This window comes from Streptomyces sp. NPDC043870, from assembly GCF_056435785.1.
In genome coordinates, this window is record NZ_JBWKDT010000041.1 from 4,654 (window position 1) to 56,168 (window position 51,515).

A 51,515-nucleotide genomic window follows, 5' to 3' on the forward strand; every position below is an offset into this window, starting at 1 on the left:
CGTTCCCCCCCCCCCCCCCCCCCCCCCCCCCCCCCCCCCCCCCCCCCCCCCCCCCCCCCCCGCTGCGCTGCCGGACCAGCCCCGTCCCCGGGGCTCCTTCGGAGTCCGTTGGAGAAACCCCGGGCGAAGCTCTAGGACGGATCGAGGACGGACATCCCGGCCCTCTCGGCGGTACCGGGCGCGCATCTAGCCCGTCCGGCGTTCGAGGACGGACACACGGGCTCACCAGACCGCCCCGGGCCGCTTCATGGCCCGCCCGAAGGGCATACCGGCGGTCCGGGGACGGAGCTCCCGGCCGTGCACCCCGTACCGTTGCTTGTCGTGACCGCACCTCTGACCGGCAGCACCAGGCTCGCGCGGACCCGTGACTGGCTGCGCGCGCATCCGCTCGCGCTGGACGCCGCCCTCGCGTCCGCCGTACTCGTCTGCATGGTCATCGCGTCGTTCGCCGATCCGCACGGGCCGCACGGGCCGACCTTCGGCACCCGTACCCCCGAGCCGCGCAGTGTGCTGCTGATGCTGGGCGCGGCGGGCGCCCTGGTGTTCCGGCGGAGCCGGCCGATGGCCGTGCTGGCCGTCACCGGGGCGGTGTCCGTCGTGGAGCTCGTGACGGGTGATCCGCCCGCACCCGTCGTGATGTCCGCCGTGATCGCCCTCTACACGGTCGCGTCCCGCACCGACCGCCCCACCACCTGGCGGCTCGGCCTGCTGATGATGACCGTGCTGACCGGGTCCGCGATGCTCTTCGGCTCGGCTCCCTGGTACAGCCAGGAGAACCTCGGAGTTTTCGCCTGGACCGGGATGGCGGCCGCCGCGGGTGATGCGGTGCGCAGCCGGCGCGCGTTCATCGACGCCATACGGGAGCGCGCCGAACGGGCCGAGCGGACCCGGGACGAGGAGGCCCGCCGCCGGGTCGCCGAGGAGCGGCTGCGGATCGCCCGCGACCTCCACGACGTGGTCGCCCATCACATCGCCCTCGTCAATGTGCAGGCCGGAGTCGCCGCCCACGTCATGGACAAGCGCCCCGACCAGGCCAAGGAGGCGCTCGCCCACGTACGCGAGGCGAGCCGCTCGGCGCTGAACGAGCTGCGCGCCACCGTCGGTCTGCTGCGGCAGTCCGGTGACCCGGAGGCTCCCACCGAGCCGGCCCCCGGCCTCGCCGTGGTCGACGAGCTGCTGAACACCTTCCGCAACGCCGGGCTTCCGGTCGAGCTGGCCCGCACCGATCACGGCACCGAGCTTCCCGCCGCCGTCGACCTCGCGGCGTACCGGATCATCCAGGAGGCGCTGACCAATGTGCAGAAGCACGCGGGCGACGAGGCCAAGGCCGAGGTGAGCGTCGTACGCGTGGGCCGCCGGGTGGAGGTCACGGTCCTCGACGACGGCGTGCCGGACACTCCCGGAACTGCGGACAGCAGCATCGGCAACGGCGGCCACGGGCTCATCGGCATGCGCGAACGTGTCACGGCGCTCGGCGGCACCCTCGCCGCGGGCCCCCGCTACGGAGGCGGCTTCCGTGTACAGGCGATACTTCCGGTCAACGCCCACGCGGAGGGGGAGGCATGACGATCAGGGTGCTGCTCGCCGATGACCAGGCACTGCTGCGCAGCGCGTTCAAGGTGCTGGTGAACTCCGAGCCCGACATGGAGGTCGTGGGGGAGGCGGCCGACGGCGCGGAGGCCGTCGAGCTGGCCCGCTCGACACAGGCGGACGTCGTCCTCATGGACATCCGAATGCCCGGTACGGACGGACTCGCCGCCACCCGGATGATCAGCGCCGACCCCGGGCTCGCCGCCGTGCGGGTCGTGATGCTCACGACCTTCGAGGTGGACGAGTACGTCGTGCAGTCGCTGCGCGCCGGGGCGTCCGGGTTCCTCGGCAAGGGGGCGGAGCCGGACGAACTGCTCAACGCCGTCCGTATCGCTGCGGCCGGTGAGGCGCTGCTCTCGCCCGTCGCGACCAAGGGTCTCATCGCCAAGTTCCTCGCCCAGGGCGGCAGTTCGGAGAGCGGCCAGGAGTCGGAGGCGTACTCGGAACGGCTCGCCGCCCTCACCGTCCGCGAGCGCGAGGTGCTCGTCCTCGTCGCCGGCGGTCACTCCAATGACGAGATCGCGGAGCGGCTGGAGGTCAGCCCGCTCACCGTCAAGACCCATGTGAACCGGGCGATGGCGAAACTCGGAGCCCGGGACCGTGCTCAATTGGTGGTTATTGCGTACGAATCGGGCCTGGTACGTCCAAGGGTGGAGTGAGTCTCCACCCCGGCGTACTCCAGGCGCGGTATGCGGGGGATAAGGATCGGGACCTGGGGCCTACGGATCCGCCCTCTCGAATGGCCGATCGTATAGATGGGGCATCTGACCCTGCCCTCCTCCTGCGTAAGCCACAGAAGAGAGACCCCATGTCCTGGCTGTCCAGATTCAGCCTCGCGCAAAGGGCCCTGATAGGGCTGATGTCGATCGTCGCGATCGTCTTCGGAGCGATCGCCATCCCGCAGCTCAAGCAGCAGCTGCTGCCCTCCATCGAACTGCCGATGGTGTCGGTGCTGGCCCCCTACCAGGGCGCGTCCCCCGATGTGGTCGAGAAGCAGGTCGTCGAACCGCTCGAGAACACCATCAAGGCCGTCGACGGCATCAAGGGCATCACCTCCACGGCGAGCGAGGGCAACGCCGTGATCATGGCCACGTTCGACTACGGGGACGAGGGCACCAAGCAGCTCGTCGCCGACGTCCAGCAGGCCGTGAACCGCGCCCGCGTCCAGCTCCCCGACGACGTCGACCCGCAGGTGGTCGCCGGCTCCACCGACGACATCCCGACCGTCGTCCTCGCCGTCAGCTCCGACAAGGACCAGCAGGCGCTCGCCGACCAGCTGGAGCGGACCGTCGTCCCGGCTCTCGAGGACATCGAGGGCGTGGGCCAGGTCACCGTCGACGGCGTCCAGGACCTCCAGGTCTCCGTCACCCCGGACGACAAGAAGCTCGCCGCGGCCGGGCTGAACACCATGGCCCTGTCCGAGGCCCTCAAGGCGGGCGGCGCCACGATCCCCGCGGGCTCCTTCTCCGAGGCGGGCAACAGCCGCACCGTCCAGGTCGGCGGCGGCTTCACCTCGCTGAAGCAGATCGAGGACCTGCGGATCGCGCCCCAGCAGCAGGCGGGCCGGCAGACGGGCGAGGGCGGCAAGCCCGTCCGCCTCGGCGACATCGCCACCGTGAAGCAGGAGGAGTCGCAGCGCGTCTCCATCACCCGCACGAACGGCAAGCCCAGCCTCGCCGTCATGGCCACGATGGACAAGGACGGCAGCGCCGTCGCCATCTCCGACGCGGTCAAGGAGAAGCTGCCCGAGCTCCGCAAGGACCTCGGCTCCGGCGCCGAGCTGTCCGTCGTCTCCGACCAGGGCCCGGCCGTCTCCAAGTCGATCTCCGGCCTGACGACGGAGGGCGCGCTCGGTCTGCTCTTCGCCGTCATCGTCATCCTGGTCTTCCTGGCCTCGATCCGCTCGACGCTCGTCACCGCGGTCTCCATCCCGCTGTCCGTCGTGCTCGCGCTGATCGTGCTGTGGACCCGCGACCTGTCGCTCAACATGCTGACGCTGGGCGCGCTCACCATCGCCGTCGGCCGCGTCGTCGACGACTCGATCGTGGTCCTGGAGAACATCAAGCGTCACCTCGGCTACGGCGAGGAGCGCCAGGCAGCGATCCTCAACGCCGTACGCGAAGTGGCGGGCGCCGTCACCTCCTCGACGCTGACCACGGTCGCCGTCTTCCTGCCGATCGGTCTCGTCGGCGGCATGGTCGGCGAGCTGTTCGGCTCGTTCTCGCTGACGATCACCGCGGCGCTGCTGGCCTCGCTCCTCGTCTCCCTCACGGTCGTCCCCGTCCTGTCGTACTGGTTCCTGCGCGCCCCCAAGGCCGTACGGGGCATCGACCCGGACGAGGCGCGCCGCAAGGCGGAGGAGAAGGAATCACGCAGCCGGCTGCAGCGGATGTACGTCCCGGTGCTGCGCTTCGCGACCCGCCGCCGTATCACCAGCATCGTGCTCGCGTTCGTCGTGCTCTTCGGCACCTTCGGCATGGCCCCGCTCCTGAAGACGAACTTCTTCGACCAGGGCGAGCAGGAGGTCATGTCCATCAAGCAGGAGCTGAAGCCGGGCACCAGCCTGGAAGCGGCCGACGCCTCTGCGAAGAAGATCGAGAAGGTCCTCGACGGGATCGACGAGATCAAGGACTACCAGGTCACCGTCGGCTCCTCCGGCTTCATGGCGGCCTTCGGCGGCGGCACCGGCGCCAACCAGGCCTCGTACCAGCTGACCCTCAAGGACTCGGCGTCGTACGAGAAGGCGCGCGACCGTATCGACGAGGAGCTGGGCAAGCTCGACGGCATCGGCGACACGACGATCGCGGCGGGCGACGGCTTCGGCAACCAGGACCTCAGCGTCGTGGTGAAGGCGGCTGACGCGGACACCCTGCGCACGGCGTCCGAGCAGGTACGGGACGAGGTCGCGAAGCTCGACGACGTCACCGACGTACAGAGCGACCTGTCCCAGTCCGTGCCGCGGATCTCCGTCAAGGGCAACGCGAAGGCGGCGGAGGCGGGCTTCAACGACACCACGCTCGGCCTCGCCGTCGCCCAGGCGGTGCGTGGTACGCCGGCGGCCAAGGCGATCCTCGGCGACTCCGAGCGCGATGTCGTCATCACCTCGGCCAAGCCGGCGAAGACGATGGCCGAGCTGAAGAAGCTGCCTCTGGGACCGGTGAAGCTCGGCGACATCGCCGAGGTGAAGCTGGTGCCCGGTCCGGTCACGATGACCCGGATCGACGGCGCGCGTGCGGCGACGATCTCGGCGAAGCCGACCAGCGACAACACCGGCGCGGTGAGCTCCGCGCTGCAGTCGAAGATCAACGCGCTGGACCTGCCCGAGGGCGCGACCGCGTCGATCGGCGGCGTCGGGCAGGATCAGGAGGAGGCCTTCGGCTCGCTGGGCCTGGCGATGCTCGCGGCGATCGCGATCGTCTTCATGCTGCTCGTCGCCACGTTCAAGTCGCTGGTCCAGCCGCTCATCCTGCTCGTCTCCGTTCCGTTCGCCGCGACGGGCGCGATCGGTCTGCTGGTGGCCACCGGCACGCCGATGGGTGTCCCCGCGATGATCGGCATGCTGATGCTGATCGGCATCGTGGTCACCAATGCGATCGTGCTGATCGACCTCATCAACCAGTACCGGGCCCAGGGTCTGGGCGTGGTCGAGGCGGTCATCGAGGGCGGGCGCCACCGTCTGCGCCCGATCCTGATGACGGCTCTGGCGACGATCTTCGCGCTGCTGCCGATGGCGGCGGGCGTCACCGGCGAGGGCGGCTTCATCGGCAAGCCGCTGGCGATCGTGGTGATCGGCGGTCTGTTCAGCTCGACCCTGCTCACGCTTCTGCTGGTCCCGACGCTCTACGCGATGATCGAACTCCGCAAGGAGCGTCGCGCGAAGAAGAAGGCGGCGAAGCGGGCGAAGAAGACGGGTGCCACCCCGCCGGCCCCCGCGCCGTCGGACGACCCCGACCCCCAGCCGGTCAACGCGTAACGCCACCGGCGCGCCGCCCGGTACCGGGATCACCGGTACTGGGCGGTTGCCGTTGAGGTAGCCGGCATGGCTGTGCCCCGTACTCCCGGCAGGGGGTACGGGGCACAGGGGGTCCCGGGGGCAGAGCCCGTTACGGAAGCGCCAGCATCCGCTCGAGCGCCAGCTTCGCGAAGCTCTCCGTCTCGCGGTCGACCTGGATCTGGTTGACGAGGTTGCCCTCCGCCAGAGACTCCAGCGCCCACACCAGGTGCGGCAGGTCGATGCGGTTCATCGTGGAGCAGAAGCAGACCGTCTTGTCGAGGAAGACGATCTCCTTGCCCTCGTCCGCGAAACGATTCGCCAGACGTCGCACCAGGTTCAGCTCGGTGCCGATCGCCCACTTCGAGCCGGCCGGGGCCGCCTCCAGCGCCTTGATGATGTACTCCGTCGAGCCCACGTAGTCCGCCGCGGCGACGACCTCGTGCTTGCACTCGGGGTGGACCAGCACGTTCACGCCCGGGATGCGCTCGCGGACGTCGTTCACGGAGTCCAGCGAGAAGCGGCCGTGCACGGAGCAGTGGCCCCGCCACAGGATCATCTTCGCACCGCGCAACTCCTCCGCCGTCAGCCCGCCGTTCGGCTTGTGCGGGTTGTAGACGACGCAGTCGTCCAGCGACATCCCCATGTCGCGGACCGCGGTGTTCCGTCCGAGGTGCTGGTCCGGCAGGAAGAGGACCTTCTCGCCCTGCTCGAAGGCCCAGTCCAGTGCTCGCTTCGCGTTCGACGACGTACAGATCGTGCCGCCGTGCTTGCCGGTGAAGGCCTTGATGTCGGCGGAGGAGTTCATGTACGAGACCGGGACGGTCACGTCCGCGACACCGGCGTCGGTGAGGACGTCCCAGCACTCCGCGACCTGCTCCGCCGTCGCCATGTCGGCCATCGAGCAGCCGGCCGCGAGGTCGGGGAGGACGACCTTCTGGTCGTCGGAGGTGAGGATGTCCGCCGACTCGGCCATGAAGTGCACACCGCAGAAGACGATGTACTCGGCCTCCGGGCGGGCCGCCGCGTCCTTGGCGAGCTTGAAGGAGTCGCCGGTGACGTCCGCGAACTGGATGACCTCGTCGCGCTGGTAGTGGTGGCCGAGCACGAAGACCTTGTTCCCGAGCTTCTCCTTCGCCGCGCGGGCGCGCTCCACCAGGTCCGGGTCGGACGGGGAGGGGAGATCTCCGGGACACTCGACGCCGCGCTCGCTCTTCGGGTCGGCCTCGCGGCCGAGCAGCAGCAGGGCGAGCGGCGTCGGCTGGACATCCAGGGGTTGGGCGGTGGTCACGTCACGCACCCTTTCTGTTCTCTAGCGATTTAGCGCGGCGGTAGCCGCCCCAGTGGAGCCGCGGCTCGTACCGGGAAGCCTTTTCGTCTATTTGACGCTATCTATCATAACTGGTTCACGTCAGTTTGACGATGGCCATTGTGTCGATGTGACGCAATTCCCGGACGCCCGGCCGTCCACAGGTCGGTGCCCTCACGGGAGCGCATGTGCGAGCATGAAAGGGAAAGACTAGGGCTCGCCCGGAATGAATCCCGGGCCCCGCCGGTTGCAACCGTCGGCAAGCAGTCTCCGTACAACCCGGGAGAGAAGCAGATGTCCGTATCGGACGAGACCACCACCGTGAGCGACGGCATCCTCCTGTCCGACGCCGCCGCGGCCAAGGTCAAGGCCCTGCTGGACCAGGAAGGCCGGGACGACCTGGCGCTGCGCGTCGCCGTTCAGCCCGGCGGCTGCTCCGGCCTGCGCTACCAGCTCTTCTTCGACGAGCGCTCGCTCGACGGCGATGTCGTCAAGGAGTTCGACGGCGTCAAGGTCGTCACCGACCGTATGAGCGCTCCGTACCTGGGCGGCGCCTCGATCGACTTCGTGGACACGATCGAGAAGCAGGGCTTCACGATCGACAATCCGAACGCGACGGGTTCGTGCGCCTGCGGCGACTCCTTCAGCTAAGCCGCTGACATCGCCGGAGGGCGGCGGCCCAAGACCGGGCCGCCGCCCTCCGGCGTGTCTGCGGTCGCTCACTTGCGGGGCACGGCGTCCCCGCTCTCGACATCGATGACGGTGCGGTCACCCAGCGGCTTGTCCAGGGTCACCTTCTCCGTCAGCTCCTTGGCGATCATGATGCAGACGCGCTCCGGGTCGGGCCTCGACTCGATGATCTTCACCTTGACCTGCGTGCTGCTCTCCTCCGCCGCTGCCGAGTAGTCGCTGCACACCCCGCCCCAGAAACGCAGGGTCAGCGTCCGCCCGTCCTTCGACACGGCGTACGACTCGACGCCTCGTACGGTCGTCTCCGGGAGCTTCGTCGGGTCCGGCGACGGCGGCTGCGTACCGGTCGGCTCAGGCGCGGGAGTCGCAGGAGGCACGGGCTTCAGATACTCCGGCGCCACCGCGGGATGCGTGATCGTGAACGGACGGGCACCGCCCTTCGGCTCCACGTCGAACAGCCAGGACGGCACCAGCGCGGACCGGCCGTCCACCGAGTGCACCGCGAGCCCGAAGACCGCCTTCGTGATGGTCATCTGCTGCGGTCCGCCGGAAGCGCCCTTGGGCTCGCACGGCGCGGCCGGCTTCTCCTGGCCCTCCACCGGCGCCGGCGTCGCACAGCCGCCGATGTCGACCTGGCCCTGGCCCCGACCGGCCTCGTTCAGCCGCTTCAGCGTTTCCTCCGCGTCGATGACCGGATACTCCGCGCCTTTCACCGGCTTCTTCAGCTGCCCGCTGCCGCCGACGACCTGACCGCCGTCGCCCACCTGGATGCCGGTCGACCAGCCGTACGTCGGCAGCCCGCCGACCACCGGATCGGCGTTCACCACGCGGATCGCGCCCATCGTCTGGCTCGCGTCCAGCGAGGCGTCGCTCTGGCCCACGGCCGCCAGCACCGGAGCGGCGGCCTTCTTCGCGGCCTCCTCGCTCACCGTCTGCGTGCCGCCGATCGCCGGCAGCGCGTCCGGGACCGGCCCGCCCGACGGGCAGGCCTTCCCCTTGAGACAGTTGTCACCCTTGGGCAGGCCGAACTGGGTGAACGTCCACGTCCCCGGGGCCTGCCGGTTCACCTGGAGCAGCGGCCCGCCGCCGTCCTTCTCCGCGCCGATCTTCCACACGGTCCCGACCAGCCGCGGTGTGCCCGGCACCCCGAGCGCCCCGGCCAGCCGGGTCACCTCCGCCGCGCCGACCGTCCCGTCCGCCCGGTACACCGGAGCCGCCCCGGGGCCGTCCGGCAGCTCGCCCGTGGCCCGGTACACCACACCGTTCGGATCGGGCTCGCCCGGCGCGATGCCTGTGGGCGGCCCGCTCTCCGTATAGCCGTCGAGCGCCAGCACCGGAGGATTGCGGTCGGCGCCCGGCACGTCGCCGCCGCCGTCGGACGCCGTCATGGCGAAGTACGCACCGCCGCCCCCGGCGACCAGCACCGCCGCGGCCACCGAGGCGACCACCAGCGGCGACCGCCGCCTGCGCGGGCTGTCGGGGCCGTCGGCACTCTTCCGGGGCCGCTCTGTACTGCTCACCGCATCGCTCCTTCGGGACCCGTAACGGGGGACACCCCTGGGACGGAGCGGGCGAGCGTGCGGTTCCCGTCTGCGGCGTCAGTCGCCGTACACGGACATCGCTCCGACCAGGCGGGCGGAGGCGGGGGAAACCACCACGCCATGGATCAGCGACGGTGGCACGGGGGCGGAAGCGGCGACAGGCGGTACGGCCCAGTGGGGCGCCATCCGTGCGCTGTCCCCGCGCAGCTCGGCCAGGCTGACTTCGGTTTCCCGCAGCTCGCGCGGGGCGATGTGCTTCGGCATACGGGCACCGTACGCATCGTTGCGTGACGGAAAAAAGACCTACTATCGGGTAGTTTCCGACTACGAGGCGGCTGCCGGGAACCGGTAGCGTGAACTGTCAACGTCGCCGCCTCCCTCCAGGAGCACCTCGCCGTGCGAATCGCAGTCACCGGCTCCATCGCCACCGACCACCTCATGACCTTCCCCGGCCGCTTCGCCGACCAGCTGGTCGCGGACCAGCTGCACACGGTCTCCCTCTCCTTCCTGGTCGACAACCTCGACGTGCGCAGAGGAGGGGTCGGCGCCAACATCTGCTTCGGTATGGGCCAGCTCGGCACCCGCCCCATCCTGGTCGGGGCGGCCGGCTCCGACTTCGACGAGTACCGCGCCTGGCTGGACCGGCACGGGGTCGACACGTCGTCGGTACGGATCTCCGAGGTACTGCACACCGCGCGCTTCGTCTGCACGACCGACGCGGACCACAACCAGATCGGCTCCTTCTACACGGGCGCCATGAGCGAGGCCCGGCAGATCGAGCTGAAGGCGGTCGCGGACCGGGTCGGCGGTCTCGACCTGGTGCTGATCGGCGCCGACGACCCCGAGGCGATGCTGCGGCACACCGAGGAGTGCAGGTCCCGGGGCATCCCGTTCGCCGCGGACTTCTCACAGCAGATCGCGCGGATGAACGGCGACGAGATCCGGATACTGCTGGACGGGGCGACCTACCTCTTCTCCAACGAGTACGAGAAGGGCCTCATCGAGTCCAAGACCGGCTGGACCGACGAGGAGATCCTCGGCCGCGTCGGCCACCGGGTCACCACGCTCGGCTCCCGCGGGGTGCGTATCGAGAGGAAGGGTGAGTCCGTCATCGAGGTCGGCTGCCCGGAGGAGGACTCCAAGGTCGACCCGACGGGCGTCGGCGACGCGTTCCGCGCGGGCTTCCTCTCGGGTCTGTCGTGGGGCGTCGGCCTGGAGCGCGCGGCACAGGTCGGCTGCATGCTCGCGACGCTGGTCATCGAAACCCTGGGCACCCAGGAGTACACGCTGCGCCGTGCCCACTTCATGGACCGCTTCACCAAGGCCTACGGCCACGACGCGGCGGCGGAGGTCCGGGCGCACCTGTCGTAGGGACCGGCCCGGGTGTCCGTACTCATGCGCCGGGGATCTTGTGGAGTCCCCGGCGCATGGGGCGCGGGGTCAGGGGCGGAGCCCCGGCGGAATCCCGGCGGAATCCCGGTCCGCGCCCCGTTCAGGACCGCCGCCGCACCACGTACGCGGTGCCCCGCACCGCCGGGTGCTCACCCTCGTAGTCCTGGCCCCGCATCTCGCACCACGCGGGGATGTCGAGGCGCGCGGCCTCGTCGTCGGAGAGGACGGTGACCGTGCCGCCCACCGGGACGTCGCCGATGACCTTGGCGAGCTCGATGACGGGGATGGGGCAGCGCTTGCCCAGGGCGTCCACGACGAGGGACGCCTGCCCGGTGGAGGCCGCGGGCGGGACCGGAGCGTCGAGGCGGCGGCGGACGTCGGCGACGACCCCCGGCAGGACCTCCAGGAAGCGGTCCACCTCCTCCTCCGTCGTGCCCGTCGGCAGGGACACCCGCACATTGCCCTCGCTCAGGACCCCCATCGCCCGCAGGACATGGCTCGGAGTCAGCGTCGAGCTCGTGCACGACGAACCCGACGATACGGAAAACCCGGCCCGGTCCAGATCGTGCAGCACGGTCTCTCCGTCGACATAGAGACAGGAGAACGTGACGAGATGGGGGAGCCGGCGCACCGGATCGCCGACCACCTCGACGTCCGGTACCAGCTCCGGGACCCGGGCGCGGATCCGGTCCACCAGCGCCGTCAGCCGCCGCGCCTCCGCCGCCGCCGTGTCCCGCACCGCCCGCAGGGACGCCGCGGCTGCCACGATCGCCGGGATGTTCTCGAAGCCGGGCGCGCGGCCCGACTCCCTTTCGTCCGCGGGGTCTTGGGGGGCGAACCGGACGCCCTTGCGGACCGCGAGGAGACCGACGCCCGCCGGCCCGCCCCATTTGTGGGCGCTTGCGGTCAGCAGGGACCAGTCCGCGGCGACCGGTCCCCACCCCAGCGACTGCGCCGCGTCGACGAGCAGCGGCACCCCGGCCGCAGCACACATCTCGGCCACCTCGGCGACCGGCTGTTCGGTGCCGACCTCGTGGTTCGCGGACTGCAGACAGGCCAGCGCGGTCTCCTCGCGCAGCGCCTCCGCGAACTCGCCCGGCGACACCGCGCCCCAGCGGTCCACCGGCACCTCGGTGACCGGCAGGCCCTCCGCCGCGTGCAGCACCGCGGAGTGCTCGACCGCTGACACGACCAGGTGGCGCCCGACACGGCGGCGCCCCGCCAGTGCGCCCGAGATGCCCGTATGAATGGCGCGTGTCCCCGATGGGGTGAAAACGAGCTCGTCGGGACGACACCCGACGGCATCCGCCGCCGCCTCCCGCGCCGCGTCCAGCAGCATCCGTGCCCGCCGCCCCTCGCGGTACAGGCGGGCGGGGTCCGCCCACCCCTCGTCGAGGGCGGCCTGGAGGGCCTGCCGGGCGACCGGGTGCAGTGGAGCCGAGGATGCGGCGTCGAAGTAGGGCACGTTTCCACGTTAGGCCCTGTCCGGTTGATCTTGCCGGGCCCACGACTGGATCTTGCCGGGCTCGCGATCCGATCCGCCGGACACGGTCCTGACCCCGCGCTCCGGAGAGGGTGTCAGAAGGCCGCCGCAGGTGCCCAGTCGAGGCCCGTGACCAGCTGCGGGACCGCTTGCGGAACCGTGCGGTCCACCCCTTCGGGTCGTCGGACGGCGCGTTGGGCACCCTCCATGCGCGACCCCAAATTGCGTCCAGTAGGGTTTGGTCCGCATAAACATCCAAACCCCTGCCCGCGTCAGGGCCGGCGACCGACCAGCGAGACGGCCGCAGCCGGCCGCGCGGGCGAGACTCTCGGGAAGGCGCTACGTGAGTCCCAACGGCTCCGACCGCTCGTCGCGGCGCCCGATGCGGCGGAAGCTGCCGCAGGTGCTGACTGCGGGCCTGATCCTGGCGACAGCCACTGGTTGCTCGTACAACTGGGAAGACTTCCCCCGCCTCGGAATGCCCAAGCCGGTCACGGAGGAAGCTCCGCGGATCCTCTCCCTCTGGCAGGGCTCCTGGGCGGCCGCGCTCGCCGTGGGCGTGCTGGTGTGGGGTCTGATCCTGTGGAGCGTCATCTTCCACCGGCGCAGCCGCACCAAGATCGAGGTTCCTCCGCAGACCCGGTACAACATGCCCATCGAGGCGCTGTACACCGTGGTCCCGCTCATCATCGTTTCGGTGCTCTTCTACTTCACCGCGCGTGATGAGTCGAAGCTCCTCGCCCTCTCCAAGGAGCCGGCCCACACCATCAACGTGGTCGGCTACCAGTGGAGCTGGGGCTTCAACTACCTGGAGGACGTGGACGGGAACCCGGCCACCGGTGATGCCGCGGCCCAGAAGCAACTGAACGCGATTCCGGACAAGTACACCAACGACTTCCCCAAGGGAGCCGAGGGCGTCTACGACGCCGGCATCCCCGGAACCCGGAACCCGCAGACCGGCAACCCCGGCCCCACGCTGTGGCTGCCCAAGGGGGAGAAGGTCCGTTTCATCCTGACCTCCCGTGACGTCATCCACTCCTTCTGGGTGGTCCCCTTCCTGTTCAAGCAGGACGTCATCCCGGGTCACACCAACGTCTTCGAGGTGACGCCGAACCAGGAGGGCACGTTCCTGGGCAAGTGTGCCGAGCTCTGCGGTGTCGACCACTCCCGGATGCTCTTCAACGTCAAGGTCGTCTCCCCGGAGCGCTACCAGCAGCACCTGAAGGAGCTGGCCGAGAAGGGGCAGACCGGCTTCATCCCGTCGGGAATTGAGCAGTCGGGCCCGGCCCGGAATGCGGAGACGAACAAACTGTGAGCATCCTCAACGAACCCCAGGGTGCTGCGACGGCTGACGACTCGTACGAGAACGAGCTCCCCGTCCGGCGCCGGCAGCCCGGCAATGTGGTGGTGAAGTGGCTGACCACCACCGACCACAAGACCATCGGTACGCTCTACCTGGCGACCTCGTTCGTCTTCTTCTGCATCGGCGGCCTCCTGGCGCTCTTCATGCGCGCCGAGCTGGCCCGTCCGGGTACGCAGATCATGTCGAACGAGCAGTTCAACCAGGCGTTCACGATGCACGGCACGATCATGCTGCTGATGTTCGCGACGCCGCTGTTCGCCGGATTCGCCAACTGGATCATGCCGCTGCAGATCGGCGCGCCCGATGTGGCGTTCCCGCGGCTGAACATGTTCGCGTACTGGCTGTACCTCTTCGGCTCGATCATCGCGGTGGCCGGCTTCATCACCCCGAACGGTGCGGCCGACTTCGGCTGGTTCGCCTACTCCCCGCTGTCGGACGCGGTCCGCTCGCCGGGCGTCGGCGCCGACATGTGGATCATGGGTCTGGCCTTCTCCGGCTTCGGTACGATCCTCGGCTCGGTCAACTTCATCACCACGATCATCTGCATGCGCGCGCCCGGCATGACGATGTTCCGGATGCCGATCTTCTGCTGGAACGTGCTGCTGACCGGTGTGCTGGTCCTGCTCGCCTTCCCGGTGCTGGCCGCGGCCCTGTTCGCCCTGGAGGCGGACCGTAAGTTCGGCGCGCATGTCTTCGACGCCTCCAACGGCGGCGCATTGCTGTGGCAACACCTCTTCTGGTTCTTCGGCCATCCAGAGGTGTACATCATCGCGCTGCCGTTCTTCGGAATCGTCTCGGAGATCATTCCGGTCTTCAGCCGCAAGCCGATGTTCGGTTACATCGGTCTGGTGGCCGCGACCATCGCGATCGCCGGTCTGTCCGTGACCGTGTGGGCCCACCACATGTACGTCACCGGCGGAGTGCTACTGCCGTTCTTCTCCTTCATGACCTTCCTGATCGCGGTACCGACCGGTGTGAAGTTCTTCAACTGGATCGGCACCATGTGGAAGGGCTCGTTGTCCTTCGAGACTCCGATGCTCTGGACGATCGGCTTCCTGATCACCTTCACCTTCGGTGGTCTGACCGGTGTCATCCTGGCCTCGCCCCCGATGGACTTCCACGTCTCCGACTCGTACTTCGTCGTCGCGCACTTCCACTACGTCGTCTTCGGCACCGTGGTCTTCGCGATGTTCGCCGGATTCCACTTCTGGTGGCCGAAGTTCACGGGCAAGATGCTGGACGAGCGCCTCGGCAAGATGACGTTCTGGACGCTGTTCATCGGCTTCCACGGCACGTTCCTGGTCCAGCACTGGCTCGGTGCCGAGGGCATGCCGCGCCGGTACGCGGACTATCTGGCCGCCGACGGCTTCACGGCACTGAACTCGATCTCGACCATTTCGTCCTTCGTGCTCGGACTGTCGATCCTGCCGTTCCTCTACAACGTCTGGAAGACGGCGAAGTACGGCAAGAAGGTCGAGGTCGACGACCCGTGGGGCTACGGCCGTTCGCTCGAATGGGCGACGTCCTGCCCGCCGCCGCGGCACAACTTCCTCACCCTGCCGCGGATCCGCTCCGAATCCCCGGCGTTCGATCTGCACCACCCGGAGATCGCGGCTCTCGACCAGCTCGAGCAGGCCGGTCACGGTGCCATCGCCGCTGACAAGGAGGCCGGCAAGTGAAGATCCAAGGCAGGATGTTCATCTGGCTGAGCGTCTTCATCCTCGCCATCGCCATCCTCTACGGCGTGTGGTCGAAGGAGCCGGCCGGTACGACGGCGCTCTTCCTGGCCTTCGGCCTGAGCATCATGATCGGCTACTACCTGGCCTTCACGGCCCGGCGAGTGGACGCCATGGCCCAGGACGACAAGGAGGCCGATGTCGCGGACGAGGCCGGCGAGGTGGGCTTCTTCTCCCCGCACAGCTGGCAGCCGCTCTCGCTCGCCGTCGGCGGTGCGCTCGCCTTCCTGGCCATCGCCATGGGCTGGTGGATCCTGTACTTCTCGGCTCCGCTGATCATGGTCGGCCTGTTCGGCTGGGTCTTCGAGTACTACCGCGGCGAGAACCAGAACCAGTAGCGAATCCGCTGCTCCGCACTGCGCAGGGGCCCGGACACTCACCCGGACGGGTGGTGTCCGGGCCCCTCGTTTGCAGTCGTCCCGCGCGCCGTTACCGGGCATTGTTCATAGCGTGTGCTCATGAACGACACGCCGCGCAAGCGCACCATAGCGAGCTGCACCGTGCTGGCCCTGGCCCTCGGGGCAGGGATGACCGCGTGCGGCGGCCAGGACAGCCACCCGTTGTCGGCGAGGCCGTACGACGCGACGCGTCAGGTCGCCTTCAACACCGTCGCGGGAAGCACCAAGGTGAACCCCGACAAACCCCTGGAAGTGACCGCCAAGGGCAAGGACGGCCGTATCACGGACGTCACCGCGGTCGACGCGGCCGGCCGCTACCTGGCGGGCGAACTCACCGCGGACGGCGCCAGATGGCGCTCCACGGCCCCTCTCTCGGCCGGTACGCGCTACACCGTCAAGGTCGCCACGGAGAACGGCGGCGGCGCTCCCGGATCCCGCACCATCACCTTCGACACGGCCCCCGCCAAGCGGATCCTGAAGATCGAACTCGGCCCGAAGCAGGGCACGTACGGGGTAGGACAGCCCATCACCGCCGAGCTCAGCGCGCCCGTGGCCGACAGGGCCGCCAGGGCCGCCGTCGAGCGCAAGCTGAAGGTCGAGTCCTCGCCCGCGGTGGACGGGGCCTGGCACTGGGTGGACGACAAGAAGCTGCACTACCGGCCGATGGAGTACTGGCCGTCGGGCGCCACCGTCCGGGTGCACAGCAGTCTGGAGGGCGTCAAGATCGGCGAGATGTACGGCGGCGCCGTGAAACCGCTCAATCTGACCATCGGTGACCGGATCGAGGCCATCACCGACGCGAGTACGCACCAGATGACGGTCAAGCGGAACGGAGAAGTGATCAATACCATTCCGGTGACCACCGGCAAACCGGGCTTCTCCACCCGGAACGGGGTCAAGGTGGTGCTCGGCAAGGAGTACTTCGTCCGGATGCGCGGCACCAGCATCGGCATCCCCGTCGACAGCGCCGAGTCCTACGACCTGCCCGTGTACTACGCGACGCGCGTCACCTGGAGTGGCGAGTACGTCCACGCCGCGCCCTGGTCCGTCGGCTCCCAGGGATACGCGAACGTCAGCCACGGCTGTACCGGGATGTCCACCGGCAACGCCGCGTGGTTCTACAAAACCGTCCGCGAGGGCGACATCGTCAAGGTCGTCAACAGCCTTGGCGGCATGATGGATCCGTTCGGGAACGGTTTCGGTGACTGGAACCTCGACTGGGACGAGTGGCGCACGGGCAGCGCCCTGCTGGGAGGCGTCCGGGAGGGCAGCGGCCCGGCCGACGAGGCACGCCTGCGGCCCCAGATCTGACCCCGGTACGGGGCGGGCAGGTTCAGGCCGCCGCCCGCCCCCTGCGCAGCAGTCCGGCCAGTGCGTCCGCGAACTCCACCGGCTCGACCGGGAGCGTCACCGCGGCGTCCGCACGGCTCCACGTGGCCAGCCAGGCGTCCTGCGGGCGCCCCATGAGCACCAGCACCGGCGGGCACCGGAAGATCTCGTCCTTGATCTGCCGGCAGACGCCCATACCGCCCGCGGGCACCGCCTCGCCGTCCAGGACACAGACGTCGACACCGCCCTTGCCCAGCTCCTTGAGAACCGCGGGCAGCGTCGCGCACTCGATGAACTCGACCGGGGGAACATCGGCGGCCGGGCGGCGGCCCGTGGCGAGCCGCACCTGTTCGCGGGTGCTGGAGTTGTCGCTGTACACCAGCACCGTGGCGGTCGACTGCATTGTTCCTCCGGTTCGTCAGGGAGAACTGCGGGCTGCACCGATGCGCGGGATGCTACCCCTCCCGGCGCCTCGTCAGCACCGCTAATGACAGCCTTTCGATGGGCCGTTCGGTCCTGGACGCGAACCCGAGAGAGAGATGGACACACCGAACGGCACCCCCCGGAGTGAGGGCTGGATAAGCGACCGACATAATGTCGGTCGTGGCGACAGCAACGACAGTAGAAACCGGGCACGCGCACCCGTCGGTCAATCGGCCGAACCTCACCAGCGTCGGAACCATCATCTGGCTGAGTTCCGAGCTGATGTTCTTCGCGGCCCTCTTCGCGATGTACTTCACCCTGCGATCGGTGATGGGTGCCGAGTACTGGTCCCAGCAGGCTCAACACCTGAACTTCCCGTTCTCGGCGACCAACACCACGATCCTGGTGCTCTCCTCCCTCACCTGCCAGCTCGGCGTCTTCGCCGCCGAGCGCGGTGACGTGAAGAAGCTCCGCACCTGGTTCGTGATCACGTTCGTGATGGGTGCGATCTTCATCGGCGGCCAGGTCTTCGAGTACACCGAGCTGGTCAAGGACGCGGGCCTCTCGCTCTCGTCCGACCCGTACGGCTCGGTGTTCTACCTGACCACCGGCTTCCACGGTCTGCATGTGACGGGCGGTCTCATCGCCTTCCTGCTGGTTCTCGGCAGGACGTACGCGGCCCGGAGATTCACCCACGAGCAGGCAACCGCCGCCATCGTCGTGTCCTACTACTGGCACTTCGTCGATGTCGTCTGGATCGGCCTCTTCGCCACGATCTACATGATCAAGTAGCACCGGGCTCGTACCCGCACACATTCCAGAAGCATCGACGCAGAAGATCCTGACACCGGGGTAATCCGTGAAAAAGCTCTCCGCACGACGACGCCATCCGCTGGCGGCGCTCGTCGTCCTACTCCTCGCGCTGGCGGCCACTGGGGGGCTGTACGCCGCGTTCGCACCCGCGGACAAGGCGCAGGCCGATGAAACCGCCCAGTCCCTCGCCATCGAGGAGGGCAAGAAGCTCTACACCGTCGGCTGCGCCAGCTGCCACGGAACCGGCGGTCAGGGCACGTCCGACGGACCTTCCCTGGTCGGCGTCGGTTCCGCCGCCGTGGACTTCCAGGTCGGCACCGGCCGTATGCCCGCACAGCAGCCGGGCGCCCAGGTGCCGAAGAAGCCCGTCATCTACTCGCAGGCCGAGATCGACCAGCTCGCGGCGTACGTCGCCTCCCTCGGTGCCGGTCCGGTCACGCCGACCGAGAAGCAGTACAGCCCGGAAGGTGCTGACATCGCCAAGGGCGGCGACCTGTTCCGCACCAACTGCGCCCAGTGCCACAACTTCACGGGTGAGGGCGGTGCCCTGACGCACGGCAAGTACGCCCCGAACCTCGAAGGCGTGAGCCCGAAGCACATCTACGAGGCCATGCAGACCGGCCCGCAGAACATGCCCTCCTTCCCGGACGGAACGATGCCGGAGCAGGAGAAGAGGGACATCATCGCCTACATCCAGACCGTGAACAGCGGCGAGTCGGAGAGCCCCGGCGGCCTCAGCCTGGGCGGCCTCGGCCCCGTCAGTGAGGGCCTGTTCGCATGGGTCTTCGGTCTGGGTGCGCTGATCGCAGTTGCCGTCTGGGTCGCGGCCCACACCGCTAAGGCCAAGAAGTCATGAGTAGCCAAGACATTCCAGAAGAGACCCTGCCGTCCGAGCAGGACCACGCGCGTGGCGAGGTAGCGGCGAAGGAAGATCCTTTCGCCGACCCGGGCCTTCCCGCCCACAAGCCGCGCATCCAGGACATCGACGAGCGGGCCGCCAAGCGGTCCGAGCGTACAGTCGCCCTCTTGTTCACGCTGTCGATGCTGGCCACGATCGCCTTCATCGCCTCGTACGTGATCTTCCCGGCCGACGAGATCGTCTACATCTGGCCGTTCGGTCATGTGAGCGCGCTGAACTTCGCGCTGGGTATGACCCTCGGTGTCGCGCTGTTCTGCATCGGAGCGGGCGCGGTCCACTGGGCCCGCACCCTGATGTCCGACACGGAGATCGCCGACGACCGTCACCCGATCGAGGCCGAGCCCGAGCTCCGGGCCAAGGTGCACGCCGACTTCGCGGCCGGTGCCGAGGAGTCCGGCTTCGCCCGGCGCAAGCTCCTGCGCAACACCATGTTCGGAGCGCTGGCCATGGTGCCGCTCTCCGGTGTGGTGCTGCTGCGCGACCTGGGCCCGCTGCCCGAGGACAAGCTCCGCCACACGCTGTGGGCCAAGGGCAAGCAGCTCATCAACATGAACACGAATCAGCCGCTGCGTCCCGAGGACGTCGCTGTCGGTTCGCTGACCTTCGCCATGCCCGAGGGCCTGTCGGAGGAGGACCACAGCTTCCAGACCGAGATCGCCAAGGCCGCCCTGATGATCGTCCGGATCCAGCCGGAGGACATCAAGGACAAGCGCGAGCTCGAGTGGTCCCACGACGGCATCGTTGCGTACTCGAAGATCTGCACCCACGTGGGCTGCCCGATCTCCCTGTACGAGCAGCAGACGCACCACGTCCTCTGCCCGTGCCACCAGTCCACCTTCGACCTCTCCGACGGCGCCCGCGTCATCTTCGGCCCGGCCGGTCACGCCCTCCCGCAGCTGCGGATCGGCGTGAATGACGAAGGCTTCCTCGAGGCGCTCGGCGACTTCGAAGAGCCCGTCGGTCCTGCCTACTGGGAGCGCGGATGAGCACTTCAGCTGAATCAAAGAGGAAGGCACCCGCGGGCGAGCGGGTCGCCGACTGGGCCGACGGCCGTCTCGGGATCTACTCCCTGGCCAAGACCAACATGCGCAAGATCTTCCCGGACCACTGGTCCTTCATGCTGGGTGAGGTCGCGCTCTACAGCTTCATCGTCATCATCCTCACGGGTGTGTACCTGACGCTGTTCTTCCACCCGTCGATGAACGAGGTGGAGTACCACGGCAGCTACGTCCCGATGCAGGGCCGGCTGATGTCGGAGGCCTTCGCCTCGACCCTGGACATCAGCTTCGACGTCCGCGGTGGTCTGCTCATCCGGCAGATCCACCACTGGGGCGCGCTGATCTTCCTCGCGGCCATGATGGTCCACATGATGCGCGTCTTCTTCACGGGCGCGTTCCGCAAGCCGCGTGAGATCAACTGGCTGTTCGGCTTCCTGCTGCTCGTCCTCGGCATGTTCACCGGCTTCACCGGTTACTCGCTCCCGGACGACCTGCTCTCGGGCACCGGTGTCCGCTTCATGGAGGGCGCGATCCTGTCCGTCCCGGTCGTCGGCACCTACCTGTCGATGTTCCTGTTCGGCGGCGAGTTCCCCGGCGGCGACTTCGTGGCCCGGTTCTACTCGGTCCACATCCTGCTGCTGCCCGGCATCATGATGGGCCTGCTGGTGGCGCACCTGATCCTGGTCTTCTACCACAAGCACACGCAGTTCGCTGGCCCCGGCCGGACCAACAAGAACGTCGTCGGCATGCCGCTGCTGCCGATCTACATGGCCAAGGCCGGAGGCTTCTTCTTCCTGGTCTTCGGCATCATCACGGTCGTCTCGGCGATCGCTCAGATCAACCCGATCTGGGCCATCGGCCCGTACCGCCCGGACCAGGTGTCCACGGGTGCACAGCCCGACTGGTACATGGGCTTCTCCGAGGGTCTGATCCGTGTCATGCCCGGCTGGGAGATCAACCTCTGGGGCCACACGCTGGTCCTGGGCGTCTTCATCCCGCTGATCATCTTCCCGTTGGTCCTGGTGGCGATCGCGGTGTACCCGTTCGTCGAGTCCTGGGTCACGGGTGACAAGCGCGAGCACCACATCCTGGACCGCCCGCGCAACGCGCCGACCCGTACCGCCTTCGGCGTGGCCTGGCTGACCTGGTACTTCGTGCTGCTCGTCGGTGGTGGAAACGACATCTGGGCGACCCACTTCAACCTGTCGATCAACTCGATCACCTGGTTCGTCCGGATCGCGTTCTTCGTCGGGCCGGTCATCGCCTTCATCGTCACCAAGCGGATCTGCCTGGGTCTGCAGCGGCGCGACAAGGACAAGGTGCTGCACGGACGCGAGTCCGGCATCATCAAGCGACTGCCGCACGGTGAGTTCGTCGAGGTCCACGAGCCGCTGACGCAGGAGGCCCTGCACACGCTCACGGCGCACGAGCAGTACGAGCCGCTCGAGATCGGCCCGACGGTCGACGAGAACGGTGTCGAGCGCAAGGTGCCGCTCACGCAGAAGCTCCGGGCGAGGCTCAGCAAGGGCTACTACGGCGAGGGGAACCAGATTCCCAAGCCGACCGTCGAGGAGTTCAAGGAGATCACGAGCGGCCACGGCCACCACTGATCCCACCCACTGATCGCAGCGATCGCCACGGCAGGAGCCCCGTCCACTCGATGGACGGGGCTCTTTGCCGTCCCCTGCGCTCGATAGGGTGGTGGCATTCCTATACGTACGGACCCAGGAGCGACCATGAGCGCTGTGACCCCCGCAGGAGGCACTACCGCGGCGGGCCTTTCCTGGCCCGGGGTACTGGACTCCCTGCTGTACGGCCGCGACCAGAGCGCGGAAGCCACCGCGTGGGCCATGGACCGGATTCTGCGGGGCGAGGCCACCGACGCGCAGATCGCCGGGTTCGCCGTCGCGCTGCGGGCCAAGGGCGAGACGGTCGAGGAGATCTCCGGTCTCGTACGGACGATGTACGCCCACGCCCGGGTGATCGACGTCCCCGGGGCGACCGTCGACATCGTGGGCACCGGCGGCGACGGCGCGAAGACCGTCAACATCTCGACGATGTCCGCGATCGTGGTGGCCGGCACCGGCGCGAAGGTGGTCAAGCACGGCAACCGTGCCGCGTCCAGTGCGAGCGGCGCCTCGGACGTCCTGGAGAAGCTCGGCGTCAATCTGGAGCTGACGCCGGAGCGGGTGGCCGAGGTCGCGGAGGAAGCGGGGATCACCTTCTGCTTCGCCGTGAAGTTCCACCCCGCGCTGCGGCATGTGGCCGCGGCGCGCAAGGAGCTCGGAATCCGTACGACGTTCAACTTCCTGGGTCCGCTCACCAACCCCGCCCGGGTGAAGGCCCAGGCCACGGGCGTCGCCGATGCCCGGATGGCGCCGATCATGGCCGGAGTGCTCGCCGAACGGGGATCCAGCGCGCTGGTCTTCCGCGGTGACGACGGCTTGGACGAGCTCACCACGACCGCGACGTCCCGGGTGTGGGTCGTCCGGGACGGCGCGGTGCGCGAGGAGGCCTTCGACCCCCGGGACGTGGGCATCGAGCTGGTCCCGGTCGAAGCGCTGCGCGGCGCGGACGCCTCGTACAACGCGGATGTCGCCCGCCGGCTCCTCGCCGGTGAGTCCGGCCCGGTGCGGGACGCGGTCCTGCTCAACTCGGCGGCGGCGCTGGCCGCGCTGGACCCGGGCGGGGGCACTCTGGTGGAGCAACTCCGGGCCGGGATCGCGAAGGCCGCGGAGTCCATCGACTCCGGGGCGGCGAAGCAGGCGCTGGACCGCTGGGTGGCGGCGAGCAACGCGTAACGCCCCCCGGTGGGCGTGCTGGTGCGGGGTCTGTGCGGGCACGGGCCCCGCACCTTTGCGTGCAGGCGTTGTGCGGACATCGTGCGGAGCTGTGGGGCCGTGAAGAGCTGCCGGGAAGCCGCGGTGGAGTCGCGGGCGAGCGACGTCCCGGTATCCGGACACGAGTTGCGCGGGGGCGACCGGCTGGCATAGCTTCGCGACAGGTCATGAGTGACAGCGACTACGGCCCCGGCCCGCTGTCCGGCAACCCTCCGTCCGTGGCGGGGTGCCCCGGGTGAAGACCAGGCCGTGGGCAGCGAGGTCCGCGGCAAGCGCGGACCCCTTGCAACCCCTGGGGTCCTGGTCCTCAAGGGAGCAGTCTCGTGAGCAAGCGAATGCGATAGGGCGCGAAGCCCCTCACTTCAATTCCCTCCGTACGGTGACGGCCGTGCGTCGAGGCAACCCCCGTATGCGGAGCGCCGGTTGGGCGGCTGCCGCACGGGTTCTTGAAGCCGATTCGCCTTTTCCTGCCGGGAGATACCGCCATGTCCGCATGCCCGAACACCGCCGAAGCCACCGTCACTGCCACCGCCACTGTCACCGCCGCCACCACCGCTGCCGTCGCCACCGACGCCGACCCCTGCTGTGCCGCCCCGCTGCCTGTACTCGGCCGGGACGTCACCGTGCCGCTCGTGACCGGTGGCGAGGTCACGTATGCCGCCCTCGACTACGCGGCGAGCGCGCCGGCGCTGCAGCGGGTGTGGGACGACGTGGCCGCGTACGCCCCGTACTACGGCAGCGTGCACCGCGGCGCCGGGTACCTCTCGCAGCTCTCCACGGACCTGTTCGAGAACAGCCGCGTGGCGGTGCACGAGTTCCTCGACTGCCGGGACGGTGACCAGGTCGTCTTCACCCGCTCGACCACCGACTCGCTCAACCTGCTGGCCGCCGTACTCCCCGCCGACTGCCAGGTGTTCGTCTTCGAGACCGAGCACCACGCCTCGCTGCTGCCGTGGAGGGACGCCCGCGTGACGTACCTCGACGCGCCGCGCACGCCGGGCGAGGCGGTGCGGACCCTGGAGCTGGCCCTCGCCGACCGCGACCCCTACGGCCCCGCGCTGGTCTGCGTGACCGGCGCGTCCAATGTCACCGGGGAGCTCTGGCCGGTACGCGAACTCACGGCCGCCGCCCACGCCCACGGCGCGCGCGTCGTGCTGGACGCCGCGCAGCTCGCGCCGCACCACCCCGTCTCGGTGAAGGACCTGGACGTCGACTGGGTCGCCTTCTCCGGGCACAAGCTGTACGCCCCGTTCGGGTCGGGTGTGCTCGCCGGGCGCGCGGACTGGCTGCAGAAGGCGGAGCCGTACCTGGCCGGTGGCGGTGCCTCGAAGAAGGTCGCGCGCCGCAACGACGGTGGGGTGGAAGTGGACTGGCACACCACCGCCGCCCGCCACGAGGCCGGTTCGCCGAACGTCATCGGCGTCTACTCGATCGCGTCCGCGTGCAAGGCGCTGACGGAAGCCGGTTTCGACGCGCTCGTCGCGCGCGAGCGCCATCTGATCGGGAAGGTCCGCGAGGGCCTGGCGGAGGTGCCGGAGGTCACGATCCTCTCGCTGTTCGGCGACGACGCACCGCGCGTCGGTGTCATCTCCTTCGTCGTGGAGGGCTGGAACAGCTCGCACTTCGCCGCCGCGCTGTCCGCCGAGTACGGCATCGGCGTACGGGACGGACTCTTCTGCGCCCATCCGCTGGTCCGCACCCTGCTCGGCAGCGACCCGCAGGACCCGGGCGAGTGCGGTGCGCCGGAGGCCGAGCCGGGCCGGCCCTCGCTGAACGCGATCCGGGTCAGCTTCGGCGCCGGCACGCCGGACGAGCATGTCGAGCGCTTCGTACGGGCCGTGAAGGAACTCGTGCGCGACGGTGCGAAGTGGAACTACCGCACCGAGGACGGCAGGTGCGTGCCCGCGGTCTGAGACGCGGGGCGAGTCCCGTCCCCAGCAGGACCGTGCTCATGACGCGCTCGGCCGCGTCGGCGAGGAATTCGCCGGCGCGGCCGAGCGCTTCGCGCGCACCGTGCCGGCTGCCGACGGGATGTCCCTCCGGGCGTCCGTGCTTGAACTCCCCCGGAGCTTCGCCCGGGGGTGTCCCCGGGCGGGCCTGGTGTGCGGGCCGGTCGCCGGACAGGGCCTAGGCCGTGTTTGAGAACTGGCGCCGTCCGCCCGCAGGGCGGGGCTCGAGGCGTCTGGTGCGTGCAATCGCAAGGCGGAGGATCATCCTCGTACTGGACGTACTTGGATGACTCCGACAACGCAGCGTGGGGGCACCTCCCGTGCCCGAAGGGCTACGGGGGAGTGCGTGTCAGGCGTCACGGGCCAGGCGGGAGTTCTCAAACACGGCCTAGGCGTCGAGGCCGATCGCGAACGCCGCCTCCAGGTCGTGCTGCGAGTACGTACGGAACGCGACGTGCGTGTCCGTCGCCTCGACGCCCGGGATCTTGCTGATGTGGCCCGGGATGACGTCCGCCAGGTCCTCGTGCTTGCTGACCCGGACCATCGCGATCAGGTCGTACGTACCGGTGACCGAGAAGACCTCGCTGACGTTCTCCACCGCGTTGATCGCCTCGGCGATCTCGGGGATGCGGTCCACGCTGGTCTTGATGAGCACGATCGCAGTGATCACGGCTGTCTTTCTCCCTCGGTGGCCGCTGCTTGGGCTTTCACTCTAGCCGTCTGCCGGAAACGGCCCCATGCGTAGAGAAAGCCGATCCCGAACCCCACCAGATGTGCCAGATACGCCACCCCCGGCCCCGACGACGAGCTCTGCGCCTCCGCCAGCCACTGCAGGACGAACCAGAAGATCAGGACGGCCCAGGCGGGGAAGCGCAGCGGCAGGAAGAACAGAAAGGGGAAGAGGCTCGTCACCCGCGTCCTGGGAAAGAGGCGCAGGAACGCTCCGAGCACCCCGGAGATCGCCCCGGACGCCCCTACCAGTGTCTGGCCCGAGTCCGCGTTGGCCGCGGCGTACGCGAGGAGTGCGAGATAGCCGCAGCCGAGGTAGAAGAGCGTGAACTGGATGCGGCCCATGCGCTCCTCCGCCATCGCGCCGAAGACATAGAGGAAGAGCATGTTGCCCAGCAGATGCAGCCAGCTGCCGTGCACGAAGAGCGCGGTCAGTGGGGTGAGGAGCGCACGCGGGGAGCTGCGCATCAGCTCGTCCGGGATGACGCCCCAGCGTTCGAAGTGGGTGGCCTGGGCGCCGAGCAGCGTGTCCCCGGTGCCGTATGACGGGTTGAGTCCGGAAACCGGACCGATGACGAACAGCAGACAGCACAGACCGATCACTCCGTAGGTCACCACGGGGCCGGTCACCGCGACCCGTACCGCTGTCCGCCGATCGATCATGACCAGAGCATGGCGTACCGGGACCGATAGGGGCAGACTGCCTCGCCGTGTCACCGCGTACCCGTGAGGTCGTAGGGTTACGGGCAGTACGCACGACCAGAAGAGGACGGCACGATGACGACGGTACCCATACCGACGGCCCTGACCCGGTGGCGCTGCACCCTGTGCGGCAATCTCACCCGCTTCGACGTGACGCGTTCGTCCAAGGTCGTCGAGTACGTCCATCTGGACCTCGCGGGCGAGCCCAAGGTGGAGGAGCGGGAGGTGGTCAGTGAGACCATCGAGTCGGTCCGCTGCCGCTGGTGCAACGCCGTGGACCAGATCGAACTGGTGGACAGGCCGGGCACCGACTCCTGACAGGAGGCGCCCGGGCCCGTAGGGAGACAGTGGGGTGACGGATTGTGGAGCAGCCTGACAGCGGCGCCGGACCGGCCGGTGCCGGCGACGCCGCCGAGGCGCTCGACCGCCCGCTGCCGGAAGGTGTGCGGCGACGGGTCGTCGCGCTGGTCTCGGACGCCTTCGGCGGGCTGACCGTCACCGAACTCCCCGCCCAATTGCGGCAGTACGCCCGGTTCACCCCCACCCGCCGCGCCAAGTTCGCGGGCAACGCCATGGCCGCCGCACTGGAGGGCGACCCGCTGTTCCGCCAGCGCATCGGCGAGCGGCTGCGCGAGTCTCAGCCGGAGCTGACCGGTGCGCTGGAGTCCGGATCGCTGCCCGCGGCCGCCGACCCCGTCGACGTGGCCGCGGCCGCCTACGTACTGCGCCCGGCCGGCTGGGTCAAGCTGGTGGCCGCCGCGGGCGAGGAGGCCCAGCGCGCGGACGCCGAGCGCGCCGACGAGGAGGGCCGGCGCGAGCTGGAGCGGCTGCGCGAAGAGCTCGACCGGCTCCGGGCGCAGGCCAGGTCCGAGAGCGAGCGGCTGCGCGCCGAACTGGAGGCCGCGCGCAAGGAAGCCGAATCGCTTCACCGCAAGCTGCGCAGCGCCCAGAGCGACGTGAAGCGCGGCGAGGCGGCCCTGCGCCGCAGCACCGCCGAGCTCGAAGCGGCGAAGACCGAGGCGCACGCCCAGGTGTCCGCGGCCGAGAGCGAGACGCGTCGGCTCAAGGCCCGGCTCGGCGAGGCGGAGTCGGCCGTCGAGGCGAGCCGCAGAGCCGCCCGCGAGGGCCGCTCGATCGAGGACATGCGCGTACGGCTGCTGCTGGACACCGTGCTGGACGCGGCCTCGGGGCTGCGCCGCGAACTGGCCCTGCCGCCCGTGTCCCTGCACCCCGCGGACACCGTCGACGCGGTGGAGCCCGGCCGTATGACCCCCAAGGACATCGCGGCCCGTGCGCTCTCCGAGACCGATCCCGCACTGCTCGACCAGCTGCTCGCGCTGCCTCAGGTGCATCTCTTGGTGGACGGCTACAACGTCACCAAGACCGGCTATCCGACGATGCCGCTGGAGAAGCAGCGGCTGCGGCTGCTCGGCGGTCTCGCGATGCTCGCGGCCCAGACGGGCGCCGAGATCACCTGTGTCTTCGACGGCGCGGAGCTGGCCGCTCCGGTGCTGCTGGCGCCGCCGCGCGGTGTGCGGGTGCTGTTCTCCAAGCCGGGCGTGACCGCGGACGAGCTCATCCGTCAGCTCGTGCGGGCCGAGCCGCCCGGCCGGCCCGTGGTCGTCGTCTCCGCCGACCGCGAGGTCGCCGACGGAGTGGCGCAGGCGGGGGCCAGGCCCGTCGCGTCCGTATTGCTACTGAAGCGGCTTTCGCGTGTCTAGTGACGCTCGTAACTGACAGGCTTAATGCCTGATTTCGCGGAACGTACGGTCAAGTCGCCGCTACTACGCGTGTGGTGTCTGTAAAGAATGCGCTTCGTGGGCCAGATTTTTCTCATGAGGATTTGAACTGATCACAAGAAGGTCACTAGGGTCAGGCCTCGAACCTTCGCGCGGTTGATCGTCCATCCGGGACGACAGCGAAGGAACCGCCGATTTCGTGCAGTTCAGCCCAATTTCGCGGGGGAGCTGACTCTGTGCGGAGCCGGGGATTCAACCCCCCACTGCCCGGTAGGCGGCTCGAGGAAGAAGGAGCTCGCCTTCGTGGCGTCCCACCGTCGTCCCAAGCAGCCGAGCCGCACCCGTGTGACCGTGCTCACCGCAACCGCCGCCGCGGCAGTCGCTCTGACCTCCCAGGCCGCGCAGGCCGCCCCGGCCAAGCCGAGCAAGGACGAGGTCAAGGCGAAGGTCGACGCGCTCTACCACGAGGCGGAGAAGGCCACCGAGGAGTACAACGGGGCCAAGGAGCAGCAGACCAAGCTCCAGAAGGAAATCGACGCGATCCAGGACAAGGTCGCCCGCGGTCAGGACGAGCTCAACACCCTGCGCGACAGCCTGGGTTCGGTGGCCAGCGCCCAGTACCGCTCCGGTGGCGTCGACCCGGCCATCCAGCTCTTCCTCTCCTCCGACCCGGACACCTACCTCGACAAGGCGTCCGCGATCGACCAGATCGGCGCCAAGCAGACCGCCGCGCTGGAGAACATCCAGTCGAAGCAGCGCACCCTCGCCCAGGAGCGCGCCGAGGCCGCCCGCAAGCTCGGCGACCTCGAGGACGTCCGCAAGACGCTCGGCGAGAAGAAGAAGAGCTACCAGGGCAAGCTCGCCGAGGCCCGGGAGCTGCTCAACACGCTGACCGCCGCGGAGCGGGCGAAGATGCAGGAGGAGGAGCAGCGCGCCAGCCGGGCCGCGGGCGACCGCGTCGACCTCGGCAACGAGGTGCCGGCCTCGCAGCGCGGAGCCGCCGCCCTCAACGCCGCCGCCTCCCAGCTCGGCAAGCCCTACATGTCCGGCGCCGAGGGCCCCAACTCGTACGACTGCTCCGGGCTTACGCAGTGGTCCTACCGCCAGGCGGGCATCAGCATCTCGCGGACCACCTACACCCAGCAGAACGACGGCGTGAAGATAGGCCGCAGCCAGCTCAAGCCGGGCGACCTCGTCTTCTTCAACAGCCTTTCGCACGTCGGTCTGTACGCGGGCAACAACCAGATCCTGCACGCCCCGAAGCCGGGTGCCGTCGTCCGCTACGAGTCGATGGACTACATGGGCACCTTCCAGTTCGGCGTCCGGATCTGATCGCCGCCCCGCAGTTGACGCCCAATCGGGCGAATCGCGGGACCCTCCGCTGACAGCACGCCCCGCCGGTGACCTGTGATCTCCGGCGGGGCGTCACTGTGTGTACCCTTTGCGGCCTTTGGTCGCTCCGTGTCCGCACCGTTACTGTCTGCCGCGCAGCAGCTGACCAAGCTGCGTCCAGCGGAAGGGAGTACGGCTCCTGTGGCGTCCCATCGCCGATCCACAGCGTCCGGTTTCAACCGAGGTGCCCGGGTCACCCTCCTCTCGGCCGCGGTGGCGACCGCCGCTGCCGCGCTCGGCACCGCACCCGCCGGCGCCGACCCGGTCCAGACCCCCGAGGCCACCCGGGCCAACGTCGACCGGCTGTTCGAGCAGGCCGAGAAGGCCACGGAACAGCACAACAAGGCCGACGAGCACGCCGACGAACTGCGCGACCAGGTGACGGCGGCCCAGGACAGGGCGGCACGCGGCCAGGAGCGGATCAACCGGATGCGGAGCACGCTCGGTTCGGTGGCCGGCGCCCAGTACCGCTCCGGCGGCATGGACCCCGCCCTCGCCCTCCTGCTCTCCGAGGACCCGGACACGTACCTCGACAAGGCCGCGCTCCTCGACCGGCTCAGCTCCCGCCAGACCATCGCCCTGCACGATCTCCAGCGGGCCCAGCGCGCGCTCGGCCAGGAGCGGTCCGAAGCCACCCTGAAGCTGGCCGAGCTGGAGCGCACGCGGTCCGCCGTCGCCCGCCACAAGCGCACCGTCGAGGCGAAGCTCGCCGAGGCGCGGCGGCTGCTGAACTCCCTTCCCCTGTCGGAGCGCACGGCGTACGAACGCGCCTCCCGCTCCGGCCGCGGCGACGGACTGCCGGACCTGTCGGGCGGCCTCGGGCCGTCCTCCTCGCGGGCGGCCGCAGCCCTGGCGGCGGCCCGGAGCGCGGTCGGCCGACCGTATGTGTGGGGCGCCAACGGGCCGCACAGCTTCGACTGCTCCGGGCTCACCCAGTGGTCCTACGCCCAGGCGGGCGTGGGGCTGCCGCGCACCTCCCAGGCGCAGCGTTACGCCGGACAGCAGGTGCCGCTGTCGGAGGCCAGGCCCGGCGACCTCGTCACGTACCGCTCCGACGCCAGCCACATCGGGATGTACGTCGGCAACGGCCAGGTCGTGCACGCCCCCTATCCCGGGGCGAACGTGCGCTACGACCCCGTGCGGATGATGCCGATCGCATCGGTGACCCGCCCCTGACCGGCTGATCGCACACCGGTCTCCCTCTCGGCAGCGGCGCGCCCTGCGGCTTGTGGCTTTTCGGCTCGTCTCCGGGGCGCCTCAGCCGCTGTCGACGGTCGGTCGTGCTCAGTCCCTCGTACCTCGGGACCTCCGCGCGGTCTCCCTCTCGGCAGCGGCGCGCCCCTGCGGCTCGCATACGATCGGCAGGGTGGCTGGTCAGGGATTCCTCGGACGCAGGGCGGGACGGCGGGTGGCAGCGCTCGTCGCCGCCGGGCTGCTCGCCCTCGCGGGCGGCTGCGCCGGGCCCACGCCACCGGACACCACGACCCGTGACATCCAGCGCACGCTCGACGCCCGGGCCGCGGCTGTGCTCGGGCACGACGAGGCCGGGTATCTCGCGGCCCTCGACCCCGCCGCCCGGCAGCTGCGCGAAACCGGGCGCAAGGAACTCGCGAACCTCACGGACGTACCGCTGCGTTCCTGGGAGTACCGGCTCACCGGCGTGCGGCGCTCCGGCGGCCGTGCCATCGCCGACGCCCAGCTGCGCTACCGCTTCGACGGGTACGACAGCGCGCCCGTGACCACCGACCGCACCCTGGAGCTGGCCGAGCGTGACGGCCGCTGGTACGTCACCGCCGACCGCCCGGACCGAGGCGGCGGCCAGCAGTTGTGGCAGCAGGGCGACGTCGAGGTCGTACACGGCGCACACAGCCTGGTCCTCGGCGTCGGTCAGGACCGGGCGCGGCTCCGGCGGATCGCGGCGGAGGCGGACCGGGCCGTGCCCGCGGTCTCGGCCGCCTGGCCCGAGGCGTGGGCGGGGCGCGTGGTCGTCCTGGTGCCGTCCTCGCTGGACGCGATGGCGCGACTGCTGGGCGCGCCCGCGGCGGGGTACCGGGGGATCGCGGCGGTCACCACGGCCGAGACCGGCGGGAGCGGGGTGGCGCCGGCGGACCGGGTGGTCGTCAACCCCGAGGCGTACGGTCTGCTCGGCGAGTTCGGCCGGCGGATCGTCCTCACCCACGAGACCGCCCACGTCGCGACCCGGGCGCACACCTCCGCCAGAACCCCGATGTGGCTCTCCGAGGGATTCGCCGACTGGGCCGCCTACCGCGGCACCGACCGCACCGCCGGCCAGACCGCACCCGAACTGCAGCGGGCGGTCCGCCGCGGCGATCTCCCCGACCGTCTGCCCGCCGACGCCGACTTCCGCTTCGGCGGCGACGCGGCGGCGCTCGGCCGCGCGTACGAGGGTGCCTGGCTGGCGTGCGAACTGATCGCCGAGCGCTGGGGCGAGGACCGGCTGACGGCGCTCTACCGGGCGGTCGGCGACGACGGGCCGGCGAAAGGCCTCCACGAGGTACTGGGTACGGACACGGAGGCGTTCACGGCGGACTGGCGGGAGTACGTGCGGGCGCGCTTGGGGTGAGGCGGGGCGAGTGCGGTCTCGTACGGTGCCGGGGCGAGTGCGGTCTCGTACGGCGCGGGGGCGGCCTGTGCCTCCGGCCTCAGTCGCCCGCTACGCCCTGCGCCCCGGGGCGTGGGGGACCCCCGGACGGGCTCGAACCGTGGCCCGGAGGGTCCAGCTCGGCGATCGCCTCCACCAGCCAGCGCTTCTCCTCCGTTCCCGTCGCACGGGCGATCCGCAGCATCCCCCGGCGGAAGATGTCGTCCGCCTCCTCCGCCCGTACCGGCTCGCCGTCCCGGTAGAAGAAGCTGGCCGGCGTCTCCAGGAACGCCAGGCGGCGGCGGAGTACGGCCGCCTGCTCGCGGCGGTCGGGCAGCTGCCCCAGAAACGCGAGCAGCGTGAAGAAGCGCTGCCCGTCGGTGATGTCGGCGTCCTTGGGACGGCGCAGCCGCTCCAGCAGCGCCGCACGGCCGGTGTCGGTGAGGGACAGGATGCGGCGCGGTGCGGCGCTCGTGCCCGCCTCGGTGCGCTCCGCCAGCTTTCCGGCTTTCACGAGGCGGGTGAGCGCGGGGTAGAGCGCTCCGTCGCTGACCGGGCGGACATGGCCGCTCAGCCCCCTGATCCGTTCCTTCAACTCATAGCCGTGCAGGGGCTGCTCACTGAGGAACCCCAGGATCGTCAGCTCCAGCAACGTCCGCTCCCCATCGGTTGTCGTGTCCGGCGACTCATGGTACCTCTTTTCGTGGTACCTCGAATCGAGGTACCCGTGAAGGGGGGCCCATGGGGCATCGGAAACGGATCGTCGCGCTCGCCGGTCCCGTCTACTTCGAACTGCTCGCCGGTGTCGCGGCCGGGATCATCAACATGGTCTGGGTGGCCCGTCTCGGCGGCGCGGCCGTCGCCGCCGTCGCCGTGGCCACCAACGTCGAGAACCTGCTCCTCGGCGTGATCCTCATGGCCGGCTCCGGGACCACCGTGCTGGTGGCCCGGGCCCGCGGCGCCGAGGACCCGGCAGCCGTACGGGCCGCCGTACGCGGCGGCTGGGCGCTGTGCGCGCTCATCGTGCCGCCCGTCGCGGCCGGCGGGTACGTCCTGCGCGAGCCGCTCGCCCGGCTGGTGCTCGGCGGCGACGGCCCGCCCGCCGCCCTCGCTGCCGGGTATTTCGCGATCTCGCTCCCCGGCACGGCCGTCTTCTTCGCGACGAACCTCCTCGACGGCATCCTCAAGGGTGCGGGCGACACCCGCACCCCCATGCGCCTCGCCTTCCTCGCCAACGGCCTGATCCTCCTCCTCGACCCGCTGCTCATCGACCGGTACGGGGTCGGCGGCGCCGCTCTCGCCACCGTCGTCGGCCGCTCGGCGGCCCTTGCCGCCGGGCTCGTCGCCCTGCGCCGCAACCCGGTGCTGCGCGCCGCCCGGGCCGCCCCGCTCGCCGGGCCCGCCGGGTCCGTCTCTGCCGGCGTGCGCCGAACCGCCGGCACCGGACTGCCCATGTCCGCCGACTTCGTCGTCCGCATGGCCGGCGCCCTCGCGCTCGTCGCCGTCGTCGCCCGGCTCGGCGTCACCGCCGTGGCGGCGTACGGCATCGCCACCAAGGCCATGTACGTGGCCACGATGGCGTTCTACGCCGTGCGCCAGGCCGCCTCCATCCACACCGCGCACCTGCTCGGTGCCCGGCGCGACGAGCGGCGAGCCGTCGGACGCCAGGCGCTGCTGGTCTCCGGGACGCTCGGCGCGGGCGCCGCGCTGTTGCTGCTGGGGCTCGCGCCCTGGGTGATGCGGGCCTTCGGTGCGGGCCCGGCGGTGGCCGGGGCCGGGGCGACGTACCTGCGCTGCCTGGGCCCGTATCTCACCCTGCTCGCCTGCTTCATCGCACTCGGCGGGGTCTTCGAGGGCAGCGGCGGCAGCGCCCCGGTCGCACGGATCACCATCGTCGGATCACTGGTCCAACTGCCGCTCGCGTACGGGCTGTCGGGGCTCGGCCTGCCGGGCGTGTGCCTCGCCATGGCCCTGGCCATGGCAGTGCAGTGCGCGGCGATCGCCCGGCTGTTCCGGCGGACCGCGCCCGCCCGTCAGGACCCGACAGCCTTCTTGTCGCGCACGGGCTGAGCGGGGAGCGCGTGCTGTCCCCGGCGCCGCTGCCCGGTGACCGTACTCGTCCACAGCCGTCGGCAGGCCAGCAGCGCCGCCGTCACGAGCAGCCCGTTGCGCACCGCCAGCAGCGCGACGCCGAGCGGATCGCTCGCCACGACTTCCGCGAACCAGATGGGGAACTCCAGGAACGTGACCCCGGTGGCCGCGAGCACCAGACAGGCGGGCGGCGCCATCCGGCTCGACCGGAACACGAGACAGACCGCGGCCAGACCCACCAGCCAGACCATGTACTGGGGGCTGATCACCCGGCTCGTGGTGGTGAACAGCAACACCGCGGTGAACGCCGCGTCGGCCGGGGTGCTCGCCGCGAACTCCCCGGCCCGCAGCCGCCACACCACCATCCAGCCGAGCGCCAGGAGCGTCAGCCCGAGCGCCACCGCGCTCACCAGCGGGACGTACGGGCCGAGGAACTCGACGGAGCCGTAGTTGAGCAGCACCTGCCCGTCCCAGCCGAAGTGCCTGGCCACATGGAAGACCAGTGCGCCCAGCGACTCGATCTCGGTGCCCCGGTCGCGCTGGAAGCCGACGAAGGCCAGCGCCCCCGGCATCGTCACCGTGAACGCCAGCAGCAGTCCGGTCCCCGTGACCGCCGCGGCGGTCCAGGAACGGCTCCGGCGCATCCCGGCCAGCAGGAGCACCGGCCACACCTTGAGCAGCGCGCCGAACCCGGCCAGTGCGCCCGCGAGCCCGGGCCGCCGTGCGGCCGCGAGGAGGGCGGCGACCGCAACCGCCGTCACCATCAGGTCGTAGCGCGCGTACACGGTCGGGCCGAGCAACGGCACTCCCGCGACCCAGACCCAGATCCCTTTCAGGGACTTGCCGCGCCGTCGCCCCGCGCACAGCAGCAGCCCGGACACCACCACGTCGCAGACCACCGCCAGGACGAAGAAGGCGGAGACATAGCCGAGGAAGGGCAGCAGAGCGGGGGAGAGGATCGCGAGGGCGGCGGCAGGCGGGTATTGCCAGGTGACATCGTCCATCGGGTAGGTGCCGGTCCTCAGCACCTCGTACCAGCCCTGGTAGATCACCGTGACATCGCTGGTCACATCGGGGCCGGTGACGTACAGGACCTTCAGGACCCAGAGCAGCAGGACGGTCCTGGTCAGGACCCACGCCGCGACGGGCAGCCCGGCTTCGCCCTTCATGACCACCTCATGCCGTTTCGTACCGTGCCAAGCGGCCATGATGCCCGGAACGACCGTATGCCTGCGAAGAGGCGTGGCCGCCGTTGGTACTGTCGGCGGCGATGGACAAGACCCTGATCGTGACCAACGACTTCCCGCCCCGGCCCGGCGGCATCCAGGCGTTCCTCCACAACATGGCGCTGCGCCTGGACCCCGAGCAGCTCGTCGTCTACGCCTCCACCTGGAAGCGCAGCCGCGAAGGCATCGAGGCCACCGCCGACTTCGACGCCGAGCAGCCCTTCACGGTCGTCCGGGACCGTACGACGATGCTGCTGCCCACCCCGCGCGTCACCCGGCGCGCGGTGGGGCTGTTGCGGGAGCACGGCTGTACGTCGGTGTGGTTCGGGGCCGCCGCACCGCTCGGGCTGATGGCGCCCGCGCTGCGCAAGGCGGGCGCGCGGCGGCTCGTCGCCACGACGCACGGCCACGAGGCGGGCTGGGCACAGCTGCCCGGGTCCCGGCAGTTGCTGCGCCGGATCGGCGAGGGCACGGACACGATCACCTATCTCGGCGAGTACACGCGCTCGCGGATCGCCGCGGCGCTGACGCCCGAGGCGGCGGGGCGGATGGTGCAACTGCCGCCGGGCGTCGACGAGAAGACCTTCCACCCGGGCTCGGGCGGAGACGCGGTCCGCGAGCGGCTCGGGCTCGCGGACCGCCCGGTGGTCGTCTGCGTCTCCCGGCTCGTGCCGCGCAAGGGCCAGGACACGCTGATCCTCGCCATGCCCGCGATCCTGGCGAAGGTGCCGGACGCGGTGCTGCTGATCGTCGGCGGCGGGCCGTACGAGAAGGAACTGCGGGGGCTCGCGCACTCGACCGGCGTGGCCGCGTCCGTGCGCTTCACGGGCTCCGTGCCCTGGGAGGAACTGCCCGCGCACTACGGCGCGGGTGACGTCTTCGCCATGCCGTGCCGTACGCGGCGGGGCGGCCTGGACGTCGAGGGCCTCGGCATCGTCTACCTGGAGGCCTCGGCGACCGGCCTCCCGGTCGTCGCGGGCGACTCCGGCGGCGCGCCGGACGCCGTCCTCGACGGCGAGACGGGCTGGGTGGTGCGGGGCGGTGTTCCCGAGGAGTCGGCGGACCGCATCGTGACTCTGCTGCAGGATCCGGAGCTGCGGCGGCGTATGGGGGAGCGGGGCCGCGACTGGGTCGAGGAGCGGTGGCGCTGGGACCTCCTGGCGGACCGGCTGCGGACCTTGCTGTAGGGCCTGTCCGGTGGATCTTGCTGGGCTCGCGACGCCCTGCGACTCCGTCTCCTGCGTTGTCGTCAGTCGGCATGGCTCCGCCATGACTTCTTCCTCCGCCTTGGATCCGAAGCCGCATCAGTGACATCAGCCGCTTCGCGGCGGGCGCTCGCTGATCCAGCCTGATCCACCGGACAGGCCCTAGGGCACCTGCGGCGAGCGACGGGCTCGACCGAAGCCCGTCCGGTGTTCGAGGACGGACACCCCGGCCACGCCTGGCGGAAACGGCACTCTTGCACGCCCCCAAAAAATCACGCGCGGAGCGCATAGGCGGAACGCCGAAGTCCGCACATGCTGCGCACATGACACCAAATCTGACGCGCCGTCACCTCCTGGGTCTCGGCGCCCTCCAGACCGCCGCAGCACTCGGGCTGGCGCGAATCTCCGTCGCCGCCCAGCCCGCCGCAGGCGCACAGGACCACACCCCCGCTCTCGTCATTGGCTCCGGCTACGGCGCCGCCGTCACCGCCCTCCGGCTCGGCGAGGCCGGCATCCCCACCCTCGTCCTCGAAATGGGCCGCCTCTGGGACACCCCCGGCCCCGACGGAAAGCTCTTCTGCGCCACCGGTGCCCCCGACCACCGCTCCATGTGGTTCCGCACCCGCACCGAGGCCCCGCTCGCCCAGTTCCTCTGGCTCGATGTCGTCAACAAGAACATCAGCCCCTACCCCGGCGTGCTCGACCGCGTCCGCTACGACCACATGTCCGTGTACGTCGGACGCGGCGTCGGCGGCGGGTCACTGGTCAACGGCGGCATGGCCGTCACCCCGCAGCGTGCGTACTTCTCCGAGACGCTGCCGACCGTCGACGCCACCGCCATGTACGACACGTACTTCCCGCGCGCCCGCCAGATGCTGGGCGTCAACACCGTCAACCCTGCCTGGTTCGAGTCGACCGAGTGGTACCGCTTCACCCGGATCTCCCGCAAGCACGCCGCCAACGCCGGCCTGAAGACCACCTTCGTACCCAACGTCTACGACTTCGGGTACATGGAGCGCGAAGCAGCGGGCCAGGTCACCAGGTCCGCCCTCGCCGGCGAAGTCATCTACGGCAACAACCACGGCAAGCGCAGCCTCGACAAGACCTACCTCGCCGCCGCGCTCGGCACCGGCAACGTCACCATCGAGCCCCTCCACCGGGCCCGTGCCGTCCGCAGGCAACCGGACGGCACCTACGTCGTCACCGCCGATCGCATCGACGTGACGGGCAAGGTCGTCGCCACCCGCGACATCGGCTGCACGCGTCTGTTCCTCGGCGCCGGCAGCCTCGGCACCACCGAACTCCTCCTGCGCGCCCGGGAGTCCGGCGCACTGCCCGACCTCAGCCCCCACATCGGCACCGGCTGGGGCACCAACGGCAACGTCATGACCGCCCGCGCCAACCACATGTGGGACACCGTCGGGGCCAACCAGGCGACCATGCCCGTCATGGGCATCGACGACTGGTCCAACGCCACCAATCCGGTCTTCGCCGAAATCGCCCCGCTCCCGATGGGTTTCGAGCACTGGATCAGCCTCTATCTGGCGATCACCAGGAATCCGGAGCGCGGCACGTTCAGATACGACGCGGCCACCGACTCCGCGAAGCTCAACTGGACCCAGGCGCAGAGCCAGGTCTCCGTCGACGCGGCGAAGAGACTCTTCGACCGCATCAATCTGAGGAACGCCACGATCTACCGGTACGACCTGTTCGGCGGCAACAAGACCTTCGCCGACGACTTCACGTACCACCCGCTCGGCGGCTGCGTGCTCGGCCGGGCCACCGACGACTACGGCCGGGTGCGAGGGGCCCCCGGCGTGTACGTCACCGATGGAGCCCTCATCCCGGGCTCCATCGGCGTCAATCCGTTCGTCACGATCACCGCGCTCGCCGAACGCAACATCGAGCGCGTCCTCGCCGAGGACTACGCAAGGGCGGCCTAGGCCCGGTAGATCCCCTCGATCTCGTCGGCGAAGTCCTTCGCCACCACGTTGCGCTTCAGCTTCAGCGACGGCGTGATGTGGCCGGCTTCCTCCGTGAACTGGGAGGTGAGAATGCGGAATTTCCGCACCGATTCCGCCTTGGAAACCGCGGCGTTGCCGTTGTCCACCGCCCGCTGGATCTCCGCCAGCAGATCCGCGTCCTCGCGCAGCGAAGCGGCCGTCGAACCGGCCGGCTTTCCGTTGTCGGCGACCCAGCGGGCCAGGAACTCCTCGTCGATCGTGACCAGCGCGCCCACGAACGGCCGCCCGTCACCCACGACCATGCACTCCGCGACCAGCGCGTGAGCCCGGATACGGTCCTCGATGACCGCCGGAGCGACGTTCTTGCCGCCCGCCGTCACCAGGATCTCCTTCTTCCGGCCCGTGATCGCGAGGTAGCCGTCCTCGTCGAGCGTGCCGATGTCACCGGTGTGGAACCAGCCGTCGGCCAGCGCCTCCGCGGTCGCCGCCTCGTTGTTCCAGTACCCCGTGAAGACGTGCTCGCCGTGGACCAGCACCTCGCCGTCGTCGGCGATCCGCAGCACCGAGCCCGGCAGCGGCTGCCCGACCGTACCGATCTTCTGCCGGTCCCACGGGTTGAAGGCCGTGGCCGCGCACGTCTCCGTCAGGCCGTACCCCTCCAGCACCGTGAAGCCGATGCCGCGGTAGAAGTGGCCGAGCCGTTCGCCCAGCGGCGCACCGCCGGAGATGGCGGCCTCGCCGCGGCCGCCCAGCACCGCCCGGAGCTTGCTGTAGACGAGCCTGTCGAAGACCTTGTGCTTGAACTTCAGCCCCAGCGACGGGCCCTGCGGGGCGTCGAGCGCGCGGCTGTACGCGATCGCCGTGTCCGCGGCCTTGTCGAAGATCTTGCCCTTGCCGTCCGCCTGGGCCTTCGCCCGCGCGGAGTTGTAGACCTTCTCGAACACGCGCGGCACGCCGAGGATCATCGTCGGCCGGAAGGAGGCGAGTTCATCGGTGAGGTTCTTGATGTCCGGTACGCAGCCGAGCTTGATCGGCGCCATCGCCGGGGCGAGCGCGACCATACGGCCGAAGACATGGGCGGCCGGGAGGAAGAGCAGGACGGAGCTCTGGCCCGTGCGGAAGAGCGGCCTGAGGCGCTCGACCAGATTGCCGCACTCCGAGAAGAAGGCACGATGGGTGAGCACACAGCCCTTGGGGCGGCCGGTCGTGCCCGAGGTGTAGACGATCGTCGCCGGATCGTCGGCCTTGGCGACCGCGCTGCGCTCGTCGACCGTCTCGTCGGAGATCTCGGCGCCGGCGGCGGTCAGCTCCTCGACCGCGCCCCGCTCGATCTGCCACACATGCCGGAGGTCCGGCAGCGAATCCCGTACGGCCCCGAGCGCGGCGGCGTGCGCATCGCTCTCGACGATCGCCGCGACCGCACCGGAGTCACCGATGATCCACTGCACCTGCTCGGGCGAGCTGGTCTCGTAGACCGGCACGGTCACACCGCCGGCGCTCCAGATCGCGAAGTCGAGCTGCACCCACTCGTAGCGGGTGCGGGACATCAGGGCGACCCGGTCACCGGGCTGGATCCCGGCGGCGATCAGACCCTTCGCGGCGGCCCGCACCTCGGCCAGGAACTGGGTCGCGGTGACATCCGTCCAGGCACCGGCGACCTTTCTGCCCATGACGGCGGCATCCGGATGCTGCGTGGCATTGCGGCGGATGAGATCCGTCAGATTGCCGTCCGTGGGGACCTCGTACAGGGCCGGAAGGCTGAACTCGCGCAAGACTGCTGCTCCTCATCGGGCGCCGGCGCCACGGCTCTGTGTGAACGCACCGGGGACTGCCCGGACGTTACCCATCAGTACTTGGTTCCGGATAGGGGGTCCCGGTCAGATGTTCCCTGCGTCACACCTGTGTGCCGCACCTCCGCGAACACTATTCCACCCGCCGGACGACCAGGAAGTAACCGCAGGTCCGACCGCCTCTACCCAGTACCCCGCCGACGACCCTAGGGTGATCGACATGCGAGTTCATGTGGTCAGTGACGTGCACGGGAACACATCGGATCTGGCCAAGGCGGGCGACGGGGCCGACGCCCTGATCTGCCTCGGCGACCTGGTGCTCTTCCTGGACTACGCCGACCACTCCCGCGGCATCTTCCCCGACCTCTTCGGCGTGGAGAACGCGGACCTGATCGTCGAGCTGCGCACCGCCCGCCGCTTCGACGAGGCCCGTGAGCTCGGCCGCAGGCTCTGGGCGGGGCTGGACCGGGACGCCGCCATCCTCGCCGCCGTACGCAAGCAGTACGCCGAGATGTTCGCCGCGTTCCCGACCCCGACGTACGCCACCTACGGCAATGTCGACATACCGACTCTCTGGCCGGAGTACGCGCGGCCGGGCACCACGGTCCTCGACGGCGAGCGCATCGAGCTGGACGGTCGCGTCTTCGGCTTCGTGGGCGGCGGACTGCGCACCCCGATGCGGACGCCGTACGAGATCTCCGACGAGGAGTACGCCGCGAAGGTCGAGGCCCTGGGCGAGGTCGACGTCCTCTGCTCGCACATCCCGCCCGACGTTCCCGAGCTGACGTACGACACCGTCCCCCGGCGCTTCGAACGCGGCAGCCGGGCGCTGCTCGACGCGATCCGCAGGACAAGGCCCCGGTACGCCCTCTTCGGGCACGTCCACCAGCCGCTGGCCCGGCGCATGCGCATCGGCGCGACGGAGTGCGTGAACGTCGGGCACTTCGCGTCCACGGGCAGGCCGTGGGCCCTGGAATGGTGAGCGGTCCGGTCACGGTAGATTGCACACCGCAACCCCCGTCCGGATAGCACTGGAGGAGCCCGGCGATGGCGGAACACACCAGCTCGAGCATCACCATCGACGCGGCACCGGCCGATGTGATGGGGGTGATCTCCGACTTCGCGCGCTACCCGGAGTGGACGGGCGAGGTGAAGGAGACCGAGGTCCTGGAGAAGGACGACCAGGGCCGCGCCGTGCAGGTCCGGCTGGTGCTCGACGCCGGTGCGATCAAGGACGACCACACCCTCGCGTACACCTGGACCGGTGAGAACCAGGTCTCCTGGACCCTGGTCAAGTCGCAGATGCTGCGTGCCCTGGACGGCTCGTACACGCTGGCCCCGGCCGGCGGCGGCGAGCGCACCGAGGTCACCTACCAGCTGACCGTCGACGTCAAGATCCCCATGCTCGGGATGATCAAGCGCAAGGCGGAGAAGGTCATCATCGACCGCGCCCTCGCCGGCCTGAAGAAGCGCGTCGAGTCCGGCCCGAAGGCCTGACGACCGCCCTCATGCGCACCGTTCTCGTCACCGGGCCCGGCGGCTCGGGCCGCACCACCGTCGCCGCGGCGACCGCGCTCGCGGCGGCACGGCGCGGCGGACGGACCCTGCTGCTCTCGGCCGAGGCCGACGCCGCGCTCGGGGTCCCCGTGGGGACCGCTCCGGGCCAGGTCACCGACGGGCTGTGGGCCGCGCGGATCGACTCCGGTGCGCATTTCCGCAGCGAGCTGCTCACCTTCCAGGAGCGCAGCTCCGCCGCGCTCGACCTACTGGGCGCGCACAAGCTGGAGGACGCGGAGCTCACCGAACTCCCCGGCAGCGAGCAGTTCGCCCACCTTCGCGCGCTGCGGGACGCGGCGGCCGGCGACTGGGACGTACTGGTCGTCGACATGCCCCCGGTCCGCGACACCATCGCCCTGCTGGCCCTGCCCGAACAGCTCCGCCGCTATCTGCGCCGGCTGCTGCCTGCCGAGCGGCAGGCGGCGCGGGCGCTCCGCCCCGTACTCGCGCAGCTCGCCGGCGTCCCGATGCCCGCACAGTGGCTGTACGAGACCGCCGCGCGCTGGGACACGGAGCTGGCGGCGGTACAGGAACTGATCGAGGGGCAGAGCACCAGTGTCCGGCTGGTCGCGGAGCCGGGACCCGCCGCCGAGGACACCCTGCGCACCGCCCGGACCGGCCTCGCCCTCTACGGGACGGTCGTCGACACTCTCGTGGCGAACCGGATCCTGCCGGCGGAAACGCCCGACCCCTGGCTCGCGTCGCTCCGTGCACAGCAGAGCAAATGCCTGGCGGGCTGGTACGAGGAGTGGGCGCCGGCCGCCTCGCTCCGCGAGGTCCCCCACCTGGGCCGGGATCCGCGCGGCCTCGACGACCTGGCCGCGCTGGACACGGTGCAGGCCACAGGCCCGGACATGGAGCCGGGTGCCACCGTACTTTCCGGGTCGGAGGGACTTTCCGAGTCGGCCGGCCACGGCGGCGGGCTCTGCCCGGGCGACGGCTTCGCGGCCGGAAACACGGGGCGCGGCGCCGGGCAGGGCCGTGTCTGCGTCCGGGGCACGGAAGAGCTCGGTGAGGACGGATCTCGCGAGGACGGATCTCGGGAGTACGGACCTGGGGAGGACGGTGAGCTCCACTGGGTGCTGCCGCTGCCGGGAGCCGTCAAGGAGGAGCTCGATCTGCTCCGCCGCGGTGATGAACTCTTCATCACGGTCGGCCCGTTCCGCCGGATCTTCCTCCTCCCCTCCGTCCTGCGCCGCTGCACGGTCTCCGGTGCGGGCCTCAGGGAAGGCCGGCTGAGGGTCAGGTTCACGCCGGACCCCGACCTGTGGCCGCGCAGACGCTGAAGGGTCCGCGGTCGTTCGGGTACCGTCAACAGTACGAAGCCCTTTCCTAGGAGTACGCCATGAGCGATGCCACCGAGCGTCCCACCACCGACGCCGATGCCGACGCCTGGGCCACGGCGTGCGACGAAGACCTGAAGGCGGAGCAGGCCCGCCGCCGCGAGCAGTACGGTCACCCCACCGGCACCGCGGGTGAAGAGCTGCGCAAGCTCATCGACGCGGTCGCCGACAAGGTGTCCTCGATGCAGAACCCGCTGTTCGGCATGGCCACGCAGGGGGCCGTACAGCAGCTGATCAGCCAGGCCAAGTCGGCCGTCGAGCCGGTCATCGAGCGCAATCCGCAGGTCTTCGACCATCTCGCGGCCGCGGGGAACGAACTGCTGGCCGCGTACCGCTCGGCCGTCGAGGGCCACGAGCGGCGCTGGACGCGTGACGAGACGACCGACCAGAACCACCGGCGGGACGAAGGGCCGGGTCCGAGCGAGAAGATCGACCTGGACTGAGGCCCCGACTCCCTCCGGTACGGTTGGCCTTAGCGGGGCTCGACCGAAAACTGAGGGACACATGGGACTCACCATCGGCGTCGACATCGGCGGCACCAAGATCGCGGCCGGCGTGGTCGACGAAGCGGGCACCATTCTCGAGACGCACACGGTGCCCACTCCGCCGACCGCCGAAGGCATCGTGGACGCGATCTGCTCGGCCGTCACCGCAGCCGGTAAGGGGCACGACATCGAGGCGGTCGGCATCGGCGCCGCCGGCTATGTCGACGAGAAGCGCTCCACCGTCCTCTTCGCGCCGAACATCGACTGGCGCCACGAGCCGCTCAAGGACAAGATCGAGCAGCGCGTCGGCCTCCCCGTGGTCGTGGAGAACGACGCGAACGCGGCGGCGTGGGGGGAGTACCGCTTCGGCGCGGGCCAGGGACACGAAGACGTCATCTGCATCACGCTCGGCACCGGCCTCGGCGGCGGGATCATCATCGGCAACAAGCTGCGGCGTGGACGCTTCGGTGTGGCCGCCGAGTTCGGGCACATCCGGGTGGTTCCCGACGGGCTGCTGTGCGGCTGCGGCAGCCAGGGCTGCTGGGAGCAGTACGCGTCGGGGCGCGCCCTCGTCCGCTACGCACGCCAGCGCGCCCTCGCGACCCCGGAGAACGCGGAGATCCTGCTCGGCCTCGGCGACGGCACGCCCGACGGGATCGAGGGCAAGCACGTCAGCGCCGCCGCCCGACAGGGCGACAAGGTGGCCGTCGACTCCTTCCGCGAGCTGGCCCGCTGGGCCGGTGCCGGCCTGGCCGACCTCGCGTCGCTCTTCGACCCGTCGGCGTTCATCGTCGGTGGCGGTGTCTCGGACGAGGGCGAGCTGGTTCTCGACCCGATCCGGAAGTCCTTCCGCCGCTGGCTGATCGGCGCGCAGTGGCGACCGCACGCCCAGGTCCTCGCGGCCCAGCTCGGCAACAAGGCCGGCTTGGTCGGCGCGGCGGACCTGGCCCGCCAGGGCTGACGCCCTCCCACCCCTTTCGCGTGCCCGCCGCGCCCTTACCCGGGGCCCGGCGGGCACGCGCGTTCCAGGCCCCCGCGCCCACGGAACGCCTGCGGGGCGCGCTGCCGCTCCTCCTGGGCTCTCCGCCGCCGACCCCGCTCCTGATCCCCTACGCCCTGCGGGTGTGGGGGGACCCTCAGCGGGGCTCAGAATGAGCCCGTCCGGCGGTCCCCCCAGGCGAAGCTCCCGGGGAGCTGGAGGGCACGGCCTAAGGCCGTACGGGGGGTCTGGGGCCTGTCCCCGGAAAGGGCCTGCCGCAGGCGCCCCACGGCCACGCCCCAACCGGGGCGCGGCGCGCCCGGCCGGTGGGCGGGGCCGCGGGCCCGGGGCCCGTTATCTTGTGGCGCATGGCGACGTCCGTGACGAACCCGCTGCCCAACTCCCTTACCGACCCTGACGGTTCCCCCATCGTGCGCGTCCTCAGCTACAACATCCGCTCGATGCGTGACGACGAGGACGCGCTCGCGCGAGTGATCCGCGCATGCCGGCCCGACCTCGTCTTCGTACAGGAGGCGCCGCGCTTCTTCAGATGGCGCAAGCATGCGGCGCGCCTCGCCGCCAAGAGCGAGCTGGTGGTGCTGAGCGGCGGGGCCACCGCCTCCGGGCCGCTGCTCCTGTGCTCGCTGCGGGCGACCGTGGAGCGTACCGAGGACGTGCTGCTGCCGCTGACGCCCGGACTGCACCGGCGGGGCTTCGCGACGGCGGTCGTCCGCATCGGCGGCGCCCGGATCGGCCTGCTCAGCTGCCATCTGAGCCTCCAGAGCGACGAGCGCTACGCCCAGGCGGGGATGCTGCTCGACCGGCTCGCGGCGATGGACGTGCCGTACGCCGTCGCCGCGGGCGACATCAACGACCGGCCGGACGGCCGCAGCTTCCGACGGCTCGCGGCCGGGCTCCAGGACTGCTGGGCGGTCAGTCCCTGGGGCGCCGAGTACACCTCGACCCCCGGCGACCCGCACCAGCGGATCGACGCGATCTTCGCGACCAAGGGGGTCGAGGTCATCGGCTGCGGCGTGCCGCTCGGGCTCCCGGGCATCAGTGAGGCCGACCTGAAGGCGGCCACGGACCATCTTCCGGTCCTGGCCGCGCTCAGGTTCCCCACGGCCGCCGCCCGGGCCGCGGGCGCCGGCGCGCCCTGACGCCGGGCGCCCCGTGGCGGAGTGCGAAGGCGGCGGTGAGGGCGACCGGGACGGTCAGACGACCGCGCCGCGGCCCGGATCGTCGTCGTCCTCGTCGTCCCCGTGGGACATCCGGGCCACCAGCGTGAAGAAGCCGCCCAGGAAGCCACCGACGCCGAGCGTGGTGAGCCACCACGTCATGTCCCACTGGAGGAGCACGGCGAGCAGCAGCAGCACCGGGCCGCCGATCACGGCGAGCCAGGCGAACTTCGCGGTCGTGTCGGCCTCCGGCAGCGGCGGCGGCTCCGGCGGTACGAAATGTCCCTCGTCGGTCTCGTCCAGGTCGTCGTCGCCCGCCTCGGCGACCTCGTAGTCGCGCGGGCCCCCGCCCCGGCCGACGCCGGGCGCGAACACGATCGAGCTGCCCAGCGGCTTGTCCGGCGCAGGGCCCTCGTCCTCGTCGTCCTCGTCCCCGTCCTCGGGCGCGCCGTTCCTGACCGACTTCTCCAGGCCCGCGAGGTCCTCCACCGACTTGAACGGCTTCGCCCCCGGCGGGTCCGCAGGCTCGTCCCCGTACCCCGCGACGATCGCCGCCCAGGCCGCTTCCTCGTCGATGGGCTGCGGCTCCTGGTCCCGGTCCCGGTCCGCGTCGTGCTGCTCAGCCACCGGTGGTGCTTCCCTTCTTCCCGACACTCGGAGCGAGCCGGCCGATGAATGCGTGGCTCTCCTCGAAAATCCGCTCCGCGTCGTGGTCCAACGTTGCCACGTGGTAGCTCTGTTCCAGCAGGATCTCCTGGACGTCCCTCGACGAGACCCGGCTGAGGATCCGGGCCGAGTCGGCGGGCGGGACCACGTGGTCCTGCGGGCTGTGCAGCAGCAGGAGCGGCTGGGTCACCTGCGGCAGCTCGCCGTCGACGAGCCGGAAGAAGTTCCGCAGGGAGTTCGCGGCGTGCAGCGGCACCCGGTCGTAGCCGACCTCCACGGCGCCTTCCTTGGCGATGTCGTTGGTGACCCCCTTCGTCGTACGGACGAAGTGACGGGCCACCGGGAGGGCGTGCGCCGCGAGACCGTGCACCTTGATCCCCGGGTTGACCAGGACGATGCCCTGCACCGCGTCGCCGTGCTTGGCTGCGAGCCGCAGCGTGAGTGCGCCACCCATGGAGAGCCCGAACACGAAGACCTGGCTGCACCGCTCCTTCAGCGCCCGCAGCTCCCGGTCCACCTCCGCGTACCAGTCCTGCCAGCCGGTCAGCGCCATGTCCTGCCAGCGGGTGCCGTGGCCGGGGAGCAGCGGAAGGGACACGGTCAGACCGCGCTCCGCCAGATACTCCGCCCAGGGGCGCAGCGACTGGGGGCAACCGGTGAATCCGTGACAGACAAGGACGCCGACCTCACCACCGTCGTGGCGGTACGGCTCGGCTCCGGGAAGGACCGGCACCGGGGTCTCCTGTTCGTGAGGAAGAGAGCGGAAGAGAGGAAGAGAGCGGAGCAGAGGGGAAGGAAGCGGAAGGAAGGGGGAGAGCGGGAACGGAAGGTCGACGGAAGTCATCGGAAGAGGCTCGATCCGAGGTGCCTTCACCGTACGCGACCGGACCGACACCGACCAGGGCCGACGGCCACCCGGCAGGGACCCGGGGGAGAGAGTGCAGGCCCCGCACGGGTTAAGGTCTTTTCCACGGACACCAGGAAGGCACTCGAGTTGATCTACGGCGCAATGAAGTTCTCCATCGGAGGGTCACTGAAGCTCGCCTTCAGGCCGTGGGTGGAGGGCCTCGAGAACATTCCCGCCGAGGGGCCGGCGATCCTCGCGAGCAACCACCTGTCCTTCTCGGACTCCTTCTTCCTGCCCGCGGTCCTGGACCGCAAGGTCACCTTCATCGCCAAGGCCGAGTACTTCACCTCGCCCGGTGTGAAGGGCAAGCTCACGGCCGCCTTCTTCAAGGGCGTCGGCCAGCTGCCGGTGGACCGCTCCGGTGCGCGTGGCGCGGGCGAGGCGGCCATCAAGAGCGGTATCGGGGTCATCGAGCGCGGTGAGCTCTTCGGCATCTACCCGGAGGGCACCCGCTCGCCCGACGGCCGGCTCTACCGCGGCAAGCCGGGCGGCCTCGCCCGCGTGGCGCTCGCGACGGGCGCCCCCGTCATCCCGGTCGCGATGATCGACACCGAGAAGATCCAGCCGCCCGGGAAGGTCATCCCCAAGCTGATGCGCCCGGGGATCCGGATCGGCAAGCCCCTCGACTTCAGCCGCTACCACGGCATGGAGCACGACCGCTTCATCCTGCGCTCGGTGACCGACGAGGTCATGTACGAGATCATGAAGCTCTCCGGGCAGGAGTACGTCGACATCTACGCGACCGCGGCCAAGCGTCAGATCGCGGATGCGGAGAAGGCGGCCAAGGAGGCCGCGAAGGAAGCCGCCAGGGAAGCGGAGAAGGCCGACAAGGCCCGGAGAGCAGAACAGGACGGCGCTCAGTAGCGTCGTCCGTCCGGGGCGGGACGGGGTGGGGGGAACATGGCCAAGCGCGAGCGTGTCGTGCGCATGTCGGTCGAGCTGCCACTGTGGCGTGCGCTGGCCGCGTACCGCGTTCTGACGATGATCTACGCGGTACTGCTCTTCGTCTTCGCGGGCGACAAGTTCGAGCGGCCCTGGGTGGTCATCGGCTTCCTCGCCGTGATGGTCGTCTGGACCCTCGCCACGATCCCCAAGGTGGTGAACGCGGCGGCCTGCACGAAGCCCTTCCTCGTCGCCGATCTCACCATCGCCCTCACCGGCATCCTGCTCACCCCGTTCGCCGACGAACAGGCGCAGCTGGTGGACGGCCCGACCCTGCCGACGATCTGGACCGCGGGATCGGTCCTCGCGTTCGCCCTCAAGGGCGGTTGGCGCTGGGCGGGCTTCGCGTCCTCCCTGGTCGCCGTCGCCAACATCATCGAACGCGGCGAGCCCAGCCGGGACACCTTCCACAACGTCCTGCTGGTGTGGGTCGCCTCCATCGCGATCGGCTACGTCGTCGAGGTCGCCCGCGCCTCCGAGCGCACCCTCGCCCGTGCCCTGGAGATCGAGGCGGCCACCCGCGAGCGGGAGCGGCTGGCCCGCGACATCCACGACAGCGTGCTTCAGGTGCTGGCGATGGTGCAGCGGCGCGGCACCGCGATCGGTGGGGAGGCGGCGGAGCTGGGCCGTATGGCGGGCGAGCAGGAGGTCGCCCTGCGCACTCTGGTCGCCGGCGGCCTGGTGCCCGCCTCGCGGGTCTCCGAGGACGAGACGCAGGGCGCGGTCGTGCGGATCGTGGACGAACCCGACGGCGACGAGGCAGCGGCGGACGACGCGGGCCCGCGCGATCTGCGCAGATTGCTGGCGCCGCACGCCGGATGCAGGGTCACCCTGTCCGAGCCGGGCGCCCCGGTGCTGCTGGAGGCGACCGTTGCGAAGGAGCTCGCGGCCGCTGTCAGTGCCGCCCTGGACAATGTCCGCAGACATGCCGGTGACCGCGCTCAGGCGTGGATCCTGGTCGAGGACTGGCCGGACGAGGTGATCGTGACGGTCCGGGACGACGGGCCGGGCATCCCGGAGGGGCGGCTCGCCCAGGCCGAGGGGGAGGGGCGGCTCGGCGTCGCCCTCTCGATCCGCGGCCGGCTGCGGGACATCGGGGGCACGGCCGAGCTGATCTCGGTGCCGGGGCAGGGTACGGAAGTCGAGTTGAAGGTCCCACGGGGGAAGGCAGGACGATGACGGAGACGACGGAGCAGCAGCCGGTCCGGGTCATGGTGGTCGACGACCACCCGATGTGGCGGGACGCGGTCGCGCGCGACCTGGCCGCGTCCGGCTGTGACGTGGTGGCGACCGCGGGGGACGGCCCGCAGGCGGTGCGCCGCGCGAAGGCCGTCGGACCCGACGTCCTCGTCCTCGACCTGAATCTGCCCGGGATGCCCGGCGTCCAGGTCTGCAAGGAGCTCGTCGGGGCGAACCCGGCCCTGCGGGTCCTCGTGCTCTCCGCGAGCGGCGAGCACGCCGACGTCCTGGAGGCGGTGAAGTCGGGAGCGACCGGCTATCTGCTGAAGTCGGCCAGTACGGAGGAGCTGATCGACGCCGTGCGGCGGACCGCCGTGGGCGACCCGGTCTTCACCCCCGGCCTGGCCGGTCTGGTCCTCGGGGAGTACCGGCGGCTGGCCACCGACCCCGCGCCGTCCGCCGGGCCCGACGAGCCGAAGGCCCCGCAGCTCACCGAGCGGGAGACCGAGGTGCTGCGACTGGTCGCCAAGGGGCTCTCGTACAAGCAGATCGCCGAGCGGCTCGTCATCTCCCACCGCACCGTGCAGAACCACGTGCAGAACACCCTGGGCAAGCTCCAGCTCCACAACCGCGTGGAGCTCGTGCGGTACGCGATAGAACGCGGCCTCGACGACGCCTGACACTCGTAGGAGTGAATCTCCGGGCGTCAACAGGCGCCCGTCGCACCGGAATTCACCTTTCGTACCGTCCCGGAGTGACCTGGGTCACTACTAGCGTGGCTCCCATATGTCACCACCGACGGCGAAGGGATCTTCCATGCGGGTCGGAGTACTGACCGGGGGCGGCGACTGCCCCGGCCTCAACGCGGTCATCCGCGGCATCGTCCGCAAGGGCGTGCAGGAGTACGGATACGAGTTCATCGGCTACCGGGACGGCTGGCGCGGCCCGCTCGAGGGCGACACGGTGCGCCTGGACATCCCCGCCGTGCGCGGCATCCTGCCGCGAGGCGGCACCATCCTCGGCTCCTCGCGGACCAATCCCCTCAAGCGCGAGGACGGCATCCGCCAGATCAAGGAGAACCTCGCCAAGCACGAGGTCGAGGCGCTCATCGCGATCGGCGGCGAGGACACGCTCGGGGTCGCGGCCCGGCTCTCCGACGAGTACGGCATCAACTGCGTAGGCGTGCCGAAGACCATCGACAACGATCTGTCCGCCACGGACTACACCTTCGGTTTCGACACCGCCGTGGGCATCGCGACGGAGGCCATCGACCGTCTGCACACCACCGCCGAGTCGCACATGCGGGTCCTGGTCGTGGAGGTGATGGGCCGTCACGCGGGCTGGATCGCGCTGCACTCGGGGCTGGCCGGCGGGGCGAACGTCATCCTCATCCCGGAGCAGCGCTTCGACGTGGACCAGGTGTGCGCCTGGGTCACGTCCCGCTTCCGTGCCTCGTACGCGCCGATCGTCGTGGTCGCGGAGGGCGCGATGCCCAAGGACGGCGACATGGTCCTCAAGGACCGGACGCTCGACTCGTTCGGGCACGTGCGGCTTTCGGGCGTCGGTGAATGGCTGGCCAAGGAGATCGAGAAGCGCACCGGCAAGGAGGCCAGGACGACGGTCCTCGGCCATGTCCAGCGCGGCGGCACGCCCAGCGCCTTCGACCGCTGGCTGGCCACCCGCTTCGGCCTCCACGCGATCGACGCGGTACGCGACGGTGACTACGGGAAGATGGTCGCCCTGCGCGGCACGGACATCGTCCGCGTACCGATCGCCGAGGCGACGTCCAGACTGAAGACCGTGAACCCGGCACTGTACGAGGAGGTCGGCGTCTTCTTCGGCTGACGCCGGGGCTTTCCCACCCGCTCCTCGTCCCCCCTGCGTCCTGCGGGCGGAGGGAGGAACCCAGAGGCTCACGATGAGCCGGTCGAAGGCCGTACGGGGATCCCGGGGCGAGACCCCGGCTAGGCCGTGTTTGAGAACTAGCGCCGTCCGCCCGCAGGGCGGGGCGCGAGGCGTTTGGTGCGTGCAATCGCAAGGCGGTGGGGGCACCTCCCAGCGGTAGCTGGGGGAGA

Annotated in this window: 45 protein-coding genes and 1 riboswitch; of the genes, 33 read left to right on the top strand and 12 right to left on the bottom strand. The window is 70.2% G+C overall.

The window, feature by feature from the left end; translation table 11 throughout:
• Positions 1-321: 321 nt before the first annotated feature.
• The 3 genes from AC0699_RS32690 (at position 322) to AC0699_RS32700 (ending at position 5,563) form a co-directional block, all read left to right on the top strand.
• Entirely contained in the window at positions 322-1,566 is a 1,245-nt protein-coding gene (locus AC0699_RS32690; RefSeq protein ID WP_478667738.1) for a sensor histidine kinase, read from the top strand.
• The gene (locus AC0699_RS32695; RefSeq protein WP_478667740.1) at positions 1,563-2,249 is read left to right on the top strand and encodes a response regulator; all 687 of its coding nucleotides are present in this window, start codon (positions 1,563-1,565) and stop codon (positions 2,247-2,249) included. Before AC0699_RS32690 ends, AC0699_RS32695 begins: the two co-directional genes overlap by 4 nt.
• Positions 2,250-2,398: 149 nt before the next feature.
• Positions 2,399-5,563 carry an efflux RND transporter permease subunit gene (locus AC0699_RS32700; RefSeq protein ID WP_478667741.1) on the top strand — a complete coding sequence of 1,055 codons (3,165 nt, stop codon included), beginning with the start codon at positions 2,399-2,401 and terminating at the stop codon, positions 5,561-5,563.
• Between the two features lie 130 nt (positions 5,564-5,693).
• On the opposite strand, the gene nadA is transcribed toward AC0699_RS32700, so the two are convergent.
• The gene (nadA, locus tag AC0699_RS32705; protein WP_478667743.1) at positions 5,694-6,872 is read right to left on the bottom strand and encodes a quinolinate synthase NadA; all 1,179 of its coding nucleotides are present in this window, start codon (positions 6,870-6,872) and stop codon (positions 5,694-5,696) included.
• A 312-nt stretch (positions 6,873-7,184) separates the two neighbouring features.
• On the opposite strand from nadA, the gene erpA reads away from it, so the two are divergent.
• Positions 7,185-7,541, top strand: a complete 357-nt coding sequence (erpA, locus tag AC0699_RS32710; RefSeq protein WP_016639588.1) for an iron-sulfur cluster insertion protein ErpA — start codon at positions 7,185-7,187, stop codon at positions 7,539-7,541.
• A gap of 68 nt (positions 7,542-7,609) precedes the next feature.
• On the opposite strand, the gene AC0699_RS32715 is transcribed toward erpA, so the two are convergent.
• Complete coding sequence (locus AC0699_RS32715; protein WP_478667746.1) at positions 7,610-9,100, bottom strand: hypothetical protein; 1,491 nt, start codon at positions 9,098-9,100, stop codon at positions 7,610-7,612.
• A 78-nt stretch (positions 9,101-9,178) separates the two neighbouring features.
• On the bottom strand, positions 9,179-9,385 hold the full coding sequence (locus tag AC0699_RS32720; RefSeq protein WP_478667748.1) for a hypothetical protein: 207 nt from the start codon (positions 9,383-9,385) through the stop codon (positions 9,179-9,181).
• A 132-nt stretch (positions 9,386-9,517) separates the two neighbouring features.
• Here AC0699_RS32720 and AC0699_RS32725 point away from each other — a divergent pair, with 132 nt between their 5' ends.
• Complete coding sequence (locus AC0699_RS32725; RefSeq protein WP_478667750.1) at positions 9,518-10,492, top strand: carbohydrate kinase family protein; 975 nt, start codon at positions 9,518-9,520, stop codon at positions 10,490-10,492.
• Positions 10,493-10,613: 121 nt separating this feature from the next.
• Here AC0699_RS32725 and AC0699_RS32730 read toward each other — a convergent pair whose 3' ends face one another.
• Entirely contained in the window at positions 10,614-11,978 is a 1,365-nt protein-coding gene (locus AC0699_RS32730; protein ID WP_478667752.1) for an aminotransferase class V-fold PLP-dependent enzyme, read from the bottom strand.
• A gap of 361 nt (positions 11,979-12,339) precedes the next feature.
• Here AC0699_RS32730 and ctaC point away from each other — a divergent pair, with 361 nt between their 5' ends.
• The 4 genes from ctaC (at position 12,340) to AC0699_RS32750 (ending at position 16,804) form a co-directional block, all read left to right on the top strand.
• A complete protein-coding gene (ctaC, locus tag AC0699_RS32735; protein ID WP_478667754.1) occupies positions 12,340-13,311 on the top strand; it encodes an aa3-type cytochrome oxidase subunit II in 972 nt (323 codons plus the stop codon).
• Positions 13,308-15,038 carry an aa3-type cytochrome oxidase subunit I gene (gene ctaD / locus AC0699_RS32740; RefSeq protein ID WP_478667757.1) on the top strand — a complete coding sequence of 577 codons (1,731 nt, stop codon included), beginning with the start codon at positions 13,308-13,310 and terminating at the stop codon, positions 15,036-15,038. Before ctaC ends, ctaD begins: the two co-directional genes overlap by 4 nt.
• Positions 15,035-15,433, top strand: a complete 399-nt coding sequence (locus tag AC0699_RS32745) for a cytochrome c oxidase subunit 4 (protein WP_478667758.1) — start codon at positions 15,035-15,037, stop codon at positions 15,431-15,433. The genes ctaD and AC0699_RS32745 overlap by 4 nt, the downstream gene beginning before the upstream one ends.
• 120 nt (positions 15,434-15,553) lie before the next feature.
• Complete coding sequence (locus tag AC0699_RS32750) at positions 15,554-16,804, top strand: L,D-transpeptidase (protein WP_478667760.1); 1,251 nt, start codon at positions 15,554-15,556, stop codon at positions 16,802-16,804.
• A 22-nt stretch (positions 16,805-16,826) separates the two neighbouring features.
• Here the strand turns inward: AC0699_RS32750 and AC0699_RS32755 are convergent, their stop codons facing one another.
• Entirely contained in the window at positions 16,827-17,225 is a 399-nt protein-coding gene (locus tag AC0699_RS32755) for a response regulator transcription factor (protein WP_469768363.1), read from the bottom strand.
• 191 nt (positions 17,226-17,416) lie between these two features.
• On the opposite strand from AC0699_RS32755, the gene ctaE reads away from it, so the two are divergent.
• The 6 genes from ctaE (at position 17,417) to AC0699_RS32785 (ending at position 24,728) form a co-directional block, all read left to right on the top strand.
• A complete protein-coding gene (gene ctaE, locus AC0699_RS32760) occupies positions 17,417-18,037 on the top strand; it encodes an aa3-type cytochrome oxidase subunit III (RefSeq protein ID WP_469768364.1) in 621 nt (206 codons plus the stop codon).
• 67 nt (positions 18,038-18,104) lie between these two features.
• Entirely contained in the window at positions 18,105-18,914 is an 810-nt protein-coding gene (gene qcrC / locus AC0699_RS32765) for a cytochrome bc1 complex diheme cytochrome c subunit (RefSeq protein ID WP_478667764.1), read from the top strand.
• Complete coding sequence (gene qcrA, locus AC0699_RS32770; RefSeq protein WP_478667766.1) at positions 18,911-19,963, top strand: cytochrome bc1 complex Rieske iron-sulfur subunit; 1,053 nt, start codon at positions 18,911-18,913, stop codon at positions 19,961-19,963. Before qcrC ends, qcrA begins: the two co-directional genes overlap by 4 nt.
• Positions 19,960-21,585: a cytochrome bc1 complex cytochrome b subunit gene (qcrB, locus tag AC0699_RS32775; protein WP_478667768.1), complete on the top strand. Its 1,626-nt coding sequence runs from the start codon at positions 19,960-19,962 to the stop codon at positions 21,583-21,585. Before qcrA ends, qcrB begins: the two co-directional genes overlap by 4 nt.
• A gap of 126 nt (positions 21,586-21,711) precedes the next feature.
• Positions 21,712-22,776: an anthranilate phosphoribosyltransferase gene (gene trpD / locus AC0699_RS32780; protein WP_478667769.1), complete on the top strand. Its 1,065-nt coding sequence runs from the start codon at positions 21,712-21,714 to the stop codon at positions 22,774-22,776.
• Positions 22,777-22,978: 202 nt separating this feature from the next.
• A riboswitch (SAM riboswitch) is annotated at positions 22,979-23,096 on the top strand.
• 204 nt (positions 23,097-23,300) lie between these two features.
• A complete protein-coding gene (locus tag AC0699_RS32785) occupies positions 23,301-24,728 on the top strand; it encodes an aminotransferase class V-fold PLP-dependent enzyme (protein WP_478667770.1) in 1,428 nt (475 codons plus the stop codon).
• A 424-nt stretch (positions 24,729-25,152) separates the two neighbouring features.
• Here AC0699_RS32785 and AC0699_RS32790 read toward each other — a convergent pair whose 3' ends face one another.
• Both AC0699_RS32790 and AC0699_RS32795 read right to left on the bottom strand, forming a co-directional pair.
• Positions 25,153-25,434, bottom strand: a complete 282-nt coding sequence (locus AC0699_RS32790; protein ID WP_453667143.1) for an Lrp/AsnC family transcriptional regulator — start codon at positions 25,432-25,434, stop codon at positions 25,153-25,155.
• Positions 25,431-26,156 carry a rhomboid family intramembrane serine protease gene (locus AC0699_RS32795; protein ID WP_478667771.1) on the bottom strand — a complete coding sequence of 242 codons (726 nt, stop codon included), beginning with the start codon at positions 26,154-26,156 and terminating at the stop codon, positions 25,431-25,433. The genes AC0699_RS32790 and AC0699_RS32795 overlap by 4 nt, the downstream gene beginning before the upstream one ends.
• Positions 26,157-26,270: 114 nt before the next feature.
• Between AC0699_RS32795 and AC0699_RS32800 the strand changes: the two genes are divergently transcribed.
• The 5 genes from AC0699_RS32800 (at position 26,271) to AC0699_RS32820 (ending at position 31,910) form a co-directional block, all read left to right on the top strand.
• Entirely contained in the window at positions 26,271-26,513 is a 243-nt protein-coding gene (locus AC0699_RS32800; RefSeq protein WP_478667772.1) for a hypothetical protein, read from the top strand.
• Positions 26,514-26,557: 44 nt separating this feature from the next.
• Positions 26,558-27,916 carry an NYN domain-containing protein gene (locus AC0699_RS32805; RefSeq protein ID WP_478667773.1) on the top strand — a complete coding sequence of 453 codons (1,359 nt, stop codon included), beginning with the start codon at positions 26,558-26,560 and terminating at the stop codon, positions 27,914-27,916.
• A gap of 321 nt (positions 27,917-28,237) precedes the next feature.
• Positions 28,238-29,266: a C40 family peptidase gene (locus AC0699_RS32810; RefSeq protein WP_478667774.1), complete on the top strand. Its 1,029-nt coding sequence runs from the start codon at positions 28,238-28,240 to the stop codon at positions 29,264-29,266.
• A gap of 201 nt (positions 29,267-29,467) precedes the next feature.
• Positions 29,468-30,502 (top strand): C40 family peptidase, encoded by a 1,035-nt coding sequence (locus tag AC0699_RS32815; protein ID WP_478667775.1) that lies wholly within the window; start codon positions 29,468-29,470, stop codon positions 30,500-30,502.
• Between the two features lie 190 nt (positions 30,503-30,692).
• Positions 30,693-31,910, top strand: coding sequence for a hypothetical protein (locus AC0699_RS32820; protein WP_478667776.1), 1,218 nt, complete (start codon positions 30,693-30,695; stop codon positions 31,908-31,910).
• 79 nt (positions 31,911-31,989) lie between these two features.
• Here AC0699_RS32820 and AC0699_RS32825 read toward each other — a convergent pair whose 3' ends face one another.
• A complete protein-coding gene (locus AC0699_RS32825; protein ID WP_478667777.1) occupies positions 31,990-32,580 on the bottom strand; it encodes a PadR family transcriptional regulator in 591 nt (196 codons plus the stop codon).
• A gap of 89 nt (positions 32,581-32,669) precedes the next feature.
• On the opposite strand from AC0699_RS32825, the gene AC0699_RS32830 reads away from it, so the two are divergent.
• On the top strand, positions 32,670-33,998 hold the full coding sequence (locus AC0699_RS32830) for an MATE family efflux transporter (RefSeq protein WP_478667778.1): 1,329 nt from the start codon (positions 32,670-32,672) through the stop codon (positions 33,996-33,998).
• On the opposite strand, the gene AC0699_RS32835 is transcribed toward AC0699_RS32830, so the two are convergent.
• On the bottom strand, positions 33,962-35,188 hold the full coding sequence (locus AC0699_RS32835) for a glycosyltransferase 87 family protein (RefSeq protein WP_478667779.1): 1,227 nt from the start codon (positions 35,186-35,188) through the stop codon (positions 33,962-33,964). The two genes, AC0699_RS32830 and AC0699_RS32835, sit on opposite strands and share 37 nt — an antisense overlap.
• Before the next feature lie 101 nt (positions 35,189-35,289).
• On the opposite strand from AC0699_RS32835, the gene AC0699_RS32840 reads away from it, so the two are divergent.
• Positions 35,290-36,432: a glycosyltransferase family 4 protein gene (locus tag AC0699_RS32840; RefSeq protein WP_478667780.1), complete on the top strand. Its 1,143-nt coding sequence runs from the start codon at positions 35,290-35,292 to the stop codon at positions 36,430-36,432.
• Between the two features lie 341 nt (positions 36,433-36,773).
• Positions 36,774-38,393, top strand: coding sequence for a GMC oxidoreductase (locus AC0699_RS32845; RefSeq protein ID WP_478667781.1), 1,620 nt, complete (start codon positions 36,774-36,776; stop codon positions 38,391-38,393).
• Here the strand turns inward: AC0699_RS32845 and AC0699_RS32850 are convergent.
• Complete coding sequence (locus AC0699_RS32850) at positions 38,390-40,186, bottom strand: AMP-dependent synthetase/ligase (protein ID WP_478667782.1); 1,797 nt, start codon at positions 40,184-40,186, stop codon at positions 38,390-38,392. The two genes, AC0699_RS32845 and AC0699_RS32850, sit on opposite strands and share 4 nt — an antisense overlap.
• Before the next feature lie 238 nt (positions 40,187-40,424).
• Here AC0699_RS32850 and AC0699_RS32855 point away from each other — a divergent pair, with 238 nt between their 5' ends.
• From AC0699_RS32855 to AC0699_RS32880, 6 genes are all read left to right on the top strand, one after another.
• Positions 40,425-41,186 carry a metallophosphoesterase family protein gene (locus AC0699_RS32855; protein WP_478667783.1) on the top strand — a complete coding sequence of 254 codons (762 nt, stop codon included), beginning with the start codon at positions 40,425-40,427 and terminating at the stop codon, positions 41,184-41,186.
• 65 nt (positions 41,187-41,251) lie between these two features.
• A complete protein-coding gene (locus AC0699_RS32860; protein WP_453665121.1) occupies positions 41,252-41,701 on the top strand; it encodes an SRPBCC family protein in 450 nt (149 codons plus the stop codon).
• An 11-nt stretch (positions 41,702-41,712) separates the two neighbouring features.
• On the top strand, positions 41,713-43,047 hold the full coding sequence (locus AC0699_RS32865) for an ArsA family ATPase (protein ID WP_478667784.1): 1,335 nt from the start codon (positions 41,713-41,715) through the stop codon (positions 43,045-43,047).
• A 59-nt stretch (positions 43,048-43,106) separates the two neighbouring features.
• Positions 43,107-43,547 carry a DUF5304 domain-containing protein gene (locus AC0699_RS32870; protein WP_469768383.1) on the top strand — a complete coding sequence of 147 codons (441 nt, stop codon included), beginning with the start codon at positions 43,107-43,109 and terminating at the stop codon, positions 43,545-43,547.
• A 61-nt stretch (positions 43,548-43,608) separates the two neighbouring features.
• Complete coding sequence (locus AC0699_RS32875) at positions 43,609-44,550, top strand: ROK family glucokinase (protein WP_453665116.1); 942 nt, start codon at positions 43,609-43,611, stop codon at positions 44,548-44,550.
• Positions 44,551-44,936: 386 nt separating this feature from the next.
• Entirely contained in the window at positions 44,937-45,728 is a 792-nt protein-coding gene (locus AC0699_RS32880; protein WP_478667785.1) for an endonuclease/exonuclease/phosphatase family protein, read from the top strand.
• Positions 45,729-45,782: 54 nt separating this feature from the next.
• On the opposite strand, the gene AC0699_RS32885 is transcribed toward AC0699_RS32880, so the two are convergent.
• Entirely contained in the window at positions 45,783-46,373 is a 591-nt protein-coding gene (locus AC0699_RS32885) for a hypothetical protein (protein WP_478667786.1), read from the bottom strand.
• Positions 46,366-47,145 (bottom strand): alpha/beta hydrolase, encoded by a 780-nt coding sequence (locus tag AC0699_RS32890; protein WP_469768386.1) that lies wholly within the window; start codon positions 47,143-47,145, stop codon positions 46,366-46,368. Before AC0699_RS32890 ends, AC0699_RS32885 begins: the two co-directional genes overlap by 8 nt.
• 276 nt (positions 47,146-47,421) lie before the next feature.
• Between AC0699_RS32890 and AC0699_RS32895 the strand changes: the two genes are divergently transcribed.
• The 4 genes from AC0699_RS32895 to AC0699_RS32910 all read left to right on the top strand — a co-directional run bounded on the left by AC0699_RS32895 (position 47,422) and on the right by AC0699_RS32910 (position 51,285).
• Positions 47,422-48,183, top strand: coding sequence for a lysophospholipid acyltransferase family protein (locus AC0699_RS32895; RefSeq protein ID WP_478667791.1), 762 nt, complete (start codon positions 47,422-47,424; stop codon positions 48,181-48,183).
• Between the two features lie 36 nt (positions 48,184-48,219).
• Positions 48,220-49,440, top strand: coding sequence for a MacS family sensor histidine kinase (gene macS, locus AC0699_RS32900; protein ID WP_478667787.1), 1,221 nt, complete (start codon positions 48,220-48,222; stop codon positions 49,438-49,440).
• Positions 49,437-50,120 carry a response regulator gene (locus tag AC0699_RS32905; protein WP_478667788.1) on the top strand — a complete coding sequence of 228 codons (684 nt, stop codon included), beginning with the start codon at positions 49,437-49,439 and terminating at the stop codon, positions 50,118-50,120. Before macS ends, AC0699_RS32905 begins: the two co-directional genes overlap by 4 nt.
• A 136-nt stretch (positions 50,121-50,256) precedes the next feature.
• Positions 50,257-51,285 (top strand): 6-phosphofructokinase, encoded by a 1,029-nt coding sequence (locus AC0699_RS32910; RefSeq protein WP_478667789.1) that lies wholly within the window; start codon positions 50,257-50,259, stop codon positions 51,283-51,285.
• The last annotated feature ends 230 nt before the right edge of the window (positions 51,286-51,515 follow it).

What these genes read in the sequence shown, in the direction of transcription:
- AC0699_RS32865 (WP_478667784.1), top strand. Translation starts at nt 41,713, where the DNA reads ATGCGCACCGTTCTCGTCACCGGGCCCGGCGGCTCGGGCCGCACCACC.
- qcrB (WP_478667768.1), top strand. Translation starts at nt 19,960, where the DNA reads ATGAGCACTTCAGCTGAATCAAAGAGGAAGGCACCCGCGGGCGAGCGG.
- AC0699_RS32840 (WP_478667780.1), top strand. Translation starts at nt 35,290, where the DNA reads ATGGACAAGACCCTGATCGTGACCAACGACTTCCCGCCCCGGCCCGGC.
- AC0699_RS32875 (WP_453665116.1), top strand. Translation starts at nt 43,609, where the DNA reads ATGGGACTCACCATCGGCGTCGACATCGGCGGCACCAAGATCGCGGCC.
- AC0699_RS32755 (WP_469768363.1), bottom strand. Translation starts at nt 17,225, where the DNA reads ATGCAGTCGACCGCCACGGTGCTGGTGTACAGCGACAACTCCAGCACC.
- erpA (WP_016639588.1), top strand. Translation starts at nt 7,185, where the DNA reads ATGTCCGTATCGGACGAGACCACCACCGTGAGCGACGGCATCCTCCTG.
- AC0699_RS32855 (WP_478667783.1), top strand. Translation starts at nt 40,425, where the DNA reads ATGCGAGTTCATGTGGTCAGTGACGTGCACGGGAACACATCGGATCTG.
- AC0699_RS32845 (WP_478667781.1), top strand. Translation starts at nt 36,774, where the DNA reads ATGACACCAAATCTGACGCGCCGTCACCTCCTGGGTCTCGGCGCCCTC.
- qcrA (WP_478667766.1), top strand. Translation starts at nt 18,911, where the DNA reads ATGAGTAGCCAAGACATTCCAGAAGAGACCCTGCCGTCCGAGCAGGAC.
- AC0699_RS32795 (WP_478667771.1), bottom strand. Translation starts at nt 26,156, where the DNA reads ATGATCGATCGGCGGACAGCGGTACGGGTCGCGGTGACCGGCCCCGTG.
- AC0699_RS32860 (WP_453665121.1), top strand. Translation starts at nt 41,252, where the DNA reads ATGGCGGAACACACCAGCTCGAGCATCACCATCGACGCGGCACCGGCC.
- macS (WP_478667787.1), top strand. Translation starts at nt 48,220, where the DNA reads ATGGCCAAGCGCGAGCGTGTCGTGCGCATGTCGGTCGAGCTGCCACTG.
- AC0699_RS32700 (WP_478667741.1), top strand. Translation starts at nt 2,399, where the DNA reads ATGTCCTGGCTGTCCAGATTCAGCCTCGCGCAAAGGGCCCTGATAGGG.
- AC0699_RS32695 (WP_478667740.1), top strand. Translation starts at nt 1,563, where the DNA reads ATGACGATCAGGGTGCTGCTCGCCGATGACCAGGCACTGCTGCGCAGC.
- AC0699_RS32830 (WP_478667778.1), top strand. Translation starts at nt 32,670, where the DNA reads ATGGGGCATCGGAAACGGATCGTCGCGCTCGCCGGTCCCGTCTACTTC.
- trpD (WP_478667769.1), top strand. Translation starts at nt 21,712, where the DNA reads ATGAGCGCTGTGACCCCCGCAGGAGGCACTACCGCGGCGGGCCTTTCC.
- AC0699_RS32905 (WP_478667788.1), top strand. Translation starts at nt 49,437, where the DNA reads ATGACGGAGACGACGGAGCAGCAGCCGGTCCGGGTCATGGTGGTCGAC.
- AC0699_RS32910 (WP_478667789.1), top strand. Translation starts at nt 50,257, where the DNA reads ATGCGGGTCGGAGTACTGACCGGGGGCGGCGACTGCCCCGGCCTCAAC.
- AC0699_RS32750 (WP_478667760.1), top strand. Translation starts at nt 15,554, where the DNA reads ATGAACGACACGCCGCGCAAGCGCACCATAGCGAGCTGCACCGTGCTG.
- ctaE (WP_469768364.1), top strand. Translation starts at nt 17,417, where the DNA reads ATGTCGGTCGTGGCGACAGCAACGACAGTAGAAACCGGGCACGCGCAC.
- AC0699_RS32880 (WP_478667785.1), top strand. Translation starts at nt 44,937, where the DNA reads ATGGCGACGTCCGTGACGAACCCGCTGCCCAACTCCCTTACCGACCCT.
- AC0699_RS32800 (WP_478667772.1), top strand. Translation starts at nt 26,271, where the DNA reads ATGACGACGGTACCCATACCGACGGCCCTGACCCGGTGGCGCTGCACC.
- AC0699_RS32870 (WP_469768383.1), top strand. Translation starts at nt 43,107, where the DNA reads ATGAGCGATGCCACCGAGCGTCCCACCACCGACGCCGATGCCGACGCC.
- AC0699_RS32895 (WP_478667791.1), top strand. Translation starts at nt 47,422, where the DNA reads ATGAAGTTCTCCATCGGAGGGTCACTGAAGCTCGCCTTCAGGCCGTGG.
- AC0699_RS32835 (WP_478667779.1), bottom strand. Translation starts at nt 35,188, where the DNA reads ATGAAGGGCGAAGCCGGGCTGCCCGTCGCGGCGTGGGTCCTGACCAGG.
- AC0699_RS32785 (WP_478667770.1), top strand. Translation starts at nt 23,301, where the DNA reads ATGTCCGCATGCCCGAACACCGCCGAAGCCACCGTCACTGCCACCGCC.
- AC0699_RS32720 (WP_478667748.1), bottom strand. Translation starts at nt 9,385, where the DNA reads ATGCCGAAGCACATCGCCCCGCGCGAGCTGCGGGAAACCGAAGTCAGC.